Annotated in this window: 50 protein-coding genes and 1 pseudogene (2 of these 51 cut by a window edge); 1 reads left to right on the forward strand and 50 read right to left on the reverse strand. The window is 49.8% G+C overall.

Features of this window, described 5'->3' with window-relative positions:
• Positions 1-4,180: the 5' portion of an alpha-amylase family glycosyl hydrolase gene (locus tag F560_RS0108530; protein ID WP_156828932.1), read on the reverse strand. 2,612 nt of this gene lie to the left of the window's left edge; the window shows 4,180 of its 6,792 coding nt (coding positions 1-4,180); the start codon lies at positions 4,178-4,180; its stop codon lies beyond the left edge, outside the window.
• Positions 4,181-4,932: 752 nt separating this feature from the next.
• Here F560_RS0108530 and F560_RS0108535 point away from each other — a divergent pair.
• On the forward strand, positions 4,933-6,093 hold the full coding sequence (locus F560_RS0108535) for a glycosyltransferase (protein ID WP_019005304.1): 1,161 nt from the start codon (positions 4,933-4,935) through the stop codon (positions 6,091-6,093).
• A gap of 65 nt (positions 6,094-6,158) precedes the next feature.
• Here F560_RS0108535 and prfB read toward each other — a convergent pair.
• The 49 genes and pseudogenes from prfB to F560_RS0108790 form a co-directional block, all read right to left on the reverse strand.
• Positions 6,159-7,278 (reverse strand): peptide chain release factor 2 gene (prfB, locus tag F560_RS0108540; RefSeq protein ID WP_156828933.1). Its coding sequence is split into 2 segments (ribosomal slippage): positions 6,159-7,199 and positions 7,201-7,278, totalling 1,119 coding nucleotides; the frame shifts between segments, so codons are not numbered across the junction.
• A gap of 18 nt (positions 7,279-7,296) precedes the next feature.
• Positions 7,297-9,816 (reverse strand): preprotein translocase subunit SecA, encoded by a 2,520-nt coding sequence (secA, locus tag F560_RS0108545; protein ID WP_019005306.1) that lies wholly within the window; start codon positions 9,814-9,816, stop codon positions 7,297-7,299.
• 210 nt (positions 9,817-10,026) lie between these two features.
• Positions 10,027-10,587: a ribosome hibernation-promoting factor, HPF/YfiA family gene (gene hpf, locus F560_RS0108550; RefSeq protein ID WP_019005307.1), complete on the reverse strand. Its 561-nt coding sequence runs from the start codon at positions 10,585-10,587 to the stop codon at positions 10,027-10,029.
• A gap of 267 nt (positions 10,588-10,854) precedes the next feature.
• A complete protein-coding gene (locus F560_RS0108560; RefSeq protein WP_019005309.1) occupies positions 10,855-11,052 on the reverse strand; it encodes a cold shock domain-containing protein in 198 nt (65 codons plus the stop codon).
• 109 nt (positions 11,053-11,161) lie between these two features.
• A complete protein-coding gene (locus F560_RS0108565) occupies positions 11,162-11,863 on the reverse strand; it encodes an acylneuraminate cytidylyltransferase family protein (RefSeq protein ID WP_026298175.1) in 702 nt (233 codons plus the stop codon).
• Entirely contained in the window at positions 11,860-12,909 is a 1,050-nt protein-coding gene (locus tag F560_RS0108570) for a nucleotidyltransferase family protein (RefSeq protein WP_019005311.1), read from the reverse strand. The genes F560_RS0108565 and F560_RS0108570 overlap by 4 nt, the downstream gene beginning before the upstream one ends.
• On the reverse strand, positions 12,906-13,547 hold the full coding sequence (locus tag F560_RS0108575; protein ID WP_026298176.1) for an acetyltransferase: 642 nt from the start codon (positions 13,545-13,547) through the stop codon (positions 12,906-12,908). The genes F560_RS0108570 and F560_RS0108575 overlap by 4 nt, the downstream gene beginning before the upstream one ends.
• Before the next feature lie 16 nt (positions 13,548-13,563).
• Entirely contained in the window at positions 13,564-14,643 is a 1,080-nt protein-coding gene (neuB, locus tag F560_RS0108580; RefSeq protein WP_019005313.1) for an N-acetylneuraminate synthase, read from the reverse strand.
• Positions 14,640-15,827 (reverse strand): UDP-N-acetylglucosamine 2-epimerase, encoded by a 1,188-nt coding sequence (neuC, locus tag F560_RS0108585; RefSeq protein ID WP_033395937.1) that lies wholly within the window; start codon positions 15,825-15,827, stop codon positions 14,640-14,642. The genes neuB and neuC overlap by 4 nt, the downstream gene beginning before the upstream one ends.
• Entirely contained in the window at positions 15,824-17,014 is a 1,191-nt protein-coding gene (locus tag F560_RS0108590; RefSeq protein ID WP_019005315.1) for a LegC family aminotransferase, read from the reverse strand. The genes neuC and F560_RS0108590 overlap by 4 nt, the downstream gene beginning before the upstream one ends.
• Positions 17,015-17,043: 29 nt before the next feature.
• Positions 17,044-18,051, reverse strand: coding sequence for an NAD-dependent 4,6-dehydratase LegB (locus F560_RS0108595; RefSeq protein WP_019005316.1), 1,008 nt, complete (start codon positions 18,049-18,051; stop codon positions 17,044-17,046).
• A complete protein-coding gene (locus tag F560_RS0108600; protein WP_083932048.1) occupies positions 18,044-19,948 on the reverse strand; it encodes a motility associated factor glycosyltransferase family protein in 1,905 nt (634 codons plus the stop codon). Before F560_RS0108600 ends, F560_RS0108595 begins: the two co-directional genes overlap by 8 nt.
• A complete protein-coding gene (locus tag F560_RS0108610; protein ID WP_019005319.1) occupies positions 19,945-20,544 on the reverse strand; it encodes a DUF8042 domain-containing protein in 600 nt (199 codons plus the stop codon). Before F560_RS0108610 ends, F560_RS0108600 begins: the two co-directional genes overlap by 4 nt.
• 124 nt (positions 20,545-20,668) lie before the next feature.
• Entirely contained in the window at positions 20,669-21,499 is an 831-nt protein-coding gene (locus F560_RS0108615) for a flagellin N-terminal helical domain-containing protein (RefSeq protein WP_019005320.1), read from the reverse strand.
• Between the two features lie 102 nt (positions 21,500-21,601).
• Positions 21,602-22,012, reverse strand: a complete 411-nt coding sequence (locus tag F560_RS0108620) for a hypothetical protein (RefSeq protein ID WP_019005321.1) — start codon at positions 22,010-22,012, stop codon at positions 21,602-21,604.
• On the reverse strand, positions 22,005-22,394 hold the full coding sequence (fliS, locus tag F560_RS0108625) for a flagellar export chaperone FliS (RefSeq protein WP_019005322.1): 390 nt from the start codon (positions 22,392-22,394) through the stop codon (positions 22,005-22,007). The genes F560_RS0108620 and fliS overlap by 8 nt, the downstream gene beginning before the upstream one ends.
• 30 nt (positions 22,395-22,424) lie before the next feature.
• Entirely contained in the window at positions 22,425-23,900 is a 1,476-nt protein-coding gene (gene fliD, locus F560_RS0108630; RefSeq protein WP_019005323.1) for a flagellar filament capping protein FliD, read from the reverse strand.
• Between the two features lie 33 nt (positions 23,901-23,933).
• Complete coding sequence (locus tag F560_RS0108635; protein WP_019005324.1) at positions 23,934-24,329, reverse strand: flagellar protein FlaG; 396 nt, start codon at positions 24,327-24,329, stop codon at positions 23,934-23,936.
• A gap of 11 nt (positions 24,330-24,340) precedes the next feature.
• Positions 24,341-24,589 (reverse strand): carbon storage regulator CsrA, encoded by a 249-nt coding sequence (gene csrA, locus F560_RS0108640; protein WP_019005325.1) that lies wholly within the window; start codon positions 24,587-24,589, stop codon positions 24,341-24,343.
• The gene (gene fliW, locus F560_RS0108645) at positions 24,576-25,040 is read right to left on the reverse strand and encodes a flagellar assembly protein FliW (RefSeq protein ID WP_245554829.1); all 465 of its coding nucleotides are present in this window, start codon (positions 25,038-25,040) and stop codon (positions 24,576-24,578) included. The genes csrA and fliW overlap by 14 nt, the downstream gene beginning before the upstream one ends.
• Positions 25,041-25,064: 24 nt before the next feature.
• Positions 25,065-25,535: a DUF6470 family protein gene (locus F560_RS0108650; RefSeq protein ID WP_019005327.1), complete on the reverse strand. Its 471-nt coding sequence runs from the start codon at positions 25,533-25,535 to the stop codon at positions 25,065-25,067.
• Between the two features lie 29 nt (positions 25,536-25,564).
• Positions 25,565-26,455, reverse strand: a complete 891-nt coding sequence (gene flgL, locus F560_RS0108655) for a flagellar hook-associated protein FlgL (protein ID WP_019005328.1) — start codon at positions 26,453-26,455, stop codon at positions 25,565-25,567.
• Between the two features lie 12 nt (positions 26,456-26,467).
• A complete protein-coding gene (gene flgK, locus F560_RS0108660) occupies positions 26,468-28,048 on the reverse strand; it encodes a flagellar hook-associated protein FlgK (RefSeq protein ID WP_019005329.1) in 1,581 nt (526 codons plus the stop codon).
• 73 nt (positions 28,049-28,121) lie between these two features.
• Positions 28,122-28,619, reverse strand: coding sequence for a flagellar protein FlgN (locus tag F560_RS22835; protein ID WP_169449894.1), 498 nt, complete (start codon positions 28,617-28,619; stop codon positions 28,122-28,124).
• Between the two features lie 13 nt (positions 28,620-28,632).
• Positions 28,633-28,914, reverse strand: coding sequence for a flagellar biosynthesis anti-sigma factor FlgM (gene flgM, locus F560_RS0108670; protein ID WP_019005331.1), 282 nt, complete (start codon positions 28,912-28,914; stop codon positions 28,633-28,635).
• Between the two features lie 123 nt (positions 28,915-29,037).
• Complete coding sequence (locus F560_RS0108675) at positions 29,038-29,451, reverse strand: TIGR03826 family flagellar region protein (RefSeq protein WP_019005332.1); 414 nt, start codon at positions 29,449-29,451, stop codon at positions 29,038-29,040.
• 96 nt (positions 29,452-29,547) lie between these two features.
• Positions 29,548-30,312 carry a ComFC family protein gene (locus F560_RS22840; RefSeq protein WP_019005333.1) on the reverse strand — a complete coding sequence of 255 codons (765 nt, stop codon included), beginning with the start codon at positions 30,310-30,312 and terminating at the stop codon, positions 29,548-29,550.
• Entirely contained in the window at positions 30,309-32,576 is a 2,268-nt protein-coding gene (locus F560_RS26220) for a helicase-related protein (RefSeq protein WP_019005334.1), read from the reverse strand. The genes F560_RS22840 and F560_RS26220 overlap by 4 nt, the downstream gene beginning before the upstream one ends.
• Before the next feature lie 292 nt (positions 32,577-32,868).
• Positions 32,869-33,303: a hypothetical protein gene (locus F560_RS24540; protein ID WP_019005335.1), complete on the reverse strand. Its 435-nt coding sequence runs from the start codon at positions 33,301-33,303 to the stop codon at positions 32,869-32,871.
• Positions 33,304-33,604: 301 nt separating this feature from the next.
• On the reverse strand, positions 33,605-34,327 hold the full coding sequence (locus F560_RS0108700) for a response regulator transcription factor (RefSeq protein ID WP_019005337.1): 723 nt from the start codon (positions 34,325-34,327) through the stop codon (positions 33,605-33,607).
• A complete protein-coding gene (locus F560_RS0108705) occupies positions 34,317-35,495 on the reverse strand; it encodes a sensor histidine kinase (protein WP_019005338.1) in 1,179 nt (392 codons plus the stop codon). The genes F560_RS0108700 and F560_RS0108705 overlap by 11 nt, the downstream gene beginning before the upstream one ends.
• A gap of 158 nt (positions 35,496-35,653) precedes the next feature.
• Positions 35,654-38,344, reverse strand: coding sequence for a stalk domain-containing protein (locus F560_RS0108710; protein ID WP_019005339.1), 2,691 nt, complete (start codon positions 38,342-38,344; stop codon positions 35,654-35,656).
• Between the two features lie 220 nt (positions 38,345-38,564).
• Positions 38,565-39,926 carry a sugar phosphate nucleotidyltransferase gene (locus F560_RS0108715; protein WP_020621276.1) on the reverse strand — a complete coding sequence of 454 codons (1,362 nt, stop codon included), beginning with the start codon at positions 39,924-39,926 and terminating at the stop codon, positions 38,565-38,567.
• 164 nt (positions 39,927-40,090) lie between these two features.
• Positions 40,091-41,068, reverse strand: a complete 978-nt coding sequence (locus F560_RS24545) for a copper amine oxidase N-terminal domain-containing protein (protein ID WP_019005341.1) — start codon at positions 41,066-41,068, stop codon at positions 40,091-40,093.
• Positions 41,069-41,090: 22 nt separating this feature from the next.
• Positions 41,091-41,813, reverse strand: a complete 723-nt coding sequence (locus F560_RS25535) for a hypothetical protein (RefSeq protein WP_156828934.1) — start codon at positions 41,811-41,813, stop codon at positions 41,091-41,093.
• A 211-nt stretch (positions 41,814-42,024) separates the two neighbouring features.
• Positions 42,025-42,458, reverse strand: a pseudogene (locus tag F560_RS26225) (GDP-mannose 4,6-dehydratase); the annotation flags it as partial.
• 145 nt (positions 42,459-42,603) lie between these two features.
• Positions 42,604-43,629, reverse strand: coding sequence for a GDP-mannose 4,6-dehydratase (locus F560_RS0108735; protein WP_026298178.1), 1,026 nt, complete (start codon positions 43,627-43,629; stop codon positions 42,604-42,606).
• Positions 43,610-44,980, reverse strand: coding sequence for a UDP-glucose dehydrogenase family protein (locus F560_RS0108740; protein ID WP_019005346.1), 1,371 nt, complete (start codon positions 44,978-44,980; stop codon positions 43,610-43,612). The genes F560_RS0108735 and F560_RS0108740 overlap by 20 nt, the downstream gene beginning before the upstream one ends.
• A 354-nt stretch (positions 44,981-45,334) precedes the next feature.
• Complete coding sequence (wzx, locus tag F560_RS25540) at positions 45,335-46,717, reverse strand: O-unit flippase-like protein (protein WP_156828935.1); 1,383 nt, start codon at positions 46,715-46,717, stop codon at positions 45,335-45,337.
• The gene (locus F560_RS0108745; RefSeq protein ID WP_019005347.1) at positions 46,698-47,765 is read right to left on the reverse strand and encodes a glycosyltransferase family protein; all 1,068 of its coding nucleotides are present in this window, start codon (positions 47,763-47,765) and stop codon (positions 46,698-46,700) included. The genes wzx and F560_RS0108745 overlap by 20 nt, the downstream gene beginning before the upstream one ends.
• A gap of 20 nt (positions 47,766-47,785) precedes the next feature.
• Positions 47,786-49,288: a hypothetical protein gene (locus tag F560_RS0108750; protein WP_019005348.1), complete on the reverse strand. Its 1,503-nt coding sequence runs from the start codon at positions 49,286-49,288 to the stop codon at positions 47,786-47,788.
• Between the two features lie 35 nt (positions 49,289-49,323).
• A complete protein-coding gene (locus F560_RS0108755; protein WP_019005349.1) occupies positions 49,324-50,505 on the reverse strand; it encodes a glycosyltransferase family protein in 1,182 nt (393 codons plus the stop codon).
• Between the two features lie 194 nt (positions 50,506-50,699).
• On the reverse strand, positions 50,700-51,803 hold the full coding sequence (locus tag F560_RS0108760; protein ID WP_026298179.1) for a glycosyltransferase family 4 protein: 1,104 nt from the start codon (positions 51,801-51,803) through the stop codon (positions 50,700-50,702).
• Complete coding sequence (locus F560_RS0108765; RefSeq protein WP_019005351.1) at positions 51,778-52,704, reverse strand: NAD-dependent epimerase/dehydratase family protein; 927 nt, start codon at positions 52,702-52,704, stop codon at positions 51,778-51,780. Before F560_RS0108765 ends, F560_RS0108760 begins: the two co-directional genes overlap by 26 nt.
• On the reverse strand, positions 52,682-53,299 hold the full coding sequence (locus tag F560_RS0108770; RefSeq protein ID WP_019005352.1) for a sugar transferase: 618 nt from the start codon (positions 53,297-53,299) through the stop codon (positions 52,682-52,684). Before F560_RS0108770 ends, F560_RS0108765 begins: the two co-directional genes overlap by 23 nt.
• 30 nt (positions 53,300-53,329) lie before the next feature.
• Positions 53,330-55,150, reverse strand: coding sequence for a polysaccharide biosynthesis protein (locus tag F560_RS0108775; RefSeq protein ID WP_019005353.1), 1,821 nt, complete (start codon positions 55,148-55,150; stop codon positions 53,330-53,332).
• A gap of 22 nt (positions 55,151-55,172) precedes the next feature.
• Complete coding sequence (locus F560_RS0108780; protein ID WP_026298180.1) at positions 55,173-55,865, reverse strand: CpsD/CapB family tyrosine-protein kinase; 693 nt, start codon at positions 55,863-55,865, stop codon at positions 55,173-55,175.
• Positions 55,846-56,616, reverse strand: coding sequence for a YveK family protein (locus tag F560_RS0108785; RefSeq protein WP_019005355.1), 771 nt, complete (start codon positions 56,614-56,616; stop codon positions 55,846-55,848). Before F560_RS0108785 ends, F560_RS0108780 begins: the two co-directional genes overlap by 20 nt.
• A 151-nt stretch (positions 56,617-56,767) precedes the next feature.
• Positions 56,768-57,671: the 3' portion of an S-layer homology domain-containing protein gene (locus F560_RS0108790; protein ID WP_019005356.1), read on the reverse strand. It continues 1,265 nt past the right edge of the window; 904 of the gene's 2,169 nt are visible here — the last part of the coding sequence; the start codon falls outside the window, past its right edge; it ends in the stop codon at positions 56,768-56,770.

Here is a 57,671-nt window from a genome sequence, read left to right on the forward strand (position 1 = left end):
GCGAAGGGTCGTCCGTCAAGCCCGCAACCGTGACCGCCACGCCGATGTCGGCCGAGTTGCCGACGCCGATCGTCATGTTTTCCGCCTGGGTCGGGTTCCCGACGGCCGTTACCGGAAAAGCGGGGATCGCCGCGACCATCTCCTGCAGCGGGCTTTCGCCGGCCCCGTCCGCCGTCGTACGGACCGCCGTTACCCCATAATAATACTTCACGCCGTTGGTGACCGAAGTATCCGTGAACTGCGTTTCCGCAACCGTTCCGAGCAGCGTCGCTTCGCCGCCCTCCACCAGCGACCGGTAAACGCGGTACGCCTGTGCATCCGCCACCCCGTTCCAGCTAAGCGCCACGCTGCCGTTTCCGGCTTGCGCCTTCAAGCCGTCCGGCGAATCGACCGAAATCAGCGCGCCGTCGGACAGCATCATGAGTCCGGTCAGCGCCGGGACGGACAGGGCAATGCGGCCGTTCTCGACGGTGCCGGAAATGCCGCTGCCAAGCTGGTCGCTCAGCTTCGTCCCGTCCGGCAAAAATCCGGCCACATCCGCCGTCATCTCGGCCGTCTCGCCGCCGCTGTTGATGACGACAAGCGCGCCTTTCGCCGCATTTTTCCGGGCGTAAGCGATCGTGTCTCCCTGCGCGTAGACGAGCTTGAGCTCCCCGGTCGCGAAGACGTCGTTTGCGGCCCGCGTGGCTGCGGCCTTTTTGTACGTCTCATACAATTCCGCATAACGTCCGGCCGCCTTGTAGGAGCCGCCGGAGCTTTCGATCCGCTCCCACGGGAACGTCCTGCGCGAATCCGGGTCCTTCGTGCCGGTTACGCCGACTTCGTCGCCGTAATAAATCGTCGGGGCGCCCGGATAACCCATTTGGAATATCGCGATTAGCGCCTGCTGCTTCAACGCCTTGTCGCTCGCTTCCGGCGCGATCTTCAGTTTCTCTTCTTCCCACGACGGATAATCCAGCTTCGTCAGCGAGCGAACGGTATCGTGGGAATCGACGAGGTTCAGCATGACCTTCCACGCTTCCTCCGGATAATCCTCGCGGATCCGTTCGAGGGCTTCGTGGAACGCCTGCGCGTTGTTCCCGCCCTTGCCGCCGCCGATGATGAAGTTTTGCACGGCTTCGCGGAACCGGTAGTTCATGACCGAGTCAAACTGGTCCCCGAGCAAATAATGCGTTGCCACGCCCCACTCTTCGCCGAGAATGACCGGATCGTCGATCGGCTTGCCGTTTGCGTCCGTTCGTCCCGCCGCGGATTTGACCGCCTCGCGGAATTTCCGCCATGTGCCTGCCGACACGTCCGGCGCCACGTCGAGACGCCAGCCGCTCGAGCCCATCCACAGCCATCGCTGCGACGCCGTGTTTTGCATCGCTGCGGACGCTTCGGCCTCCGATTTGCCGCGCAGATCGTACCCGATAACATGATTGCGGTAGTCGATATTGTTCCATTCGTGAACGCCTTCGAGCGCGTCTTTATCGCCCGGCTGCGGTTCCTTGGCGTCCATGGCGGGCAGCGAGTCGAATCCCCACCAGGCGTCGTAGCTGTAACGGGTATTGTCCGCCATATTTTCGCCGATCGTAAACCACGTGGTGAAGCCGAAATCGTCCGGATATTGGTAATGCCGCCCGGTTGCCGGATTGATTTGGCTCGTGTACGAAGCGATGACGCGCTGCTCGGCCTCCTCGCGGGTCATGCCCGGATGTTCGGCCTTCGTCTTCCACACCTTCGACCAATACTCGTAGGCGCCGATTTCCGGATATTTCTCGTAACGGTCGAAATAAATGGAGTCGTCCCCGACATGGTTGAACACGCCGTCGTTGATGATCCGAATCCCGGCCTCGGCTGCCGCCTTGGCGAATTTCCGGTACACTTCGTCCGACTTTTTCCGGGTCTCCTCGTAATTCAATCCGGAAGACGGGTCGCCGGGCGTGTTGTATACCGGTTCGCCGAACATCGGATCGAGATGCTTGTAGTCGGTCGCATCGTATTTATGGTTGGAAGCCGCCCAGGCGACGGGATTGAGGTAAATCGCCGTGACGCCAAGCTGCTTCAGATAGTCGAGCTTCTGCTCGATGCCCTGAATGTCCCCGCCGTAAAACTCGTTCGTCCAGATGCCGTCCGATTTGGCGTCCGGATAATAAGGCTTGTTTTCCGGCTTGGTGCGGTCCGGGTTCTCCGGCGGGTCGTTCCAATCGCCCCATACCTGCGAAGGAGCCGGATCGTTCGCTACGCCCCCGTCGAAATATTGCAGCTCCTGTTTGCCGATGCGCCCGGATTGTTCCCCGGTCTCGCTGCGAACGCCCCGGTATCCGTCGGCCAGCTTCGCGCGGTTGTTGTCCGGATTGCCGTCAAAGAAGCGGTCGGGAAAAATCTGATACACGACGGCCGTTTTCATCCAATCCGGCGTTTTGTAGTCCGCCGCGTACACCGTCAGGTTAAACGGAACCGCGCCGTCCGCCACCGCCTCGCCCGAGCCGCCGCTGAGACTGTCGTCGCCGTATTCGACCTTCGCCGCCCCGTCGATCAGCACGAATTTATAACCCCAGATGCCAATGCCGGCAAAAACGCTTTTCGGAATGACCGCTTCGTAATAATCGCGATCCCCGACCGTCGTCGTTTTACGCATCACATAGTTGGTCGCCGCGCCATGGGCGTCGGTCAGCTCCACCCGGGCCATCTGCACGTCGTCGCGTTTGACGGCGATGCGCAGCGTCAAGTCCTGCTCGCCTTGCTTGATGGCGCCGAACGGCTTTTTGAACGTTGCCTGCCGGCTGTCGAACGCAATCGCGCCCGCATCGATTTTGCCGTCATACTTGCCGTCTCCGACCGCGTAATCGACCGTGAGTTTCCTCTCAGCCGCCGAATTGTCGAAGGAAAAGGTCACATCCGCGGCGTCCGGGAGTCTGAACGCGGCGTTGGCGTTTCCGTTTCCGAAGTTGTTGCCGTCCGCCCAATCCGCGCCCAGCACGACCTTCGCCTCGTACGAGCCTGCCGGAAGCGAGCGCTGAAGCTTATACACGGTATTGTTGAAGTTATAATCGACAAAAAACTGCTTGGCCTCTCCCGGCGACCATTCGGGCTCGCCGAACAGCGGCTGCAACGAACCGACCAGACGCGGCCACTTATCCGCGGACAAAATCGGGTTGTACGTCCGGATACCGCTCGCGGTCGATCCCTCCGGCAGCGGCGATATTCTGGCTTCTTGCGTGTCCCCGTTTACATAAAAATTCACCTTGGCGGCCTGGCTGAGCGTCAGCTTCAAATTTTCCCCGTCTCCCGGAATGCCGAACGCGTAGCTGCCGTTCTTGGTCAGCTTGAATTCGTAGCTGCCCGCGTCCAGCACGGCGGAAAAGGCATAAAACTCGCCGGCCAAATGCTTCATCCGAGTCGCCGTCCCGTCCGGAACCCAGTTGCCGGATTCGCCAAGCGCTTGCTGAAAGCTGCCGGCAATGACCCATTTGGCCCCGCCCCCGGGCTGCTCCTCGAAAACGTCCGGCGTCAAGCCTTGATCCGCTTCGCCCACCGTTATTTTGTTGTTGCCGTTCGAAGCCAATTGGCCGTTGGTAGGATCGTTAAAATAATACTCCTGCACGGAAGCGTCCGGATACGCTACGCGGACGACGTATTTGTATTCGTACGTTCCGTCCGGCAGCGCGCCCGTCGCATACCGGAACGCGCCGTCCGTCGGCACCATCTCCCGCTTCGGATTCCAGCCGGGCTCGAAGCTGCCGGCCACGAGCACCTTAAAGGGAAGCAGCAGCGTCCCCAGCGCGTCCGCCCGTGCGGTCAGATTGTTTCCATCCATCCAATTCCCGCCGACGAGCAGCTTATATTCGTATTCGAAGCCTGCCGTCAAACCGTCAATTCGGACAAACGCTTCATTGGAATCGCTTACATAAACGCTCTGATGAACGCTCGCTCCGCCCCATTCGTTAAACGTTCCGTTCGCGGTCACGTTCAACCGATCAAGCGGCAAAGCAAAAGTCACGCTGCGATCCGCATTTACCTGCGTAACCGCGCTCCCGGCGGCTTCGGCATCCAAGGCGGCATCTTCCGCCTCGGCATAAGCCGCCCCCGCACCGGCGGTTGTCCACAACTGAATAACCAGCGCCAAACTGAGCAGAACGCTCCACATTTGCCGACTCCGCCATCCGGACCTCTCGTTTCCCCGTCCTGATTTCATACCCGTCCTCCCTCGTTTTGATGATGTTGCCGCATACGAACACCCGGTTGAGCAAACGTTTGCACAAGCAGACGAAAAATCCGTGAAATAAAGCGCTTACTTCACTTCTCATCCTATCATCCATTTTCCTTTGATGTCAATGGATTCCATTGTCCTCTTTTGTATCCACCTTCATTTTTTTATTTGTACTGCGCTTTTATGGTGGAATGGCAAATACTGAATTGCCGACATTTAAGCAAACGGTTGCGCATTCACGGCCCGATTCGGAATGGTTTCGCGTGAATCCATCGAATTGCAAGATCAAAAGACGGCGCTTCAAAAGGACGATCGGAAGCCAAAAGATAGATGTGAACGTTGTGGACAGTCCTGTGAATGAATTGTTGACAAACCGATTGGCAGTCAATATCCCCTGTGAATACTGTGGGTATTGGGGATAAATCTAACCATTTTGATTTCGGTAAACTGAATTGCGTGAAAAATCAGAGCGATTGCTCACAATTTTCGCTGTTTTTTTGTGGACAATGTGGATGTTGTGGATGAACGCCTGAGCGTCCCAAATGGAGCTGAGGATTCTTCTGTGGATATTGTGGAGAAATGTGGGTAAATATGCGGAGTCCTTGAAAATGCTTGACTTTCTCGAAATATGGCTGATTTGTTTCGGTTACAGCTCTGTACCAATATGTTACACTAAGAATATGACAAGCTTGTATTCAGCTTGAATAGCCATGGTACGCTAATAAAGGGAGACAAAAATGGATAAAAGAAGGGTTCTGCTATTTAAAGGGCAAAGTCAATACGATGTTCTTCGCTTTTTTACCGACGAATTGAATTCCGCGTTTCAAAAGTTAGGATTACCTACCGTAGTGATCGATCTACTTTCCCCGAATTTTAATCAACAGCTGTTATCTGTTCTGCAAGAAGGGAACTTACTTTTCGCTCTAGGGTTTAATGCTGTCGGTCAAGAACTGCAAGTAGAGGGGAAACCGCTATATGACCTGATGAAGGTACCCTATGTCGCGTTTTACGTCGACCATCCGGTGTATCAAATCCCTCGAATTCAGTATTCCATGAGATATAAGATATCTTCATTTGTTGATAAAGGACATTTGGATTTTGTCAAAAAATACATATCTCCTAAATTGTTTACCGTCTTCATCCCTCATGGCGGGTCAGTCGCAGCAACGGACAAAAACTCGATTTTACCGTTGAGCAAACGCACGGTGCCTTTATTTTTTGCGGGATCGTATCGAGATCCCGATGAGTATCTCCAATCGTTGAATATTTCCGAGGATATTGCCCTATTTATTCGATCCATTGCGGAAATCATGCTTGCCAACGAAAAATGCAATATTCAAACCGCATTGGAATTATATTGCAACACAATTGGAGTTGAACTGACAACTGATTATTTCCCATTAATACAAGTAGCGGATTATTATTTTCGTTTAGTTAAACGAAAACTAATAATCCTTTCACTGGAAGAGGTCGGGCTTATCGTGTGCGGAAACGGTTGGGAACAACTAAAAAGTAGAAAAACCAAGCTACAGATCATGCCTCCCAAATCCTATTCCGATATTTTGCACATCATGGGCAATACCAAACTCTTTTTGTCCATTGTTCCCACTTTTACAAAAGGTTCTCACGAGCGTGTATTTTCAACGATGTTATCCGGGGCGGTTAGCTTGGCGGACAAGAGCGAATACATGGAGCAGACCTTTATAAGCGGTACCCACTATTTAGGATATGACTCGTCTGTTGCGCTTCCGGACTTGGTTGCTAAAACACTGGAGCAAGATGCGTATCTCGAAAAAATAGCAATGGCCGGCCAAACACTAGCAGAGACTCAACACCGCTGGGAAAATCGGGCTGTTGATATTCTTAAAGCCGTTAATCAGTTTTTGCAGCAAATATAATTATGCAAGTCGGTTAAACGGAAAGCTTCCGCCGCTTAGCGGCGGAAGCTTTCTATTTGCACCCTTTATTCCACAGGCTTTTGAATCTGGCTGCGCAGGTAGCCATCGATGAAGGCGTCGATCTCGCCGTCCATGACAGCCTGGACGTTCCCGGTCTCGACATTGGTGCGATGGTCCTTGACCATGCTGTACGGGTGAAAAACGTAAGAGCGAATTTGGCTGCCCCAGGCGATATCCATCTGCTCGCCGCGAATGGCGGCCAGCTCCTTCTGCTGCTCCTGAATCTTCATCTCGTACAGCTTCGACTGGAGCATCTTCATGGCGCGGTCGCGGTTCTGAATTTGCGAGCGCTCCGTCTGGCAAGCGACGACGATGCCGGTCGGAATATGCGTAATCCGGACGGCGGACTCCGTCTTGTTGATGTGCTGTCCACCCGCGCCGCTGGAACGGTAGGTGTCGACCTTCAGATCCTCCGGGCGGATTTCAACCTCGAGATCGTCCGGAATTTCCGGCACGACGTCGCAGGAGACAAACGAAGTGTGCCGCCGGCCCGAAGCGTCGAACGGGGAAATGCGGACGAGGCGATGGACGCCCTTTTCCGCTTTCAAGTACCCATAGGCATTATGGCCGCGGACCATGATCGTGACGCTTTTAATCCCCGCTTCGTCGCCCGGCAGATAGTCGAGCACCTCGACCTTGAAGCCGCGCTTCTCCGCCCAGCGCGTATACATGCGGTACAGCATCTGCGCCCAATCCTGCGACTCGGTGCCGCCGGCGCCGGGGTGCAGTTCCAGAATGGCGTTCGCCTTGTCGTACGGTTGGTTCAGCAGCAGCTGAAGCTCGAAGGAGTCGACTTTGGACACGAGCTGTTTTACGCTGGCGGTGAATTCCGCCTCCATCGCCTCGTCGGACTCCTCCTCCAGGATCTCCAGCATCGCTTCAAGGTCCTCCTGCTCGGACGTAAGCGCCTGGAACTGCTCCACTACGCTTTTGACGGCGTTCAATTCGCCGATGATCTTCTGCGCCTTCTCATTGTCGTCCCAGAAATCGGGAGCCGACATCTTCTCTTCGTAGTTCGCGATGATTTCCAGCTTCAGATCTAAGTCAAAGAGACCCCCTGAGCGTTTGGAGTCGCTTCGCGGCTTCGCGAAGATCTTGCTTAACGGATGCGTCGATCGTAGACATGTTGAATCACCTCAGAAGTTATTCTATTCGCCCGTGGCACATTTTGTATTTCTTCCCGCTTCCGCACGGGCACGGATCGTTGCGTCCGACCCGTTCCGCGGCGCTCTTGACCTTCGGGCGCTTCGGAGCCTGCTCGGCTTTGGTGTCGACCGCCTGTCCTTCGGCGACGGCCTCGCGCTTCACGTTGTTTTCGACGGTCGCTTTCATGATATACAGCGCGACTTCTTCCTCGATCCGCTCGATCATGGCCAGGAACATGTTGTGGCCTTCGAATTGATACTCACGCAGCGGATCGTTGCCGCCGTACGCGCGAAGATGGATACCCTGACGCAGTTGATCCATCGCGTCGATATGGTCCATCCACTTGCTGTCGACGGCGCGCAGGACGACGACCTTTTCGAATTCGCGCATCGTCTCGGGGCCGATCTGCTCCTCGCGCTCGTCGTAGAGCTTTTCGATTTTCTCCATCAGGATTTCGACCATCTCGTCCTTTTCCTTGCCCCACAGATCGTCCTTGTTCAGGCGGTCTTCCGGCAGAAGCGTCTTATGGACATAGGATACGAGACCGTCGAAATCCCAGTCTTCGGGAACCGCGTCGTCGGGACAATGATTCTCGACCGCGCGCTCCACGACCGACTTGATCATGCCGGTCACGATGTCGCGGATATTGTCGGAGAACAGAATCTGCCTGCGATCGCCGTAAATTTTCTCGCGCTGCAGGTTGATCACGTCGTCGTACTGCAGGACGATGCGGCGGGCATCGAAGTTGCTGCCCTCAACCCGCTTCTGGGCGGATTCGATGGCGCGGGTGATCAGCTTGCTTTCGATCGGGGAATCCTCGTCGAAGCCGAGCCGCTCCATCATGCCCATGATGTTGTCGGCGCCGAAACGGCGCATGAGTTCGTCCTCCATGGACAGGTAGAACTGGGACGAACCGGGGTCCCCCTGACGCCCCGCCCGGCCGCGCAGCTGGTTGTCGATCCGCCGGCTCTCATGCCGCTCGGTGCCGATGATGTGCAGTCCGCCGAGCTCCGCCACGCCTTCGCCGAGCAGGATGTCCGTACCGCGGCCCGCCATGTTGGTGGCGATCGTCACGGCTCCGCGCTGTCCGGCTTGCGCGATAATGGCCGCTTCCTCGGCATGGTATTTGGCGTTCAGCACCTGGTGCTTGATGCCCTTCTTCTTGAGCATTTCCGAGATGCGCTCGGAATTTTCGATCGAGACGGTGCCGACGAGCACGGGCTGTCCCGTCTCATGACGCCTTACGATCTCGTCGACGACAGCGCGGAATTTGCCGTTCTCCGACTTGTAGACGACGTCCGGCAAGTCGTTGCGGATCATCGGGCGGTTCGTCGGGATTTGCACGACTTCCAGGTTGTAAATCCGCTTGAACTCTTCCTCCTCCGTCTTCGCCGTACCGGTCATCCCGGCAAGCTTGCGGTACATCCGGAAGTAGTTCTGGAACGTAATCGTCGCGAGCGTCATGCTCTCGTTCTGGACCTGCAGGCCTTCCTTCGCTTCGATCGCCTGATGCAGCCCGTCGCTGTAGCGGCGTCCCGCCATCAGACGCCCGGTGAATTCGTCGACGATAATCACTTCGCCGTCCTGCACGACATAGTCGACGTCCCGCTTCATGATGTAGCGCGCGCGCAGCGCCTGGCTGATATGATGGTTCAGCAGCACGTGCTCGTGCGAGAACAGGTTGTCGATGCCGAACGCCTCTTCGGCTTTCGTAACGCCGGCATCGGTGAGCGCGATGCTGCGCATTTTCAGGTCGATCGTATAGTCTTCGTTCTCTTTCAGCCGGCTTGCGAAACGGTCCGCGGCATAATACAATTGCGTCGACTTCTGCGCCTGGCCGGAAATGATCAGCGGTGTGCGCGCCTCGTCAATGAGGATGGAGTCCACTTCGTCGATGATGGCGAAATGAAGCGGACGCTGCACCATCTGCTCTTTGTAGAGGACCATGTTGTCGCGCAAATAGTCGAAGCCGAATTCATTGTTCGTCCCGTAGGTAATGTCGCAGGCGTAAGCCCGCTGCTTCTCCTCGTGCGACAGGCCGTGCAGATTGCAGCCGACCGTCAGGCCGAGGAACTCGTAGATTTGCCCCATCGTCTGGCTATCGCGCTGGGCGAGATAATCGTTGACGGTAACGACGTGCACGCCTTTGCCGAGCAGCGCGTTCAAATACACCGGCAGCGTGGCGACGAGCGTTTTCCCTTCGCCGGTCTTCATCTCCGCAATCTTGCCGGCGTGCAGCACCATCCCCCCGATCAACTGGACGTCGAAATGCCGCATGCCCAGCACGCGCTTGGACGCTTCGCGGACGACCGCGAAAGCCTCGGGCAGCAGATCGTCGAGATCTTCTTCCTCCGTGGCCAGACGGTTGCGGAACTCCTGCGTCTTGGCGCGGAGCTGCTCGTCCGACAAAGCCGAAATGGTCGGCTCGAGGGCGTTGATTTGGTCAACGGTTTTGGACAACCGTTTGATTTCTCTTTCGTTGGCGTCTCCGAAAATCTTTTTTACCAATCCGAGCATAATAAACCCCTTCCCATTTTAGGGTATGGCGTATCTTATAATTTTAGCAGTTCCAAAGAAATGGGGCAAGAAAGGAAGTAAGGCAGTTGCTGGTTAAACCGCAGGCGGTTGGCAGCCCGGGGGCGGCAGACGAACGCTTGCGTGCAAGACCGAAAACAGGGCAATCAAAAAGAGCCCCCCGGCCATCCGGGGGACCCGCATCCTATATGGTCAGGCTTCGGCTTGAATCAATCCGTACTTGCCGTCATTGCGCCGGTAGACGACGTTTACTTCCTTGGTATCGACATTGGAGAATACATAAAAGTTGTGACCGATCATATTCATCTGGAGAATGGCTTCCTCCACGTCCATCGGCTTAAAGGTAAAGGCCTTCGTGCGAACGAGCTCGTATTCTTCCTCGTCGTCGGGCGCCATCGTGGAAACGCCGCCGTTGATATCCTCTTCCCGGAACATCGCACGAGCCGAGCCGGACTGGCGCAGCTTGCGGTTCACCTTGGTCTTATGCTTGCGGATCTGGCGTTCGAGTTTGTCCACGACCATGTCGATCGAAGCGTACATGTCGTCGCTTCTCTCTTCCGCCCGAAGCAGCACATTGGCGAGCGGAATGGTGACCTCGATGACATGGCGGCCTTTCGTGACGCTCAACGTAACGTTGACAGCGGTTTGGGGAGGCGTTTCAAAATACCGTTCAAGGCGACTCAGCTTCTTCTCGACGTAATCCTTGAGAGCTTCGGTGACTTCCATGCGCTGACCGCGAATGTTGTATTTCATTCGGCACCCCTCCTTTGGATGCCTATATCATACCATATGATGGAGTCCCATTTCAAAGAATAACCGCTTACATTTTTGAATTTTTTGAAAACTTGGCTCATAATCTTCACAATTGATATAACGATAGAACCCTCTTCATCCATTAACTGGAATATATTGTTCATCTGCGCACAAAACCCCGGATTTCTCCAGGGTTTCGGGTGGCCGGCAAATCGTTAAAAGTCAGCCGACAATACTATTGTTAGCGGCGCTTAAAACGCCCCATGATTACAGTTTAACGACGTTTGCTGCTTGCGGGCCTCTGGCGCCTTGCACAATGTCAAATTCGACGGATTGGCCTTCTTCAAGGGACTTGTATCCGTCCATTTGGATAGCGGAGAAATGAACGAATACGTCGCCGCCTTGTTCCGTTTCGATAAAACCGTAACCTTTTTCCGCGTTAAACCATTTTACTTTACCTTGCATTCGCATAACATTCCCTTCATATTCATTTGACAATGGCGATTTGGCCTAGCCCACACCCCGAATATACAACAGGAAAAGTATGGTGTCAATGGATTTGTTGAAAGCGGTGTCAGCTTGTCTGCTGTTTCATCTGACGGCTCAAAAATTCAGCCCACATGAAGTCCAGCGGAGTGTCGATATCGAGCGAACGATCCTTGGGCATAACGTAACCGTGCGTATCGGTATGGAAAAAGGACCTGGTTTCCATGACCGTTGCGCATGAGGATACATAAACCGCGCCGTTTAATACAAATACTTTGGAAGCCTCTTGTCTGCTCAGCGCGATTTCCGTTTCCGCAAGGACGGATTGAATGGCCCCCCTCTCCCCGAGCGTAAACATCCAGGACAATGGTTTATCCGCTTCCACCAAGGAAACCACGCTCGTTGCACCGGAAGACACATAGGCTTCAAGACAACGGTCGATATCCTCCGCCGAACGAAAAGGAGAGGTCGGCTGCAGCAGTACGACCAGGTCGTATTCGCCCATTTCTTGGATGGCATGAATAACGGGCTCAATGCCCGGCGTATCGTCCTTGGCCAGCTCCGAAGGGCGCATAAACGGAACGTTCCCGCCCCATTGCCGGGCGACCTCCGCGATTCTGGGGCTATCCGTCGATACGACGCAGGCGTCGATGTAGCGAGACTGGCCGGCGGCTTCGAGCGTCCATGCCAGCAGCGGCTTCCCTCCCAGCATTCGGATATTTTTGTCCGGAACCCCTTTGGAACCACCTCTTGCCGGTACTACCGCCAGCACTGTACGTCCATCGATCACAGCTTGGCCTCCTCATAATCGTTGACCGCCCGCTCGTAGTCATCCATTCGGCCGATATCCATCCAATATTCCCGAATCGGATATGCCGTTGTCGGCTCTTGGCGGTTAATTAACGTTTCAAATAACGAAGGCATATCATAATAAGAGGCTTTAGGGATCAAATCCAGCACTTCCGGGTTGAGAATATAGATTCCCCCGCTTATAAAAAACCGTTGGACAGGCTTCTCCTCAATCGCACAGAGACGGTTCTGGTTTACTTTTACAACCCCATACGGAATCTGGTACTCGTACTCCCTTACGCACATTGTGGCCTTGGCGTTATTCTCATGATGAAACTGAAGCGCCTGGACAAAGTTGATCTTGGTCATTAAATCGCCGTTCATCACGATAAACGGATCGCTCGGCTTCTCGGGCAGCAAGCTTAGCGCCCCTGCGGTTCCCAACCGCATATTTTCATGCAAGTAACGGATTTCGACTCCCCACCGGCTCCCATTGCCAAAATGTTCGATGATCATTTCCGCTTTATAATTGACGGAAATATAAAAACGGTAAAAGCCTTGAGCGATAAAGTTCTCGAGAATAAGTTCCAGAATCGGTTTGGAGCCGACTTTGAGCAGCGGTTTCGGGCAATTGTGGGTTAACGGAGCCAGCCTTGTTCCAAGTCCGCCGGCCATCAAGACGACCCAGTTGTCGTTTTTCTTTACTTGCAGATAATCATCCAGAAAAACAACATCCACCACAACGCCGTTTTCATCAACGATCGGAAGCTGGTGCAATTTTCGAGCTTTCATGAGCGCGATTAATGTATCGCGGCTTTCTCCGATGGTGGCCACAACCGGATTTCGATTCATGATCAACGAAACCGGGACATCGAGCTTTTCCCCTCTCAGAATTCCTCTGCGAATATCGCCGTCCGTAATCGTCCCGATCAAGACCCGGTTTGAATCGACCACCAGCACAATCTGCTTGGCGCCCTTGTCCATAACCTCCATCGTCTTTAAAATGGTGGTTTCGGCTGTAACCAGCAGCGATTCCCAATTTTTCACGACTGTCCCCCCTTTGCTGGAACGCCAACGACCGTCATTCGGTCCATAACGTCGCTTATGACGACAGCGCCCGCGCCGACCGTAACGTCTTCGCCGATGTTGACCCCCTGAATAACCGTTGACCTTGCGCCGATAAATGCGTTTTTCCCGATCCGGGCCCCTCCGCAAATGACGGCTCCGGGAGCAATATGGGCACCGCCGGCGATTTCCGCATGGTGTTCAATAATAGCCCCCGTATTAATCAACACATTGGGACCAATCGAGGCGCCCGTCTGAATAATCGATCCTGCCATTATCTGCACGCCGCTGTCGGGGCTGATCCGAACATTTCCGGCAATAATGGCGCTTGGATGAATCAAATTGATAAAGCGGTAACCCAAGTCCCGATAGTTTTGAAACAGGGAGCTTCTGCGGCGATCCGATCTGGTCATGCCGAGGCCATTCACCAGCCGAACCTCATCCGGCTTGTAGGTTTGACAAAAGACGTCATCATTTCCCAGCCATCGCAAATTTTCCACAAGGCTTTGCGATTCACAGGAAACGTAGCCTTCGATGTTGTAATGGAGCAGCCTCAAGCAATCTGCAACGACGGAGGCGTGGCCTCCGCCTCCCAAAATGACAACCGATCGATTCTTCACCGTAACGACCGCTCCCTTAAGGCTCAATTTTCTCGTATTGCCGATACGGGCGATTTGCCGGTTTGCCAATCAGTTCCCAATATCGCATGGCGGATAAACCGTCGCCGGGCCGCATAACCGCCAGATTGTCTTCGGAATAAAGCTCTCCTTGCCGAATAGGGGTCTTGGCCACGATGCTTTTGCGAGCCGGAAGCCGGTTGCGAATTTCGGAAGGAGTCGGCAGTTTCACCGGCATTCCCAATGCGGTCTCGACTTCACGGATCCCTTTGACCATGGCCGCAAGTTCATGCGGCTCCAGCGAACTGGTATGATCCGGTCCGGGCAGTCGCCGATCCAGCGTAAAGTGCTTCTCGATGACGACAGCTCCGCGCGCAACCGCCGCTAACGGGACAGCGATTCCTTCGGTATGATCCGAATAACCGACAGGCAACCCGAACGCAGCCGCCATCGAGTCCATGCTGCGCAGGTGAACCTCTTCTAAAGGGGCAGGATATTCGGAAGTGCAGTGCAGCAACGTTACCCGATCCCGCAGAACGGCTTGTCCAGCCGGAGAAACAAAGGCGTTTAACAGCGACTCCCGATTGGGATAACCGTCAGCATGCAGATACCCGTAAGCAAGAATCATCAACGCTTCTTCAATCTCGCTCAATGTCGCCATCCCGGTAGATAGAAGAATAGGCAGCCCTGTTCGTGCCGATGCCAAAAGAAGCGGACCGTTCGTAATCTCGCCTGACGGCAGCTTCAAACGCCGAACGCCGCAGCGTTCGGCAAGAAACGATAGACTGTCCGTGTCGAACGGAGTCGACAAAAATTCAATTCCATATTTCCGGCAGTGCCGCAACAAAGCGAAATGAGCTTCTTCGTCCAGCTCCAACCGTTTCAACATGTCAAACTGGCTTTCAGCCGACGAGGTCGTCAGCTTTTGATAGTCCGCTTTGCCGGCCTCAGGGGTTACCAGCCGTTCGGCTTTGAACGTTTGAAATTTCACCGCATTCGCGCCTGCTTCGGCCGCCTTTTCGACGAGTTGCAACGCCAGGTCCAGCGAGCCGTTATGGTTGACTCCCGCTTCGGCAATGATGTAGACGGAGGAAGTCATTGTTCCGCCTCCTTCGAATACGTACACATGTCTGTCTCGTAAAAGGATTTGATCAATATCCCATCCAGGCGCGCCGTTTTTAAAATACGCTTAATCGCAGGCGCGGTATTTCCTTGTCCGTATAACGATTCGCAATTCGCAAGAACGTCTTGAAAAGCGGGAGACAGCCCCTTTTTTATCGCGTTTACGATTTCTTCGCTGGATTCTCCGCAGTCAATAATAGAAGGCCCTTTAACCCTTCCCTGCTGGCGCGACCCGATATTTACAGTCGGCTTTTTGAACATTGGCGCTTCGATAATGCCGCTTGATGAATTGCCCACGACCACGTCGACATGTTGGAGGGCGCTTAAATATCTGACCTGTCCCAATGAAACAAAAGCAACAGCCCGTTCCCGGTTTGCTGCCACATACTCGTCAATCATGCGAGCCATATTGCGGCCATCCGGATCGGAATTCGGTTTGGTGAAAATAAGGTGCGCATCCGGAAATTGATCAAGAGCATCCAGAAGCTGCTGCATATATTCAACGGATGAAACGCTTGACAGCGTTAGCGGATGATACGTAACGAGAAAGCAGCGCTCTCCCAATTCAAAGGAAATCGATTTCTCGAATTGTTCTCTATTCAGTAACGGTAATTTGCGGATATGATCAAGCCCGATAGCGCCGACATGAAATACGCGGTCGGGATGCTCGCCCAATTGAATCACTCTCTGGCGATAGGTTTCCGTTGCCGTAAAATGCAAATGCGACATTTTGGTTATAGAATGCCGAATCGCCTCATCGATGGCTCCTTCCGTGCTTTCTCCTCCATGCAGATGAGCGATGGGAATACGCGCAACCATTGCCGCTTGAGCCGCTACCATAATCTCATAACGATCGCCAAGCACAACCACAATATCCGGGCGTAGGCGTTCGAATACATCCGCAAAGCCGATCAGGCCAACCCCCATCGATTTGGTGATGCCGGCCGGCGTATCGCTGGAAAGCAGCATCTCTACTTTCGCATCGATAGGGAACCCGTCTTTTTCGATTTGCTGATAGGTAAGACCGAATTCCGGCGACAGGTGCATGCCGGTGACCACAAGCTGCAGAACCAAATCGGCGTCCTCTTGTATCTCTTTCAGAAGCCAATACAACAGACCGTATTCAGCTCGTGAACCGGTCACGACACATATTTTCCTCATAGCTCCTCCCGAATGATCGAAGGTCCGCTCGGCAAGTTGATCACTTTTCCTTCAAGCTCCATCGTCACGGTCAACTCCATTCGAGGGCAATCGGCGTACATGGGAAGAAGATGAAGCGGAGTCCAAATCGGCCTTGTCAAAAAACCATGTTTATTGGTCTCTTGCAAAATCTCATCCCGCAACTGCATATCAGGCTCATTCAGGATAATCGCATTCAGCCAGTAGTTGCTCTCCGCATGTTCAGGCTCGCTAAAGAAGGAAATGCCGCTCACGGCTTTAAATCCTTCCCTGTATTTCTCTGCAAGCTTGCGCTTGCGAGCCAGAAACTCGGGAAGCTTCTCCAATTGCGCACAACCTAATGCCGCATTGATATTCGGCATCCGGTAGTTATACCCGATCCGATCATGCTTGTACACCCATGGGTGCGGGAGCTTCGCCGTGGTCGTCAGATGCTTAGCCATTTCGGCCAGCTTCTTGTCCTGAGTCAGAATGGCTCCGCCGCCTCCGGTCGTCACCACCTTGTTGCCGTTAAAGCTTAACGCGCCAAACCGGCCGAAGGTGCCCGTATGTCTGCCTTTATACTTGGAGCCCAGAGATTCGGCCGCATCCTCGACGACCTCCAGGCCATATTGCTGACACACATCCAGCAGCGCATCCATATCGACGGGATGGCCAAAAGTGTGCATCGGCACAACGGCCCGGATGCGTCGGCCCGTTTTCCGATTATAGAGCCCCTTGTCTCCTCTGCGCTCTCCGATTTCTTGCAAATAATCATGAAGACGTATAGGATCCAGCCCTAACGTTAAGCGATCCACATCCACAAAGTGAGGGACGGCTTGGCAGTAAGACACCGCGTTGGCGGTTGCCACAAACGTCAGGGAAGGGATCAGCACTTCTTCTCCCGGTTCAACGCCTGAAAGCAACAAAGAAATATGCAGCGCGGCAGTTCCGTTCACGACCGCTACCGCATAACCGGAGCCTGTGTAAGCAGCCAGATCGTTTTCCAAACGCTCGACAAAACGTCCTACGGATGAAACCCATCCCGTATCCAGGCATTCTTTAACATAAGCCCATTCGTTCCCTGAAAACTCAGGTTCGTGCAACGGCAACGTGTGTCCGCTATTTCCCGTCACTTGTTTGACAATCTCGGCAATTTCCGCTCCCAATGAGCGTTTTTCCGTCTTCATAAGGCTTGGCTCCTCTGAAGCATTCATCATTAAATGTTGTACCGATCCGATTTATATCCGGCCAGATTGGCCGGATTCGTGAACCATTCGATCGTCTTGGCCAATCCTGCCTCGAATCCTTTTTCCCCGCCATATGCCGGCTGCCAGTTCAATAATTCACGGGCTTTACGGTTGTCCGCCCACAGGCGCTCGACTTCGCTTTTCTCGGGACGCAGCCGGACTTCATCCGTTTCAATCTCCAGTTCCGCATTCATCAATCTGGCAATCAAGCGCGCGGTATCGCCGATCGAGATTTCAAAATTGCTTCCTATATTAATCTCTTCGCCGATGGAGCGGCTCGACTCCAGGAAAGAAATGAAGCCTTGAACCGTATCCTCGACATAATTGAAATCCCGCGTTGGATGAATGGCGCCTAATTTAATCTTCCGATTTCCCTGCGCCAATTGCGTAATAATGGTCGGAATGACCGCCCGCGCCGACTGACGCGGACCGTAAGTGTTAAAAGGACGAATAATGCCGACAGGCAGGCCGAATGAACGATAAAAGGCCAGCGCCATTTGGTCGGCGCCAATCTTGGACGCGGAATAAGGGGACTGCCCTTGCAGCGGATGCCGTTCATCGATCGGCACATATTGAGCCGTCCCGTATACCTCGCTTGTGGAAGTATGAACGATCTTGGCTACGCCCAATTCCTTGGCCGCTTGCAAGACATTTAAAGTTCCCTTTATATTCGTGTCCACATATGTATCGGGAGAATGATAGGAATAAGGTATCGCGATAAGCGAAGCGAGATGCAGCACCGCATCGCACCCCTGCATGGCACTGCGCACGCCATGCGGATCGCGAACGTCGCCCGCAAACACCTCGAAATGACCGCGCACATCCTCCGCGCAACGATCCAACCAGCCCCATGAATTAAAGGAATTATACAGTACGAAGGCGCGCACATCGTAGCCGCGGCGCACAAGCGCCTCCGTCAGATGAGAGCCAATAAAGCCGTCGGCTCCCGTTAATAAAACCTTGCGAAATTTAGCCATTGCTCAAACTCCCAATTTGGTTATCTTGAAGACGTTTCTCACGAAATATTGGGTCCTCCATTAATTCTTGGAATCTTGTTATAAGTAACGAGGTTACTTCCTCCCATGAGCGCATCAAAGGCTCGAAAAGTTCCAATAGCTTTGACACCTTGGATGGCAAATGAATATCCTCCTTCATTTGATACCAATGTCTTTCCATGTAGTTCAATTCACGCTGCAAAAAGAATCCATGAACGTATTTAAACGACTCATCATCAATGATTGTTTTCCATATATCCTCAAAATTGATGAGCCATTGGCGAAGTTCCTCATCGTTATAGTTATCCAATTTTCCTCTAACGGCGTTTACATGTTTCTCTAATTGCTCAAATTGCTCATCAAACCTTGGCAATTCTTCATAAAACTTAACTACTCGATTTATTATACGGCTACGGCGTTCTTCCGGATAAGGCTTAAGAAGCCGATTGATCTTTTGGATAAACCAGCCATCACCTAAGTCTACCTCCTTCCGTTCTTCAAGCAATTGCTCCAAGGTTTTTAGCTTGGTTCCTTTAATCGCAGCCCCGACGCGCGAAGCATTATAGAAAGCGTAATCGGAATATTCATCAATCAACCGCTCAATTCCCTCTCTGAGGACGTTCATCGATTGATTTGTCCGATTTTGCGAACCTGAAACATTGTCAACCCATTCTGTGAATTGCTGCATTTCCAAAGCAAGTGCCTCTGGGTCACGATGAACGACCCCGTCTGCATAGTATTGATCACCCGGAAATGAAAAGTCTTGCCCAATCAGCACTAATTCTCTGCATCCCAAATAGATGGCCGCTTGAATAGCCGTACCGCTAACCGTTCCTGTAGATTGAAAGACAGGATCGATTTCAGTCAATTGCATAAAATATGCAGTCGGCGTATCCGTATTAAAAAACGCATGCATTAAATAATTATATTTTTTACGCAGAATGGATGAATGAACATCTGGAATATACAGTAAAGGAACGTTTTCCAAATCCAGTGGTTCAAATGCTTTGAAGTTATTTTCCGATGGGTCCATCACCACTACTATATCCGGTTCGATCTTATATTTTAACAACGCTTGCACGCTTGTTCCCGCAGCGATAATCAGCGCACGATTTTTCAAGCGCCTCAACGTTTCCGCTTCCATGCCAAGCGAAGGTCCCGATCCAACAATGATCGCAGGCATTTCACTGCAGCAGTCCCGTAATTCCTTTATTGAAGGCGTCTCAATATTAACCGGTAAATTTAAAATTTTGTTTCTTGCCCAGTCATGCCGAAAATGGGTTAATGTCCTCAAAGAGCTAGCAAAAGATTTCGTCACTTCTTTAAGCACTTGACGGTAATTCAGAATCGTATCCGGAAATAGATTCCGGTATGCAGGCATTTCCAACACAGCGACCTGCTCATCGGATTGGGCAAAAAACTGAGCTAAAGATTCATATTGTACGATAGATTCTTCGCCAATGCCAAAAATTGCAATACGTTTATTTCCAAGAATATCTCTTAAGTCACGATACTCCAATGCACAAAGAAACATATCGATATGGGGCTCATGCACAAAGACTCGTTTATCAGGATAGGCTTTTAAGAATGCTTCAAGATGATAACCGAAACCAAATCCATATAATATGACATCTTGCATTTCATTCACTTGCTTAGATATAGAAAGGGCCCAACGTTCGGCCTCCAGCTTTGGATCATATCGGCTATATACAGAGCGAAGCTTTCCATCTTCTGCACGTATTGAAACAATTGCATCTCCATGTTTGGATGACTCCGTTACATAACGTTCCCGATTATAAGAACGATTAAGTACTAGTTTGTAGATTTCGGGATATTGTTCTCGCAAAAACAACAGATTATCGGCGGCGAATTTTCTCATATGTTCACCTTTGACTGAATAGATCGTTCGAATTGCTGGAATAGCTCGCCGATCTCATACTTAATCAGGTCTCCGGCTGCTACGTGTTCTTCCTCCGCTAAAACCTGTTCCAACTCGGATAAAAGGTTGGGCAGATGCTCAACAAATAAGGAAATATCATGAAAAAGAGGGTTGATTTCTTGCGCTCTTCGTAACTGCAACAATATAATATTCGCTGCTTGGTTAACCCATCCAATGCCTTCAAGCAATTGTGAAAACAAATTCCAATCTTGCTTCTCCATATCTCCGTAAAACAAATCGGATATCGATTCAATGGCCCGATTGACGCGCGGCAAATACTTATATAACTCCTGAATCATATCCTTCACAAAAACGTCTCCGTTAATAGTTTCGATTCTGACCTCCCGAATCTCGGCAAGGTTTTGCTTAAGTACCGTCTCGTAATGATCTCGATATGAATTTCCATCGATAATCACTTCTTGAACAATTTCATTTTCCGCATACAAGGAAGAAAAAATTTGATTTATCTTCTGCTCGCGGTCATGAACGTCCAATGCGCTAAAATCGGAAACATTGCCTAAATAGGTAACAATCATGAAATCAGCACCTGTCCTCTAATTTACACTTCTATAGCTTAAATATCGGCAAAATTCGATAATAATTGAATAGAAAAACTCCTCATCCAACCGGATGAGGAGTAGGAATTATATCCTGTTATTCTTAGCCCAGCAGTTTGAGTACGTTTTGCGGCAAAGAGTTTGCTTGCGCCAGCATTGCCGTACCCGCCTGAACCAGAATTTGTTGTTTCGTGAAGTTCGTCATTTCTTTTGCCATATCAGCATCACGAATGCGGGATTCGGAAGCGGACAGGTTTTCAACGTTTACGCCAACATTGTTGATCGTGTGTTCCAGACGATTTTGTACAGCACCCAACTTAGCACGGCGAGAGGAGACTGTGGAAATCGCAGACTGCAGGATAGACAATGCAGATGCCGCACTTCCGCGCGTACCTACACCAACCTTATCAAGAGCGAGGTTGGCAAGGCTCAGGGCGCTACCCAAATCCGCAGTAATCGTAGTGCCTTTCTCCCACCCAACTTGGAAAGTCAAAGATTTACTACCGGTGCCACTTCCGTTCAACACTGCAATTCCATTAAACTTCGTCGTTTTAGTAATGTTGCTAATTTCCGCCTTAAGTTGATCCACTTCAAGCTGGATTTGAGAACGGTCTGCATCCTGCAGCGTGTCGTTCGCCGCTTGCGTAGCAAGCGTGTTCAGACGTTGCAGCATCGAGTGAACTTCCGTCAGTGCGCCTTCAGCCGTTTGGATCAGCGAGATGCCGTCTTGTGCGTTAGCCAACGCTTGGTTGTAGCCGTTGATTTGGTAGCGCAGCTTCTCGGAAATCGCAAGTCCTGCGGCGTCGTCAGCCGCACGATTGATGCGGAGACCGGAAGACAGCTTCTCAGCCGTTTTGGCCAGTTGCGTGTTGTTGTAGCTCAGGTTGCGGTTCGTGTTGATCGCACTGACGTTCGTGTTAATGAACATTCCCATACTGTTCATCCTCCATGATCGTATTGAGTACCGCTTCCTTGCGGTCTATTCCATATATCGGCAGACGCTACGACAAATTAAATACTTTCGGAAAAATTTTTTCTATTTTTTTTCGTCGAAATAGTACGAAATCCCCGGGTCCTTTCCCATATGATAATAAGACTGCATGATCTTGATCTGATCCCGGGTTTGGCGAAGCTCCGTCCCCACGGACGAGTACTGCTGCCGAATGATTTCCGTGCTCATTCGATTCGCTTCGAGGGCCTGTTCTGCCAAAGATTGAATATGCTCGCGGCATATTTCCTGAAATCGCTCGACTCCGACGAGCGATTTCAAACGTTCTCCATCCTCCGTCGCGAGGCGTTGCCGCTGATCCCATTGACTGGCGAGCTCCGCAAAGTCGTCCCAGTCCACATCCGTCTGCTGCAGCAGACGATGCTGATCGCGGGCGATTTGAAGAAGCTTCGCATAATGCTCTTCCCACTCCCGGATCAATGATTGCAGCTCAGCCATGTCCGACCGAAACCTCCCGGCCGATCTGATCCCAGGCGGACTTGATCTCTCTCAGCAGATCCGCCACTTCGGCGAGAGGCTCTTTTTGTTTTTTCACATTTGCCTGCACCAGACGATTCAGCATATACAAATAGAGGCTTTTCAGGTTAGACGCAATGGCCCCGCCTTGTTCCTCGTTCAAGCAGGCCAACAGCTCGGAGACAATATCCTGAGCCCGCACAATCCGTTGATGCGCTTGGCCTAAGTCGCCGTTGTCCAACGACGTTATGGCTCCGGTCAGATTTTGAATGGCGCCTTCATAAAGCATTTGGATCAGCCGGTGAGGCGAGGCCGTTTCATATTTGTTTCTGCGATAAGTTTGATACCCCGTCTGATTGATCAAAGTTTTCGCTCCTTACCCTAAAATAAATGACTACGAATTTTTCGAGTACATTGCGGAAACGACGCCATTCATCCAGCTTTGCTGGCTTTGAAGCGTTGAAAGGGCCGTTTCCATTTGGGCAAACTTTTGTTTCAGCGCAGCTTCCTTGACGTCCAGACGAATTTGCATTTGTTCCATTTGATCGGTTATAAACGAAATTTCGGAATCATAGCCTTCGATTTTCGTTTTTAGAATGCCGTTTGAAGCACTGGACCAATTAAACAAGTTGTCGCTAAAAACGCGCGCGATCCCTTTCGATGTATCGGCTTCGTCATTGGCCAACAGCTTGTAAACGGCATCCGGGTCTTTTTTTAGAGCTTCGATGAACTTGTTTTTATCAAAAGACATCTTGCCCGTCATTTCGCTGGCCGACGTAGCCCCTTTATCGACTTCCAGACCGATTTGGAATAAGTACTTCAGACTAAGATCGGATTTCCCGTCGGCTTTCGTACCCGCCTGAAGATTGACCCAGTTCCCCAGACTGGACAGAAGACTATTTAATGTGGAATCGGCCGAAAGCGGGGTCCGATAATTGGAATCCGTAAACGACTTGGCCGAATTCACTGCATCAATAACGGCATTATAGGCATCGACAAAGGCGGATATCAAGCCTGCGACAGCTTCCGTATCGGTATCGACGGACACGGTTGTGGTGCCCGGCGCAACCAAAGAAAAGGAGACGTTCTCAATGACGCCTGCGACCGTATTGCTGCTGGAAGTGACAGTGACGCCGTTCACCGTAAAGTTTGCATCCGCCGCCTCTTGAACAACATTCTTTAGATTATTGCCAGCATCCACTAATCCCAGCTTCTGCAAAGCAATGGAATCTCCGGTTATGCCATATGCCCCGGATCCTACTTTAATCGAATTTCCCGCGCCCGTATTTTTAGATGACAAAACGAGACTGACTTCAGTATCGCTTGTCTGCAAAAGGGATGCTGTCAAGTTGGCGCTGCCGGCATTAATCGCATTTTTAAGACTCGTCAAAAAGTCCTTATCCGTGGCAGCGTCCGCAGCAAGTTGGCCCACATTAATCGTAACGTCATCGATCGTAATCGTCGCATCCGAGGCGATTCCGGCTTTCACGCTCGTACCGCTGCTGTTGACCGAATCCGTCCGAATAATGTGGTTTTGCGCAATATTGTTCACGACCACTTGATACGTTCCCTTAGCTGCGCCGGCTGAGCTAGAGACGTTCAGCACCTTCGTATCCGAACTGGTCGCCGCCGTCTTGGTCAGGTTGGACATGTACAGCAAATCGCTCGCCGCCGTACGCAGCGCGCTTACTTTCGTGTTCAAGGTGCGGAACAGCGACTGGATTTTGCCGTAATCGTTCTTGCGATTTTCCAAGGTGGTATAATTGGTTTTGTCGGAAGCCATTAAAGCCGAAATCAACGTGTCCGTATCCAATTTGGAGAACAAGCCCGTCAAAGAAACCGAACTGGTGTTGACGCTGCTGACTGCCATCTAGATTACCTCCTCTTTTGACCCTGACGGATCTTACAATTTCTTATCCATGAACAAGCCGATCATGTCCCGCATCTTAATGGACAAATCGATCAGGAATTCCGGCGGCATGCTCGCCACCACCTCTTGCGATTCTAAGTCGATCACTTCGACATAGGTTTGTTTGGCTTCTTCGTTATACCGGAAGCGGATTTGCTTCTCATAGGGTACCAGCGATTCGTTTACCTTTTTGAGTTCTTTTTCCAAACGTTCCTTGTCTTCATCCGAAAGGCTTTTGAAATCGAACTTGTTTTCCTTTTTGTTGTCGACAGTCCAATCTTCGCCCTGTTTTTTGGCGCTTTCGATCGATTTGAACGTTTCCTGGGATGCGGATCTGGCTGTATGCAGTTCGAAAGCGGAAATTCCATCTGCCGGTTGAACCCCGCTCATGTAGATCCCACCTAATCCTTTTTATTGAATTTGTCGAACTTTTCCAAAAAGTGAATCAGTTGCTGGCCTTGTACGGCCGGTTGCCCCGCGAGCATATTTTCCTGACGGATGCTTTCGTACAATTCCTTGCGCAAAATCTGAACGTTGGCAGGAGCCGTGAATCCAAGCTTGACCGTCTCGCCTTCGACGGCCAAAACCTGCACCTCGATCTGATCCCCCAGCTTCACGATCTCTCCCACTTTTCGTTTAAGAACCAGCATCCGCCGCCCCCTCCTTACTGGCGCGAATAAGAGGATGCCGGATAGGCAGCTCCTGATCGTGAATGATAAATTGAACGCCCGACCGATGCGCCGGGGACAGCAAAACCGGGGCCTTCAAATTGACATAAACCTGGTCCTCGATCACATTGACAATCAGCCAAGTCTCGACTTCCTCGGGGCGCTCCACCCCCAACAGTTCGGCCGTTTCGTCGTCAATGTGAAAGCCGTAATTGTCCACAACTTGCGCCGCAGGAATGACGATGAAGCTGATCTGGGCATCGAGAGCATGTAAAATCGAAAAAGGGAAATTGTCAAGCTGGATGAGCGCATAGCGCCGGATCTCCTGAAGACCGATAATCCCTTTTTCAAACCTGTAAATCTGCTCCTCGCTTATTTCCAGCGTTCCGTATCTTTCGCTATGAAAAGTCAAGGATTGTCGGCCTTGTGTCACGCTTTCCGCTTCCTCCCGTAAAACTCATTTTCCTTGCGGAACGCCAATTACGATCGTTCTCATGTTAAAGTCGATTTCCGGCGGATGTACGCGAATGTCGATTTTCGCCGGCTGCCGCGGCAAAGCCGCAAGAACGACTTCCCGGTTCGAGTTGCGCATGTAGGTCTCAAAAGCGATTCGGCCGTAGACATTGCCCGGCTCCTTGTGAATGTCCCGAATGCGCCGGCCGTTATGGACCTTGTCGCTGATTCCCTGGGCATAAGTCTTTTCCGCTCTGTCCTTGATTTCCCGAAGGAAGGTGGAAGGACGCAGCACTCCCAGGTCCTCCCACACCCGCGTCATATCGATATCCATTTCGGCCGTATGAAACCGGATTTTCAAATCGGGAGGGGTATACCGAACGTTGGACTCCGACGGTCTGGATACCTGCCGCACGCGGGCTTGGACACGACTTACAAATTCGTCGCTCACCCGGATTCCCGCAATTTTATCCATCGCCTCGTCTCCCCCCTTCTTCTGCGGAATTATTTGATATAGTCAACCAGCGACACTCTCATAATTTGCGCGCCGGTCGCCAGCGCCGCCTGGAAGACGTTCTGCTTCAACTGCAGTTGCGTAATGGCGTCCGCATAGTCGACGTCGGCCACATTGGACCGAAGCGTTTGCAAGTTCACGATGTTCGACTCGATGCGGCTCTCCATTAAGGTAAAACGGTTGGCCCTGGCGCCGATTTCGGCGCGCTGTACGGAGAAGCGGTCGGATGCGGCCAGAATTTTGTCGACATCGTCGTCCAGAGCGCTCGTGTTGTTGGTTTCCAAATGATCGATCAGATTGTCGAAGATTTTGAAGACATTGTCGTCGCTTCCGGCCTCGCCGAAAATTTTCTCTCCGGTAATGCTGACCGGCACTTGGACCAGGGGGCTGACGTTTAACTGGAACACACCGGGATCCGTCGACTCGTTCGCCGCGTTAGCCGAAGTATAGGGAGGCTGATCGGTTTTTTGCCCGTTAAACAGGTATCGTCCATTATACGTGCTGTTGCCGATCAAAACCATCTGTTCCCGTAGCTGCCTGATTTCCGCCGCGATCGTCTTCCGTTCCTCGGGAGTTATCGTGTCGTTGCGCGCCTGCAGCGTCAGCGTATGCGCCCGCTTCAGCAGATCGTCCGCCTGTTGCATAAGCGAATCCATCGTATTCAGAATGCCGCTGCCGGTTTGTGCATTGGTTAAATACTGGTCGCTGCGGTTAAGTTCCGTATCGTACCGCATGACATAAGCGATTCCGACGGGATCGTCGCTCGGTTTGCTGATCCGCTGGCCGGTCGCCAGCTTGTTTTGCCAATCGTAGATTCCCGTCTGGGTATTGCGCAAATTCGTCAGCAGCTGCGTGTACTGCATCGTACCCGTAATACGCATTTATCCACCCTCCTACAAACCGACGCGGCCCGTTTGGTTAATGATCCGGTCGAGCATTTCGTCGATGGTCGTCATCGCCCGGGCAGCCGCGTTGTATGCGTGCTGAAACTTGATGACATCGGTCATTTCCTCGTCCAGCGAAACTCCGCTCACTTCCTGCCTGCGGGTATCCGCCGCGTCCACCAGTTCCTGCTGGTTATTCATGTTTCGAAGCGCATTATCCGCGGTCGATCCCAATTGGCTGGTTACGGCGCGGAAGTAGTCGTCGATCGTCCCCGAGGTCAGATTCGTAATGCTGGCGGAGTAGGCGAACGACTTGTCCCGCAAAGTCGTAATCGCGTAGGCGATATCCCCGTTGCCCTTGATCGTCCTTTTCGTTCCGTCGGCCAAGGTCTCGTATCTGCCGGAAGCGGCGATTTTGCTTGTGTCGTCGGCAATGACGGGATTCAGCCGGATGTTGCTCATATTGAAATCGGTGCTGCCGTCCGAAGTCGTGAAGAAGTCGATGCCTGCGGGCGTCGGATCGGAGGTTCCATAACCGAGTCTATGAAGGCCATTAATGCCGTTTACGGTCAGCTCGACGGAGGAGACGATTTTGGAACCGGCGGGAATGATCGTTCCGGCGGGAATGACCGTTCCGTCGTCCAGCGTTACGTCGTTATTCGCCGTCAACGGTTGGGAGGTCGTATAGCCGTTGGCCAGCGTTACCGTGACGGCTCCGCCAACCAGGGTCTTGACCAGCGCGTTCAGCTCGTCACGGATTTGCGCGATATCCGCCTTCGCCTGCACGTATCCGGCCAGCTCTCCGGAAGTCGCGTTCGCCGCGATGTCCGCCGTTACCGTGGCGGCCTGGTCGTTGGCCACGACCTGCGTCCCGGCGATGCTCAACGTAAAGTCGCCCGCCGGCGTTTCGGCATATTCGATGTTTACGATCGAAGACAATTGATCCAGCAGCACGTCGCGTTGGTCGCGATAGTCGTTCGCGTTGGCGCCGAGCGACTCGGCTCTGCGGATGTAGTCGTTCAACTGCGCGATATTGGCCAGCATCGTATTGACCGCGGATACCTTGGTGGCGATGCTGCTGTCGATGTCCCGTTCCAGGGCGGTAAGCGACTCGTCGACTTGCTTGAACGTATCGACCATGTTGGTCGCTTTGGCGATGACGTCGACCCTGGCGCTGAGCAGCGTCGGGTCCCGGTTCAGCACTTCCCAGGAGTTCCAGAAATCATCTATAACGCCGCGAATCCCGTCGTCCGACGGCTCGTTCAAAATCGCCTGAATGGAGTCCAGGTTGGCGTTGCGGATCTTCCAGTAGCCCAGTCCCTGGTTTTCGCGCCGATACTGCGTGTCCAAATAATTTTCGCGGATGCGGGTAATGCTGTCCGCCTGCACGCCGGTGCCGATTTGCCCGACCGTCGTGCTGCGCTGCATGCCGACCGCTTCCTGAGGACGGGTAGCCGACAGGTTCACGCGCTGTCTCGTATAGCCGACCGTACTGGCGTTGGCGATGTTGTGCCCTGCGGTCTGCATTGCCAACGTTTGCGTCAGCAGAGCGCGCTTGGTCGTCTCAAGACCCAGAAATGAAGATGGCATTGGGCAACGTCCTTTCCCCGAATAGGATGGTTAGCATTCGATGATCAAGTTTTGTTATGCCTTTCGTTATGCGTCATGCCTTGAAGTCGTACAGCCCGTTCCGGCTCGTCGGCGCGGGCGTCTGGGAGGGGGCCTGGTAGACGGCCTGTTCCGGAACGCCCGTCAGCAAGTCCAGCGACAGTTCAACGAAGTCGAGCGCTTGCCTCGTCAACGCCTGGTTCAGATCGTTGAGCTCCCTCAGCTTTGCGGCCTGCTCCAGCAATCGGTCGATCCAACCTTCAATGGCGGTTTTGTCTTCCGGACTGGTGACCATCCTTGCCACCTCGGTCAGCGTAAGAGGCTCTCCGCGGCTGATGCCTAAAGCGCGCTGAAACGCGAGAATCGCCTGCGTCCGGGCGTGCTCCGCTTCGGACATTTTTTTGAGCAGCCTTGACTCCTTCGCCATTACCAAGGTCAGCTCGTTCAATTGATTCTGAACGATGCAGTCTTTCTTTTGCTTGGCCAAGTCGATCAACGCTTCATACAGCTCGTGCGTCAGTTGAAGAGATTCCTGAAGCTCCCGTAGGCTCACGCGCATCCCCCTGTCATTGTCCCCTCAGAAACGGAAGCAGCTTCTCGGCGATTTTGCCTGCGTCCAAATAGTACGTTCCGGAGGAAACCTCCTTCTTCAGCATCTCGATCCGCTTGGCGCGGTCGATCTCTTTCAGGTTCCCTTGCGCTCCCAACAATTCTTTCGCTTCTTCGGAGATCTGCACCTCGTCCTTGCGGCTTCCTCCCGAAGCGCTGCGGGTACGGGCGTCGTAGGTCGTATGATAATGGTTGAACAACGCAATGCGCTGCGATTCGTTGACTTTCAAATCGATCACCTCAAGTGCGGATCCGAAAAATAAAAAAACCGATAATCTTATAGAAGTATTATCGGTTGGGCATTCTTAAATTTTAATAGATGCATGAAAAGCCTTGCAAATCTCGTACGGCAGGACGAACGGTCAGCGGTCTTTGGGCCAGTTGTTGATCTGGTAGGCGCTCTCGGATCGTGCATGATCGCTCTGGCGGTCCGACGATTTCCCCTCGCTGGCCAGGCGAACCTGTTTGCTCAGTCGGGTCCGGCAGTTATCACACATATTCCCTTCCCGAATCAGCACGCCGCATACTTCACACGGATAGGACATGTTCGGAGCGTTGTAAAGCGATATGCGCCCTTCCTTGATGAACTTGGTAATCTGCCTGATCGTGACTCCCGTCGCATCGGACAATTCCGTGATCGTGGCGCCTCTATGTTTGCGCAGATATTCTGCGCAAGCCTCGTATTCTTTCTCAATGACCTTTACGCAGCTGGGACATATATCTCGAAAATGGCGGGCAAACAATTTTCCGCAGCGGGGGCAATTCGCCAGTTCCATTTCAATGACCCCTCCAGTCTCGGCGACAGCGACGCGATCGCATAGGCCACCTCTCGACAATGCTTATACTAATATTTACAAGAAAATGCCATGATGTCAAGAACGGGCCCACAACAATCCGTAAATTTTACAGGAAGGGTAGGCTTTTCGTATGACGTACGCGCATTCGTTTATCGTGCTTCCGGTCGTATAAATATCGTCGACTAATATAATATTCCGTTCCTTGCCGTCGTCCAGCAAAGCGACCGGACCGGCTGCGGCAAAGCTGCCTCTCATGTTTTCAAGCCGGTCGCCCCGGCCTTTAAAGCTTTGCTTGTCCGTATGGCGGACGCGCCGGAGGAGCGGCAAATAGGGGATTCGGTACCACCGGGCGATCCGCAAAGCCATGCGTTCCGCCTGGTTGAATCCCCGTTCCCGAAGGCGCTCGTCGGCAAGCGGAACGGCGGCCACCGCGAAGGCCGTTACCCGGCTCAACAGCCGTTCCGCCGGCAGCGCCAGCATCGCCGCCAGGACAGGCTCCAGCCGTTCAAGGCCCCGATATTTGTACAGCGCCAGCCAGTCCCGCATGACCGCGTCGTAACGAACAGCGGCACGGCAGCATTGAAAATGCCGGACGGAGCGGCGCAGACAATCGCCGCAGCGGTCGGGACGGCCGCAAATGGAGCAGGCCGCAATGTCGATCCAGGGGATGGCGCGCATGCAGTCGCCGCATAAGGACGATAAGGCTTGCCGTGCGGCGGCATGCCGAATGGGAACGGGCAGCGGAGGCGCCCCGTCGCGGCGGTCCCGCCCGCAGACCGGGCAGCTGCCGTTGTGCGGGCTAAACCAGCGGTACATGCGTTCAAGCCATTCCCCTTTCATCCCGGCGTCTCCTCCAAAAACCCAAGTTTGCGGGCCAAACGGTTCATCGAACGGATCTGCATTTTCGCGCGCTTTTGAGAGCGGGTGACATATGCGGAGCAGAAAAAGACGCGCCCCTTCGGGTCCTCCGCCGACCGGCCGGCCCGCCCCGCCATCTGAACGAGCGCCGCATCGTCGAACATCGCATGGTGCGCATCGAGAATGCAAACGTCGCTGCGCGGTATCGTCACGCCTCTTTCCAGAATCGTCGTTGTGACGAGAACCCGCAGCCTGCGATTGCGGAAATCCGTCACCTTATTCCCCCGATCCGGGTCCTTGGACGACGTGCCGCCGATCGCCTCCCGGGAAAGTCCCCAATCGCCCGCGTGCCGCCTGAGCAAAGCGACGATCGGTTCGACGTGCCGTATGTACGGGACAAAAATGAACAACTGCGCGCCCCGGCGCACCGACTCGTGCGCCAGCTTGCGGAGCGCCGCCGGAACGCGGCCCCGGTTCACCCATTTGGCAATGGGCGGAACCGTCAAACGGGCCGGCACCGGAAGAGGGCGGCGATGGAAGCGGACCGGCACCCGCGCGCACGGCAGGCGCCCGCTTCTGGCTTCCCGCTGCATCGCATGCGGAGGGGTAGCGCTTAGAAAAACGGTCGCCCCCATCCGCCGCTGCGCCTTCATCGCGGCATAATGCAGCATCGGATCGTTATGGTACGGAAACGCATCCAGCTCGTCGATGAGCACCAGATCGAACGCTTCCTGGAAACGGAGCAACTGGTGCGTGGTCGCCAGCGTCAACGGCGCGTTCGACCAGCGATCTTCGCTGCCGCCGTACAGAACGGCCAGCTTCGTGCCGGGAAAAGCCTTGGCAAGCCGGGGCGCCAGCTCCAGCACGACATCCCGCCGGGGCGTCGCGACCAGCGCCCTTCCTCCCCGGCTCAGCACTTCCTCCAGCAGCGGGAAAATCATCTCGGTTTTGCCGGCGCCCGTCACCGCCCAGAGGAGAAATCTCCGCGAAGGCGGCTTGCCAAGCTCCCGGTTCGCATGCGGCACCAGGCGAAGCAAGCAAGCCGGCAGCCGCCGGCGAATGCGATCCGGCAGCCGTCGCCCCCACGCGCGCGACAATCGGCCCGACAAGCCGTGCTGCTCGCCGGCAGAAGCGCGTTTGGCTTGCCTGCGCTCGTCGCGCCCCCGCCCGCCGCGATCGCCGACTTCGCGAAGGAATCGTACGGCGGCTTCGGAAGCGCGCAGCTGCGGCTGACTGAGTCCCCAGCGGTCCACAAACAGCGGGGACCCGGAATCGCCGGCGTCATGGGGCGGATGACCCAAAGACGCCATCTGTGCCGGGCCTGCGACAAGCAAGCCGCACGCCCGGCTGCGCCCCATCGTGATGCACGCCTCGCAGACGGCGCACGAATCGCTGCCGCACGAAGCGCACGCCGAGCGGCGCATGCGGTTCTCGCCGCTCCCGCAGCGGCGGCAGCGAAGCCCTCGCCGCCCGCGGGGCGGCTCGATTGCAGCGGCAAGCCTTGCCTCGCCCAACAAGGCGGCGAGCTGCAGATGGCGCAGCGCGTCGCCGCTATCCGCCTGGGACAGCAGGCCGAGCGCTTCGTCCAGCAGCAGCGAACGTCCTTCAAGCTGCCTTCCCGCCTGCCTTGCGGCCCGTAGCAGCTTAGCCGCTTCGTCCCGATGCCAATCCGCCCCGGCCCCGACACCTCCGTTGCCGCATCCGGGTGCATATCCGCCGCTGAACCCGCTTTCGCCTCCATCCCCGCCTGCTTTCGCGTTTCCGCCTCCGCATCCATTTCCGTCGGCGTCCCCGTTCCCGCCGCCGCATCCACCGCCGTTCAAGCGTCTCCAATCCGCAACCCTCAGCGCGTCGACCGCAACAGAATGGGTGCGGTGGCCGGCATTCGCGCGCGTTCGGAAACCCCAGAGAGCCAACCGCCCCCTCTTTTTCCGCAAAGAATCGTTTCCCTGTCCCGGTCCCGCCGCTTCCTGCAGAAGCCGGCTCGCTTCTTCCGGGCTCACCCGCTGCGCGCCCATCCGCTCCATCCGCTCCTTCAAGCGCTCGTACACCGCTTCCGCCGCCCCCAGCGGCAGCATCGGGCGCAGACGGCACAGCCATTGCGCTCCCGCATGCGGAATGGGCGCCCTTTCCGCCAACCGGAACCACTCGTGCATCCAGAACATCAGATCCGTCTCCCAAGAAACCGTCCAGAACGGATAGGCGCGCCCTTCATCCGTTATCGCGACATAAACGACCGCTTTCACCGCCCAGTCCCCCTCGTTTTTCGAAATAACCGGATCACCGGCGCCCGGACCATCGACAAAAAAAGCACACCCGCGCGCGGCCAACCTGGCCCGCAAGGTGTGCTTCACCCGAACTGATGCAATTGTTAAAAACAGTATACTCCCATTTGCGCCAAAACACAATCCGGCCTGCCCTCACGCCCTGGCCCCGTACCAACCTACGTGCCAACCTGCGTGCCAACCTGCGTGCCAACCGACGCGCCTCCCAACGCGCAAATCCACGCGCCTGCCTTGCGCACCCCAAAAGCCAAGTTCAGCGCGGAAGCAGCCGCAGGTGCTCTTCGTTCGACAGGTTCACCCACACCAGCCGGCGCTGCGGCGGAATTCCAAGCGGCAGGCGCTCCATAGCCGCCCCCCCTGCCTGACCGCCCTTTTCGACGGAGGAGGACCATCCGCGAACAACGCCGACCCCGCCGTCCGTGCGCGAGGCCAGAAGCGAAGCGATTTTGCCCGTGTCGTCAACCGAAGACGGCTCCAGCACGATCGTAATCCCGACCTCGCGGCCGGTTCTCCACGCAAAATGCCGCAACGCCCTCACATATCCCTCTATCTGCATCTGATGATTGCCGGCAACGAGTACAAAATGGCTTTCCTTCTCCCCGGCCCCGCCCTTGCGGGCGCTCCACCAACGGACGCAGCAGGCCGCTGCCGCATAGGCGGCGACAATCCATATCAGATCGACCATCATCACGCTCGCCTCCCCGCAGAATAACGGCTCATGTCCGAAGCCTGATCATTCTTTGTGATACAGCATATGCTGTCGGGAAAAGTCAGGTTCCGTTCGCCGCCGGAAGGCGAAGCAATGCCGCAATGGCGGAGAACCTCAGAAAGCGTTTGCAAATCTGCCGACCCGAATCCGCGGCTTTCACAACCAAAAATAAACCGCCCGAAGGCGGCCTGTTTCGTCGCTAACCGGTTAACCGGCGCCTTTCGAACGGATCTTCGAACGCTATCGCATACGGCGGGCATCCCAACCAGATTATGTAAACTTACAGCGTTACCCAACCGTATTTGATCGAATTGATGACCGCCTGCGTGCGATCGTCGACTTCCATTTTCTGCAAAATGCTGCTGACGTGATTTTTGACCGTCTTTTCGCTGATGAACAGGTTTTCCCCGATGGACTTGTTGCTCTTGCCTTCTGCCATCAGCTTCAGCACTTCCGTTTCACGCCGCGTCAGCGGATTGTTGCCGTTCATCGCGAACTTCGTCACCGTCTCCCGGCTTGCCGCAGCGCCCGATGCCGCTCCGATCTCGTCGAGGTACGTCATTCGGCGCAGTTGGTTGATCAGCTTGCCCGTCACCTTCGGATGGATGTAGGCATGCCCCTCCGCCACGGTGCGAATGGCATTGACGAGCGCTTCGGCCTCCATGTCCTTGAGCAGATAGCCCGAAGCTCCCTTGCGCAGCGTCTCGAACACGTAGCTTTCGTCGTCGTGAATGGACAGAATGATGACCTTGATATCGGGGAAAATGTCCCGCAGCCGTTCCGTCGCCACTACGCCGTTTTCGACCGGCATGTTGATGTCGAGCAGCACCACATCCGGCTTCGTCCGGTTGCAGAACTCCAACACCTGAATGCCGTCGCTGCACTCGCCGATTACCTCCAGGTCGGATTCCATATTCAGAATTCGTTTCAAGCCTTCCCGAAACAACTGGTGGTCATCGGCAAGCAACACTTTGATTTTGCGGTTTTGCGTTTTATTTTCCATCATAGCCCAACTCCTTTCGCAGCTCTGCTTGAATCGGAACTTCAATCGTAATCGTGGTACCTTGTCCGACGCCGGATTCGAAAGAAATCTTCCCCTGAAGCAGGTCGACTCGCTCCTTCATTCCGATCAGACCGAACTTGGAATGGGTTCGCGCCCTCGACTCTGCAACGTCGACATGGAAACCGACGCCGTTGTCTCGAATGGTAAGCCGAATCATCTCCTCCGAAAACACAATTTCGAGCGTCACAAGAGACGCCTCCGCATGCTTGTATGCGTTATTGAACGCCTCCTGAACCAGGCGGAACATCGCCGCCTCGAACGCGGATGGCATGCGTTTCTCTCTGCCGATTACGTCGAACTTCGTCCGAATGGACGTCCGTTCCTCGTAATCCTGGACGAACTTGCGCAGCGTAGGAATCAGACCGAGATCGTCCAGCGTCATGGGGCGTAGGTTAAAAATGATTTTGCGAATCTCGCCGAGATCGTTGCGGAGCTGATGCTTCAGGTCGATTAACTCGCCGCGCACGACTTCCATATCCTGCATCCCGAGCATGCGTTCCGCGATTTCGGTGCGCAGGACGAGATTGGCGAGCGACTGGGCGGGTCCGTCGTGGATTTCCCTCGCGATCCTCTTGCGTTCTTCCTCCTGGGCCAAAATGATCTTGAGTCCGATCAGCTGACGGTTTTTGCTCGATTCCAAAATGCGCGTCACCTGCGACAGATCCCCCGACAGATAGTCCAGAACCACGTTCATCTGCGAGCCGATCGCCTCGGCCCGCTCGATGGAACGCTCGACTTTGCGGACGCGGCTCTGCAGCTCGCCGCGCCGCTTCTTCAGGTAGTTCTCTTTCTCCCGGTAAACCATTAGATCCAGCAGCAGGTTGGTCGCCTTTTCGTATGCGGATTTGATGTCCTTCTCGGTGTAGCGCACAAAGTCGCGGCTTACTTCCGCAAGCCGAACCCGGGCCAGCCGGTAATCCCGTTCCAGCCGGTCGACCGTATCGATGACCCGGGTCGTCTCCTCCAGCACCTGTTCGAGCTCCCGCTCCAGCGATTCCAGCTCCATCCTGGCCGATTCGCCTATTTCAAACACTTGCATTTTGCTGTCTTCCATTACCTTGACGGCATTCTGGATGACACGGTCAATCTGGTCCACAGTATCTTCCACGAATCCATTTCCCCCTGCGCCATCCCTGGCAACTGCCCGCGCGCCAACTTATGCCCGCGCAGCGACCGCCCGCTCCCTGACTTGGAAAAGGGGCTCGCTTCCATCATATCATATTTTATGGGGTTAGAAAGCCGGATATGGGACTTTGGACCGAAAGATTAACGAATTGTAATGCTTTTGTCCGCCGCGTTCCAGTCGACTTTCTGGCCCAGTTGCTCCGAAACGACCCGGATCGGAACGAGCACGCGTCCGTTGCGGATGATCGGGGACGTCTTGGTCGCGATGCGGACGCCGTTTGCGATCAAGTCGGGTTTTCCGGGCCACAATTCGAGCATCCGGTCGCCGCGCAGCACCGTCACCCGCTTGAGCGTAGCCTCCCAGTCGGCGCTGCCGCCAAGCGATTCGGAGACAAAGCGAAGCGGCAAATACGTCGCTCCGTCAATCGCGATCGGGGCGGTGTCCAGCGTAACGGCCTTGCCGTTAACGGTCGCCTGCTTGCTGTTCAGCGTCAGCTTGATGCTTGCCGCGCTGCCGAAGGACGTTCCGGCCGCCGTCTGCAGCTTCAGATCGTCGAACGCGACCTCGCCCTGCAGAGCCCGTTCGTCCTGGTCTTTGGCCAGGTTGACGACGTACAGTTTCGTCAGCTTCGCCGGATACGTCAGTCCCGCCGACGCCAAATCGACCTTCAACGTTTTCCAGCCCGTCCAGTCGATCTTCGAAGCGAGCGTGACATAGACCTGCTTGCCGCTTGCGTTCAGGAATTCGGCCCGTAGCCAGTTGTAGCTGTTATCGCCCAGCACGTCCAGCGATAACGTACTCGGATTGCCGTCGACGGTAATGCCCGCGCCGCCGTTCAGCACCGCGTAGGCGAAGCGGTCGCCCGTTCCGTTTGTAAAATCGTATTTCAGATCGAGCACCTGCGAGGACTCGCGGCCCGCCATTCCGGTCACAAGCGAAGCCGTTCCCTGCGTCTCGGCCGGCAGCCCGCTGAAGCCGATGTTGTACGCGACGTTCTCGAAGTTCTCCAGTGTCTTCTCCGCCCCCACGGCAAGCGGCACGACCGTCGAGAACCCGTCGTACCGGGCGATCGCATAGCCGATCTTCGTATCCTTGCCGACGCTCTGCACCGTAATGTTGCCGCCTGCCGCATTCGCCGCAAAGCCGCGGAACTCCCACTTCAGCGAAGACGCCGGCACCGTCACCTCGCTGCCGTCCGCAAGCTGCGCCTTTACCGGCACCGAAATCGTCACGCCGTTTGCAAGCACCGTCGTGCTCGGCGATGCGGTCAGCCGGTTGATCTCGCCGCCTCCGACGACGTGAATCCCGATCGAGTTGCTGGCGCTGCCCGCCTTCACCGTAATCGTGCCGTCGCCGGGCTTGGACGCCGTGAACACCCCGCCCTTGAACGTGCCGACGCCGCCGCTCGCCGACCAGACCGGCGTCAGCCCGCCGGGGTCGATCGGGTTGTAATACGTATCGTAGGCCTTGAGCGCGTATGTCGCCTGCTGGCCGATGAACAGCGTCTTGGCCCCGCTAGCCACGATCCCCTTGACGGAGCCCTGCGGAGCCAGCGTGAAGACGCCGATGCCGTTAGCCACAAGCCGCTGCGTCGTCCCGTACGACGTCGGATGCGTCAGCTTCACGTCGAATTCCCCGAGAGGCCGCGACACCATCGTCGTCGAGCCGCCCCCGTCCAGGTTGACCGCCTTGTAGGCGCCGAGCTGAATGAGAATTTGCTGCAGTTCGCTCAGCGTCACGCCCTTGCGGCTTCCGTTCTCCTCCACCGTGACCAGGTAAACGGTCTTGCCGTCCGCCGAATAGCCGACGGCCGTGCGGGCGCGGTCGGCGTTGCCGCTCAGGCCGCTGATGTCGCGCGAGAACGGAGCCGCCTTGCCGCCATCGACCAAAATCGTGTGCCCGCTCACCATCATCTGGAACGTCGTCGGATCGTAGCTTTTCCCGTTGGTCAGCGAGGTAAGAGAGGAGGTCACCGTCACCTTCTGCCCTACGGTCAGGCTCTTCTTGATGAATTCCGCCGCGTCCTTATGCCCGCGCAATATGTAACCGTTCGCCGGAATCGGCGTTGCGATCGCCCGATCGACGGCGACCTCCTGAACGACGCCGTCGACAACGAGCGCTTCGGTCGGCGTCGTCCCGCTGTTCTTCGGACGCTCTTCCCCGGTCCAGGCGCTCGTATACATGTATAGCGCGTTGACATGGCTGTAGCCGTTGTCCGGCTCCGTTCTGTAGGCGCTTTTGTTGATGCCGGTCAGAGGAAAAGAACTTCCGTCCCCGGCGTAGACCGTTCCGCTGAACGCGAACTGGTCGATGATCGGCTTCTTGTCCTTGGTCACGCCGAAAGCATACATGCCGATCAGCTTGGACGTGCTCGTCACCAGCTGACCGCTTGTAATCTGCGCGCCCAGAGGCGCGCCTTCGCTGCCGGAGGACGTGTTGAAGACGTCGCCGTTGATGCCGGCTACCGCTCCCGTCTCTTTGGCCATGGCGCCTACGGACTGCCGGGCCGTGACGCTGCCGTTCTTGCCGCCGAGCGCATTCAACTGGACATACGGATTGGTGAGGTCGATGGCGAGGACGTGAACAAGCTCCGTGCTTTTGGTGGAATCGGAGGGAACCCATCGGTAATCGATTTGGCGCGCTCCGGAGGTTACGATCGTCTCCGACTGCTTGACCAGCTTGTACGTCACCGTCGCGGCCGCTGCGAGCGGCGGTTTGGCAAACGGCCAGGCCGTACCGACCGGTCCGACCACTGCGGACAGCGCGATAGCCCCGGACAAAACCGGAATCCAAATCTTGCGATACAGGTTGGAATTCGATTGAAAAGCCATTTCTTTCTCCCATATTGTAAAATTTACTCGAAAGACCCTGGACTTAACGCCCATTTCTCTCTATTAATGTAGACTCTATTGAAGGCGAAAAGTTACATTCGATTAAAAGATTTATAGCAAAAATATTTTACCGCCCAAAAGAAAAAAGCCGTCCAAAACCGGGAAAACGCGCCGGCCAGGATCAGCTCCGATACGGCTTCGAAATGAATCCGCCTTCTTTTTATTCTATAAGCTTGCACACTTCGTTCCAATCGGTATGCAGCCGGACGATATCCTCGTCGAGAATTTCGCTGCCGTTCTGCACTTCGATAAATTCCAGCTCGGTGACCGCCTGAATGCCGTGCTTTGCGCCGGCCGGAATATGCAGCACGTCGCCCGATTTCACCCGGCTCAGGCTGCCGTTCAGCACGAAATCGCCCTCGCCTTTGATAATCGTCCAAACCTCGTTGCGCTTGTTGTGGTAGTGGTAGCTTAGATTTTTGCCGGCCGCGATTCCGACCCGCTTCGTCAATACTTCATACTTCTCTTCCGTTACGGCGTAGTCCAGAATCTTGTACCAGCCCCAGCGCCGCTCCTCGTACATCGGCCTTTGGTCGAAATCGATGCTGTCTTTGATCCTCGGGCTCGCCTCTTTGTCCGCTACGAGAATGCCGTCGGGACTGGCCGCCACCACGGCGTTGCTTAAGCCGAGCACGACAATCGGGATGTCCAGTTCGTTGACGATATGCGTGTTGCGGCTATGCTCATCGATCTTGCCTTTGCCGATCAGGTTGTCGGACAGCTCTTCCGTGAGCGTATTCCACGTGCCGAGATCCTTCCACTGACCCTCGTACGGAACGACGACAATCCGCTCGCTCTTCTCCACGACTTCGTAGTCGAAGCTGATTTTCGGAAGACGTTTGTATTCCCGGGCCAGTTCGTCGTAATCCAGCGGCAGCCCTTTGCCGCGAAGGATCGAGACGAGCCTGCCCAGCCTGAACGCAAAAACGCCGCAGTTCCAGAGAGCGCCTTGTTCGATCAGATCAGCCGCTTTGGCCTGGCTCGGCTTCTCCTGAAACCGGACGACATCGGCGTACAGCCCATCCGGACCCGTGCTCCCGGGAACGATGTAGCCGTATTTCTCCGAGGGAAACGTCGGTCTGACCCCCATCAGCGCAATGTCCGCATCGGAGCGGTTCAACGCTTCGTCCAGCAGCTTCAACCGCTCAAAATAGGCTTCCTCCACGTAAGGATCAACCGGCAGCACGATGACCGTCTCGTCCAGTCCGGCCTTTTGCTCGGAATAAAGATACGCCGCGGCCAGCGCGATAGCCGGGAACGTATCCCTTCGCTCCGGCTCGACAATCAGCGGCACTTCGGCATGAAGCTGGTTATGGATCATCTCCACCTGCGACTTGCTCGTGGCGATGTGCGTCACGTCCGAGAGACCCACGCTTTTCAGCTGCGCCCATACCCGTTGAATCATCGATTTCTTCGGTTCATTCGCCCCGCCCAACACCTTAAGAAACTGCTTGGACCGGGAATCGCTGGACAAAGGCCAGAGCCTCTTGCCGGAACCGCCCGACAGCAGTACGATTTTCATATCCATAACCACACCTTTTTAGTTATGTCCTATATATATTTGAATGTCGTTCCGGCGAATATCAGAACCATTGTAACGAAACATTTGTTTTTGTTCAAAAGAAAAAGCTGCCCGCAGCAGAGAAACATAGCCGCCTGGCAGCTTATCACGTCTCACCGGTAGGGTCACGTCAGGGATTCCGCCATTTCCCTATACCGTTTCAATTCAGCTTCGAATTCATCCCGATACGTTTGAATCACATCGGTACTGTAGCCGTTCGCCTTGAGCTTCGCCTCGGTGTTGCTGATGATCGACTCGAATTGGGCCGTGCAGGAGGCGAGCGCCGCTTGCCCTTGGGCGATAAGCGCCGCTTTCTTGTCCGGATCGGACTCGCTCAAATATTGCAAGCCGAGATTCATCGCCGTCGCTTGGCACGATGCCTTCAGTTTGCTCAAGCTGGCATAAGCTTGGGCCTCGATCTCCTCCTGCGTCTGCTTTCCCGTATTGCCTCCGGATGCGCCGCCTCCCGTCGAACCGGTGCCCGAGCCGGCGTTGCCGCCATTGCTGCCGGAACCGCTGCCGCCGCTCGATCCCTGCTGCGCTTCGCGGTACGCTTTGGACTCCCCGCTAACGGTCTTCGTCTTGGCATCCCAGTTGATGGCCGTGCCGACCGACTCCGACATAAAGCGAACCGGCACATAAATCGTTCCGTCCTTCGCGAAAACCTTCTGGCCGGCCGGTAGCTGCTTCTCCTTTCCGTCAAAAACAAACTTGGCGTTCGTGAACGTCACTTTGACGGTCGCGGCAGAAGCTGTAGACGAGCTTCCGCTTTTCGCCGCGGCTGCCGCATTCATCAAATACTCCTTCAGCACCACCGCCTCGGATGACGTCGGCTCCGACACCCTTACCGTGCTCGTTTTTGCATCCCACACCACACTCTTCTGCAGCGCATACGACACAAAACGAATCGGTATGTATACGCGCTGCTCATACGTAAACGCCGTCTGCCCAGCAGGCAGAGCAAGTTCCTGTCCGTCGAACTTCATCTTCACCTGCAGCGTACTGACCGTCGTTGTGGAAGCCGCTGCGAAGGCGGAGAACGGCAAGGCCACCGCCATCAGCGCGACCATGGCCATCGTCAGCATGATCTTAAGTCTTTTCATTATTTGCACCTACTTTTTCGGGTTAGTTGCTTAAATCTTCCTTAAGAGACTCCTCATAGCTCTTGCCTTGGCTTAACCCATACTTCTTGGCAATGGCGATAAGCTCGTTATACTCGTCTTCCGTCAGCTTCTGGAGAATGAGCTCTTTGGCCTCTTTCTTTTTCTCCACCGTCAGCCCGCCAGTCGCAAGCTGCTGAAGCGTCTTAATGTCGCTTGGGCTCAACCTTTTCAGCATAACGGCCATAGCCTTTGTTTTCTCGGAAAACGAGATGCTTTCTTTTACCTCTTCGGCCTTTTCTACGGATATTTCCGGATTGTAAGTAGAAGAAGGCGAAGGCGTTAGTGACTGGGATGGCGATTCTCCGGAACCAGATTTCGCAGCGGTCTTCGAAGACTGCGAAGCTTGTCCTGCATCTTTCGCTCCTGCCCCTGACGAATTACCAGACGGCTTCGCTTCTTCCGTTGTCGAAGACGGCGACGCGGATGCTTCGATCGAAGGATTCGGCGTCAAAGGAACCCCGCTTGACGGAGTTGCACTTGCACCGCTTTCAAGGCTTGCCGTACCCGATGGCGAAGGCGAAGCGGAAGCAGATTCCGCCGGTTCCAAGTCTATCGAATCAGCTAGCGAATCCAACACTTTATCGGCTGCATAGTTGATCGCGAAGTATCCCCCGACGCAGACAATGATTGCAAGAGCTCCTACGATGGAACCTATCCATATAAGTAGTTTCTTTTTCCTTTTCATATTTTCACCCTTTCACAGGAAACTTCCTTTATTATCCTTTAAACGCTTTTCATTCAACGTTTGTTGCGATATAACTACATTTTCGCTTCACTCGTATTCAGTCACCCGTATCATTCTTTGTTCCTACAAGCGTATGAGCATCGACTTCACGGATTTAAGTGCAGTGGTGATTATGGCCTTTTAATTTATCATTTTATTACACATTTATCCTTTATTCTTTGTAATTCTTCTCAAACCGCCAAGCATCCCGGCACATGCGATAATATCTCGTTTTGCGATCCAGCCAAGCTCCTTCTTTGCCTTTGAAACATCAGCAGTAGCAATGAAGCAATATCTCCTGGTCTGCGTTCTACGATCTCATATGGCACTATAATGCCATGCGCTTTTTCAAAAGCCTTTACCAACTCGAGTACACTAGTACCTCTACCAGCCCCCAAATTCTAGATATGTATTCCTTCTGCGAGACGATCCAATTCTGCAACATGCCCCTCTGCAAGATCCATCACATGGATATAATCGCGAACACCTTGCCGCCCACTGTTAGGTAGTTATTTCTGAATATTCATATTCTTAATCTTCCAATTTCCCCTTAGTCACCTGAGTTATATACGACATGAGATTATTGGGAATTCCGTTCGGCACTTCACAAGATGATCTCCAATTCTACTTCATAAGTTGCATTGATAATATAGAATAAATTGATCATCTGTTTTATTTTTTTCAAAGGTCTTCACCTTACTGTTGCAAAATTATCAGCCGTAATCACAGTATGCACGGGTAATTAACATCATTACTTCACTTTATAAAACTCCACATACCAATTCGCAAACTTTTGTAATCCTTCTTCGATCGAAGTCTCCGGCTTAAATCCCACTGCTTTTTGTAATAGTTCAGTAGATGCATAAGTAGCTGGCACATCCCCAGGCTTGATCGGTTCAAAAATTTTTTCGAATTGTACTTTTCTGCCTAAGGCTTTGCTTAACGCGTTCTCTAGTGTTTTGATAAATACCATAAGTTTTACAGGACTGCTGTTTCCAATATTAAAAATTTTATGATGAACATCGCCCACAGGTGGATTGCCTAAAAGACGTTCGACTCCCTCAATGATGTCGTCAATATAAGTAAAATCACGATATTGATCGTTATCCAAATCGCCATTGTTAAATATCTTAATCGGCTCACCAGCAAAATACTTATCAACAAATCCAAAATAGGCCATATCAGGTCTTCCCATTGGCCCATAAACTGTAAAGAACCGAAGCCCTGTTGCTGGAATCTTATATAAATGGCTATAAGTATAAGCCATTAATTCATTTGATTTTTTGGTAGAAGCATAAAGCGATACTGGATTGTCCACAAAATCCGTTTCCTCAAATGGAACCTTTTTGTTCGCTCCATAAACAGAACTTGATGATGCATATACAAGATGATCAACCGGATAATTTCTACAAGCTTCGAGAATGTTATAGAAGCCAATGATATTACTCTGAATATATACATCAGGATTCTCTATTGAATATCTTACCCCGGCTTGTGCAGCAAGATTTACTACTACATTGGGCTTATATTCTTTAAAGACGTTCATAAGCATTTCCTTATCGGAAATATCACCTTTAATAAAAGAAAACTTCTCATAGGGTTCCAGTTGTTCCAAACGAGCATATTTAAGGTTTATATCATAGTAGTTATTGAGATTATCAACACCAATTACCCGACAGCCCTGTTCTAGTAATCTTCTAGATAAGAAATATCCGATGAATCCTGCTGCACCAGTGACAAGATATGTTGTACTGGAATCAAGAGTTTTGTAGTTCAAGATTTCTCGACTCCTTTACAGATTCTCTAGTCGAAGGTTTTCGTCCAATCGAGTGATACTCCACTCCTGCTTCTTGCATTTCTTGAACGCTATATATGTTCCTGCCGTCATACACTAATGGAGTTCTCATTAACCTTTTATAAGTTTCAGGCGTTACTGCTTTTATTTCTCCCCATTCAGTAAAAATAAAGCAGACATTTGCCCCTTCCAAAGCTTGTTCTATATTCGAAACATAGGTGATGCTGCCTTTGCCATTTTTACCTTCTGGGTATACTCTAGCGAAGTTATTCACTCCAACAGGATCGTATGCATATATATCTGCACCTTGTTCCAATAATAATGGCACATTATCAAGAGATGGTGCTTCTCTTAAGTCATCTGTTCCGGGCTTAAAGGTTAGTCCCAACACTGCGACCTTAAGCCCGTTAAAAGTTATCAACCTTTTGCTAGCCTTTTTATACAACATTGTCTTTTGTTCTTTATTTACATCAATAGCAGCTTTAACCGTTTTAAGCTCATAACCGTTCTGTCTAGCTATGTACTCCAGCGCCTTGGTATCTTTAGGAAAGCACGAACCTCCAAAGCCAATTCCTGCATTCAAAAACTTACTTCCGATCCTCTCATCGTACCCCATTCCTCTTGCAACGTCTTGAATATCTGCCCCAACTAATTCGCAAAGATTGGCAATGTCATTCATATAGGAAATTTTAAGAGCGAGGAAGTTATTAGATGCATATTTGATCATCTCTGCTGATCTTCTATTTACAGAAACAATAGGCAGATGAAATGGCTCATAAATCCTCATAAGCGTCTCTTCTGCCCACTTACTTTCAGTACCAATTATAATTCTTTCCGCTTGCAGAGTATCACGAACGGCTGATCCTTGCGCCAGGAACTCCGGGTTTGAAGCTACTTCAACCTTTACATCGTTCACTAAAAAGTCTTTAATAAACTGTTCTACTTTATCATTTGTTCCAACCGGAACTGTTGATTTTACTACCACGAGGCAGTCTTTTTCAACGGATTCGGCAATTTGCCGAGCAACTGTTGCTATAAACGAAAGGTTAGCCGAACCATCCGGTTGTTCAGGGGTACCTACACCTATAAAGATGGCGTCAGCATCCTTGTATGCTGTTCTGTAATCTGTTGTATAATCAATTCTTCCAGCAGCATAATTCTTCTGCATCAACTCTTCCAAATCAGCTTCATAGATTGGGGAGATACCTGATTTCATTAAATCAACTTTCTTTTTGTCTATATCGACACAGATAACTTGATGGCCAACTTCGGCAAAGCACACACCTGCAACCAAACCAACATAACCAGTTCCTGCAACTGCTATTTTGAACATAGAAATGCCTCCAATCAAAATAATAAAGATAAAAAGAGTTCTTTATGCTAAGTAATTTACCACCCTCAATCGGAAAACAACCTTAAGCAGGATTTATTTTAATTTTAGACACATCCGTTATCGCAACTATAACAGCATTTTCTAAACTTCCTTTATCTTTCTGTCAATACTCATGTAGTCTTAGATTTTCATTCCACCCCCGTACAGAACCGTGCTATTTATGTAATTTGATTTAAGTCAATATTTTTAACTACGTCTTTTATTACTTGAGTTCATAAATCAAATAATGTTGGATGCCTCTACTTTTGTCTAATGTAGTAGATAACATTAGGTTTAGCCAAGATTTTGCTATCTTTATAATAACTTCTTTATACCTATTCTAAACATTTCTATAGGATTTGTATTTAATAATTTCATCACTTTGTATGGCCATATCCAGTTATTATAAGCAATTTGAGCGATAAATTGCCCTACAATCAATCCCCAGATACCTATAGTAGTTGTTTTAATAAGTAGGATTGAAAAAATAATGCCTACAAAACTGGAAATTAAAAAAGGTTTCATATACGGCACTCGATTTGTATTAGATATAAACGATGCATAAAAGGAATGATGTTTGAGCAAAAAATCATATACTGCAATACCAAGTAATATTGGTATACTAAATAACATATTAGGATTTAACAACTTAAGTATAGGAATACCAATTACTAAAAGGACAATTATGCAAACCCAAAATAAGACACAATACACAGTCATGGCGATTGACATTAATTTTTTTAGATCATCTTTTCGATTATTAATGTATGCAGCTTGAAGAGAAGGTTGATATGTGGTATATAATGCACCAGATATAGTTGATATAGCTGTAATAAGCTGAACTGATATTGAATATATTCCTGTTGTTGTTAAACTAAAGTATATGGAAGAAATAATAACAGAAGCCTGACTTGTAAGATATCTAGAAATAGAAACTACTCCATCTCTCCACGCGTTATGCCATACTATATTAAAAGTTTCTTTAATATCTGATGCCTTAACAATTGTAGGATCATTTTTAATACGCGAACCGATATTTTCAAACTCATAAAACGCCTTTTTTGACAAGAAACGGTAAATTAAACCATATCCCAAATATGCTAAGGAAACAGCACTCAAATGGAACTCTAAAAATAACAGTATAATAGAAATAATAATTTGAAATATTCTTGAGATTATTGTTGCTTTGTTACTCTGTGCAATAGCACCAACCCCTCGTAAAAAAACAGTATAATAACCATAATAAAGATTAAGAAAAACTGCTAAAATATAAATACCCCATGCGACAATATAATTGTATCCACTCATATTACTAGATACTTTGAGTATATAGATAGTTCCTATTGTTATAAGTACAAATACCGCTAATACAGAGATAATTAGATAAATTTTTTTACAGGTAAAAATCAATTTCTTTAATAACCCTATGTTGGGTTCATGATTATTAACAATAGAAACATCTATTTTATTCAATTTAATGGCACCACTCCAGCAGTAAGTCACATTTCTTGCGAGAGTAGGATTAAAACCAAAATCAAATAAAGTGACTATCGCTCCAATACTTAAAAACACGTACCATAACCCTAATTCTTCTCCATCAAGAAAGTAAATCATAAACGGTAACAAAAAAAAATTTGCCCCTAGTGATATAAGCGTCCCAATATAATTCCATATAATATCACTTTTTCTTGCTTTCATTAATTTTTACACCCTCAAATGTATCAATAAATTTTTTTATTATTGTATTCTTTTCATGACATTTCTTAAAATTGTAGAAATCATCTTCAACCTCTTCGTTATATTTTAGTTCCAGCACTTTTTCGAAAAATTCATTTACATTATTAATTCCAATGCATATATTCGGGTATTTTTTTTCATATTGATTCACAATAGGGACTTTATTTGCTATAACAATCTTGTGATTTGAAAGTGCATCATACATAACGCCGCTAACCCGATAAATAAAATTATCAGGTAATGGGATAAAAACCACTTTGCACTTTTTAAAATAACTATCGTACTCTTCTTTTGGTAAAAAACCATTTATTACTTTCAAATTTCCATTATCAAATTGGTACTTCTTAGAACGTAAAACAACTTGCAGATTAGCATTTTTTAAATAACCATTTTTTCTTTCTTCATCAATTATTTTTTTTATAAAACTCTCATCATTACTATTACTCAATCCGATACAATCATATATTATTTCATTTCCATTTGAAGTTTCGGAATCAAAAACCGGATGCGGGATAACATGAACAAGTTTCTCGTTAACTCCTATTTCTTTTATTAAATATTCTTTAAAATAATCCTCAAAAACTATATGATTTACCTTGTTCATATAGGTTTTAAAAATTATTTTTTTTATTTTGTTATTTAACTCATCAATATTTTTATGATGTAGAATAAAAAAACTATTCGATCCTGTTAATAACCGTCCAAAGGCAAAACTTACTGTATCAAAAGTCAAAACAAATTTTAGACTATCCTTGCTATTAGAAACTATTTTTCTAGTTTTCAGCATAGAATTAAAAGATTGAAATTTTCTACTCAACATATTCTTTCCATCATTTCTTGCAACGATCTCTTCAATCTCAACACATGCCAAGTTATTTTCATACCCTGAATAATAATCTTTTTTAGTTATCACTTTTGTTTGACCTACGCTTGATAAGCACTCGATAATTTTACAATATAAACTAACATGATTCTGAGGGAATAAATAATCTAATATTAAAATCTTCATTAAAACTACCTCGTAAACGTTCAATTTTTTTGAAGTATACTTTGATTATTTGTTTTCTGGAAAACATTTCTCTCTATATCTAAATCCATCAAACCAATAATCAATGAGGTTATCCCAATAATTGAAATCGTTATCGAATATGCATAAAAAAAGACAAACCAAATGCCACCAATCATTAACCAGGGTGATTTATGTATTTTAGTGGCGATAATCTTAAACATCCAAAAAAAGAATATAAGCCCAATTAGACCATTTGTTAGGTACAAGGTGTTTAATGTTTCATGTAAAACATAATATAGTCCATTTTCAATTTGCCATTTAGAGTATGTGAATTCATCTACATCTGTAAATAAAGATAAATGATCTTTTATAGTTCCTAGATAACCTTTCCCCTCCAGAAAAAACCAAGGCTTTTTAAAATATTCAATAGTTATATTTAAAAATTGTGAAATTCTAATTTTAGGGGAACTCGGCATATTTTCTAACCAACCATTACCAAATAAAAACATAGAAGTAGCCTGATCTAATTTTGTAGATAATAAAAAATTATTGCTTGATAAGCTTGGAATAATGATATTCACTGTGAAATAGACAATAAATAAAATCCCCATAAATGTGAACCATGAAATCATATACATTTTTTTTCTAAGTTGGATAGTTAAAATCAAAATCGGTATTATCATTGCAACAATCAGCATTTTCCCGTTTGTGTTATAAGTTATTCCCAGTAGAAAAATCGTTCCAGTAATTATCGCTAAAATAATTTTTTCATGTTTTTTATAGTCAGAATAGAAAGGGAGCAGAATCGTACAGAATAACAACATAATAATGTTGCTTACTTGTAAAGAATCCAACCCACCACGGTTCCCATAATTCTGAAATAATAGTGATGTTACAAGGTTAATTGAAAGACTAATAACAATTGCCAATAGACATTGCTTGATTTCATCAATTCGGTTTATATTTAGTTTAATTATAGTGTAAATAACAATTGCTTCAGCAGCAACAAAAAGAAATATATAACTAGCGTCTACAAACATTCCAATGTTTGTAATACTTTCTTGAATATTATTATCGTTAATAAGTAAGTTGAATAATCCCATAATAAATGCAATAGGAGTAATTATATATACACCTTTAATAAACTTACCAATAAATCCTTTTGATCTGAAAGGATGCTGAAGCTTTCCTGTTAAAACCAATTTTATCAAAGGCAACAAAATAAAAATAGCACCCAGATTCACGCCTGCTATTCTAAATGCCTTAAAGCCATAAAATACATCTGTACCTACGAATGTAGCTGACTCCAAACTCGTACTTAGAAAAATAATATAATAGCATAGGTACTTAACATCTTGTCCTAGCATCAAACACTTAATTAAGACTAACGATTGTATAACAGTTAAAAATAACATGATAGCAAAATTATTATAATAAAAACTATTTAACAAACTAACTACAATTGCTATGATTATATATTTTACATTAAATATGTTTCCATTATGTTTTTCTGATATGTTCATTTAAATTTACTTCTTCCTTTTCTAAAATAACTTAACTAAAGAAGTTTATTATCATATACAAATTTTTGTAATGTTTCACTATAATTCAATCTATTTAGAAGGTTCTCTCTTTTATCATCAATTTCTTTTTTACCTCTACTTATATAATCAAGTATTTTTTCTTTATAATTATTAAAATCAATAATTATCCCTAGACCGAATTCCTCTACTTGTTTGGCTACATCAAATACATATGGCGTAGTGATTATCATCATTCCACTTTGTACATATTCTAAAAATTTATTTGGGTATGCAACATTATTCGTCACAAAATTTTCGCGAATTAAGAAGGCGAAATCACCAGCACACAATATGTGATTTACTTCATTTGCATTAACACTATCTGTAAGAATATCAGAGCAATTATTAATCATAGGTTTTATTTCTTCTATATTATGGGATAGTATCAACATTTTAGACTTTTCTGGAATATCCGATTTTATACTCAAAAAAATTTTAATTGATTCATTAATACATTGCCAAGGAGAAGTACCACCAGAATAAATGAACAATAATTCGTCTGGTTCTATATTATATTTCGTTCTATATTTTTCCCGATTGAACAACCTTTTCTCTAAGCTATAATTATTTTCTATATAGCAGGGAACAACATAATGTTTAAAGTTATTTAAATGATACTCTTTATTAAGATATTCTGCTAATGCATTAGAAACAACTAAGGCACCGTCCAATTGGTTTAAATATTTTGATTCACTGTACTTAATATAGCTATACATCAATGTCCTATATATTTTCTTTATTAAATTTCCTTTATTGAACTCTAATAACTCTTCTTTTGCACTGTGAATATCTGCTACTATAGGGATATCGTTATTTATTTCTTTTATGAATGGAGCAAGTGAAAATGTTCCAATTCCTGAAAGAATAACGCATTTGTAATGATTATTTATAAATAATCTGGAAAGTAGTTTTTTACTTTTATTAAAGGCATTATAAATACTTACAACATTATAATTATTACATGGAATAACTGTTATAGTGCTACCACTCCCTATTTCTTCATTTTTTGAGTTAATCTTTTTTCTATTGTTAATTGCTATAAAGTCGGTTACAACATTCCAATTTTCATATAATGCTTTTGTACGATTTTTTATTAACCGCAATTCACCACAGGTGTTAAATATATTTCTCGTGGTAATAAAAAGAATTCTATTCATAACTAATCTCCTGAAATAAGTTATTTAATGCTACAAGGCACATAAATTTCCTCTAAAAAAGATTTAATTACTATGCGTCTATGCGTCTAAATTCCCGTTCTACTTTTTGTGTGGATCAAAATCTGAAAGAATTGCTCCATGCACCAACCCTACATGTCTTATCCCTTATCACCGTAAATTTGGTCATGAACAATTCAACAACATATTTGTTTAATTTTTTTCAAATAAGCATCAACAACTATATTTCTATCAAATTCTCTCTCGACTTTTGATCTTGAATTTTTTCCCATTCGTCTTTTCTCTTCGTATGGTAATTCCAAAAATTTTTCTATTTTCAAAATTAAGCTGCTGGTGTTTTGGGGTTCAAATAAAAAACCATTCTCGTCCTCGTTGATTGTTTCTCTACAGCCAGGTATATCAGAAGCGATAAGAACTCTTCCCATTGCTGCAGACTCAAGCAAAACATTTGACATTCCTTCTCCACCATGCGATGGCTGAATAACACATTGTGTCTCCTCAATAAAAGGTTTCACATTACTTTGATACCCATAATACGAGATGAAACCTTCGTCTTCATATCTTTTAATTATTTCACTATAATGAGATTGTGTTTTCTCCACATAACCAATAATGTTAAATCGTGCCTCAGGATATTTGGTTTTAATTATTTTAGCAGCTTCTAGGTATTCATCTATCCCCTTATCCTTCATTATTCTCCCAATATATAAAAAAGTAGGCGTTCTATCTGATGGAAATGGTTTATAGGCAAATTCGCTTAGATTTACCCCTGAACCCGGAAGAAGCTCGTAATTATTTTTAATTATTTTTTTTTCTAACAGAGCATTCAAATCAGACTTATTTTGAAAAAATATACAAAATGATCGCTTTAGACTTACTTTATATAGAAAGGTAAGCAGATTCCTAAATAAAACACTTTTTTTAAGAAATCCACTTCCTAAACCTGTAATATTATTGATATAGGGAATTCTAAGTAATCGGCAGGCTATTCCGCCATATAAATTGGGTTTTATCGTATACGCAAGAACAACATCTGGTTTAATCTTATTTAATAAACGAATATAATGCAGGAGTAATTTTAAATCTTTGACAGGATTAGTGCCTCTACGATCAACCTGAGTTTCTGTAACCCTACACCCCCATTTTATCAACTCATTAATTCTATTACCTATGGGAGTTGAAATATGAATTTCGTGTCCTTCCTCTAATAATCTCAAAATGATCTCTTTACGAAAGTTATATATATATGTGCTATCATTTCCCAATAGCAGTATCTTCATTTTTGTGGCTCCACCTTGACTCTAGATTCATATTTCTGAGTTCAGAATTAATAATGGATTCTTTGAATTCTGTAATGCAATAATTAAAATTCTGATGTGATGATAGTTCCTGATTATAAGTTAAATTACCGAAAACTTTATTGAAAATTTCAATTCTATTTTTAAAAAGATTCATTATCTTGGAAAGTAAAGTCGAAAAATAAATTCTTTTAGAATTCACTTTAGCTATCAAATCTATCAAATCTTTAATGTTTACATATTCTTTATTTTGAGGGAAAAATAAACCTTGCGCCTGTGTATCAATTATGAGCCTGATAAACTCCGTTAAATTGTCAATATAAATCATGCTGCGTTTATTTTCATATTCGGGAAAAACTAATGATCTTTTCACCAATTTGCTCAGTCTCGCATAATTCCCTGGACAATCTGGACCATAAACCATTGGAGGTCTTACTATTGCAACTTTAAAATCTCGCTCATCCATAATTTTTTTTAGTTCAAACTCTGCAGCAAGCTTGCTTTTGCCGTAAAGTGTGTTAGGATTACATGGTGTGTTTTTATCGATAATAACTTCTGCTCCTATTTTGCCATCAAGTCCATATACAGACATACTACTTAGAAAAACAAAATGTTTTACGCCCGAACTTTTCGCTTTTAATGCAAGTGCTTTCGTTAAATCTCTGTTGACCAAATAAAAAGTATTCCTTGAGTTTGAATTCTCCTTTTGATGTACAATGGCAGCAACATGAATAATAGAATCGTATATCGAAAGATCTTTTTGCTTCCAAACATCATTCTTTAAACTAATATTGTCAACTTCATATCTATCTGGCCATTGATTTAACCATTGTTTTAACTTTAACCCAATATAGCTTTTCTCACCAGTTATGAGTATTCTCATAAATCTTGTCTGCCCCTTCTTTTATTCCCTCACTTTTCGCAACAGCTAATACGGTTTTCAGGAGTATTTTCAAGTCAAATTTTAAGCTTAAATTATTATAATACTCACTATCATATTGAACCTTTAAATCGATAGAAATCTCATCTCTGCCATTTATCTGTGCCCATCCTGTAAGCCCCGGGTTAATACTATTGACATTGTACTGATCTCTTTTATTTATTAAGTCGAATTGATTCCATAATGCAGGTCGTGGACCTACAAAACTCATTTCACCTCTTAATATGTTTACTAACTGGGGAAGTTCATCTAAGCTTGTCTTTCTTAAGAAGCGACCTACTCGAGTAATATATAATTCTGGATTAACTAACATATCTGTTGGAGTATCTTTCGGAGCATCAATGTACATTGTTCTAAATTTAAGGATATTAAATTCTTTCTTTTCTTTCCCCACTCTTTTTTGCTTAAATAAAACGGGTCCATTTGAATCAACTTTAATGAGTAGTGCTAAAATAAGTAATAAAGGAGAGGTAAGTATCAGTAGAAACAAGGAGAGAACAAAGTCAAGAACACGTTTTACCTTAATATATGAAATCATCACAAAGCATCCCCAATTACTATCATGGTCTTACGAAACATACTCCAAAATCGGCACCAAGTTCTCGATCGCATCCTTGACCGCTTTCGGTTCTTCGCCAAGTACCCTTTCCAGCCGGGCGAACTCCAGGTCCAGTTCCTTCTGGCTGATGATGCTTGGCTTGCCGATGTAAATTCGTTCGTGCTGGGTCTTGGTTGCACCTTCTTCGGCCGTGAGCAGCTCTTCGTACAGCTTTTCTCCTTCGCGTATGCCCGTGAATTGGATATCGATATCCACATAAGGCTCGTAGCCGGAGAGACGGATCAAGTCCTCGGCCAGCTTGAGGATACGGACAGGCTCACCCATGTCGAGGATGAAGATTTCTCCGCCCTTCGACAAGGCGCCTGCCTGGATAACAAGCTGAACGGCCTCCGGGATGGTCATGAAATAGCGGACCATGTCCGGATGGGTGACGGTTACGGGGCCGCCGCTGGCAATTTGCTTCTTGAAGAGCGGAATGACGCTTCCGCGGCTGCCTAATACATTGCCGAAACGGACGGATGCGAATTTGGTTTTGCTTTGGGCGTTTAAGCTTTGCACATACATTTCCGCAATACGCTTGGTAGCCCCCATAATGCTGGTCGGATTGACGGCTTTATCGGAAGAGATGAGGACGAAACGTTCCGTGCCGTATTTGTCCGCGCAATCGGCGACGTTCTGCGTGCCGAACACGTTGTTCTTGACGGCCTCGGACGGATTCTTCTCCATCAGCGGAACGTGCTTATGCGCAGCCGCATGGAACACGACATGCGGTCTATGCTGCGCAAATACGTTATCCATTCTCTTCCGGTCTTGTATGTCGGCTATAATCGGTTCTATATGTAAATGCGGATGAGCACGCCTTAATTCCATTTCTATATTGTAAATGCTGTTCTCCCCATGACCGAGGAGAAGAAGCTTGGAAGGGCGGAACGGCGCAATTTGCCGGCACAGCTCAGATCCGATCGAACCGCCAGCTCCCGTAACCAGAACGACTTTGTTCTGGACATACTCGGCGATCCCCACCAGATCGGTCTTGATCGGGTCGCGCCCAAGCAGATCCTCCACATCCACGTCGCGCATGGTGCTGAAGGAGATTTTGCCACTGATCATGTCATGAATGCCGGGGATGATTTTTACTTTTGCGCCTGTTGAAATACAAATGTTAATAATTTCGGAAACAACCGCCTTTGGGGCGGAAGGAATGGCGATAATGATTTCTTTGATCCGATGCTCGACGACGACAGATTCGATTGAATAGCGATCACCTAACACCGGCAGATGAAAAGCGGTAAGAAAATGCTTTTGAGGATCGTCATCGATAAATCCGACAAGCTTCCGATCGCTCATGGTCGAACTCATCAACTCTCTGGCAACCAACATACCGCAATCGCCGGCTCCAAAAATGAGTGTCGGAATCTTGTTATCTCGGTCCGCCTTTTTCTTTCTGCCCAAGATACGCCAGAATACACGCACGCCGCCCATTAAGAGCAGTTCCGTTTCCAACGTACGGATCGCAACGCTAAGCGGAACTCGATTGTCCATGTATAAAAGAGTGATCAGATAGGAGACGCCCCAACTGATCACAATCGCTTTACACATGGAGAGCAGGTCTCCTATACTCGCATACTGCCACATGCTGCGGTACATCCCCAGGTACAGCATGACAAGCAAACAAAGAACGGAGGATATCAGGCTGTATTCAAAAAATTGGCGAAGGTAGTTGCCGGGAACATAACCATCGAATCTGAAGAGGTACGCCGTAAAGCTGCTAAACCAAACAATTAGCAGATCGACAACGAACAATACGACCAATTTTTTCTTGACAGCCATTTTGACATGCCTCCGAAATGCGTTATGAATTGGTATTGCCGTAATAATAATAATAATAACCTTCGCTTTTTTTGCGTTTTACATTGTTCAGGACTACACCCAACAACTTGGCACCCACTTTAACAAGCCCTTCTTTGGCTTTTAAAGCAATTTCACGTTTCACCTTGCCCTGATCCAAAACCAAAACAACCCCGTCGCATCGCGTCGACAACAACTGGGCATCGGTTACGGCCAAGGTAGGAGGAGAGTCGATCAGAATGACATCAAATCGTCTGCGCAGCTCGTCGATCAAGTTCGACATTCTTTGGGAAGCCACCATCTCTGCGGGATTAGGCGGAATCGGGCCGGATGTGATCACGGACAGCCCGGGAATTTTGGTAGGCTGAATCGCTTCATCCACCGTGCACTGCTGCGATAGAATAGACGACAACCCTCGCCTGTTGGAAACCTCGAATGTGTGATGCTCTATTGGCTTTCGCATATCGGCGTCGATTAACAGCACTTTACGTTCCGCTTGGGCGTAGGCGACGGCCAAATTGCCGATTGTCGTCGATTTTCCTTCGCCGGGGCCAGCCGATGTCACCATGATGACTTGCATTTTTTGATCGACGGAAGAAAAATCCACATTGGTACGCAGTGAGCGGTAAGCTTCCGAAATCGGCGAACGGGGATTCGTGTGGGTAATGAGGTTACGTTTATTTGCCGGTCGTGACACGGGAAAGCTCACCTGCCTGTTTTAAAGATACGGATTTGCTCGGTTGGGCCTCAACCTCGTTCGGGTCCATCCTAGCAATCATCGCCAGCGTCGGGAGACCGAGGACTTGCTCAACGTCAGCTTCCGTCTTGATCGTGTCATCCAGATATTCCAACAGGAACACAACCCCTACGGCAAGCATAAACGAAACGATAAACGCAATGACGATATTAAGCATCACATTTGGCGACACAGGACTTGGAGGCTGAGCCGGCTCGAGCTTGGCTTCGTTCAGAATCGAAACGTTCTGCACGCTGAACAAACTCGGAATCTCCTGTTTGAACACTTCCGAAACAGCGTTGGCGATTTGAGCCGCCTTCCGGTAAGAAGGATCGCTTACGATAACGGTCATGACCTGTGTGTTATTGACTGAACTGACCTTGATTTTTTTCATCAATTGCTCGGAAGTCAGCCCGAATTCCGGATAATTCGCTACGACCTTATCCAGAATAGCAGGTGTCTTGATAATCTCTTTGTAAGTGTCGATCATCTTGATATAAGTGTTCACTTCATTCAATTCCAATTGCTGCGTAATCGAGCTGTCCGATGATCGATTGACAATGATCTTGGTAGAGGCTTCGTAAATCGGCACCATAACAAATTTGCTGTATACTCCTGCCGTAATCGTCACGATCAAAACAAAACTGACGATCCACCAGATCCTTTTCCGGATGATTCGGAAGTAATCGCGGAGATCCAATTCATTAGACACGTCATGCTCCCCCCATGCTGTTTGCTCTTCTTAGGTTTCTTCAGCTAGTACGCTAGATCATGATCGCCCCCTTCCAAACGATGAACATCCTCCCCCCACCGAGATGAGAGGAGGATGTTATACTGTGTGGAATAGGATTAGGGATTATGTCTTACGCCTTAGCATTGAGGGCGCGATAGACGATAACGGCTGCTTCCGCACGGCTTGCATTGTCGTTCGGGTTGAATTTGCCGTTCGTGCCGATCACGATGTTTTTGCTCGCCGCAAACGCTACGCCCGCTTTGAGGGACGAAGGAATCTTGCTTGCATCCGAGAAGTTGGCCAGCGCTGCATCGACATCCTTCACTTCGGAGAAGCCTTTCGTCACTTGCAAAGCGCGAGCGATCAACGTTGCAATCTCGGCGCGGGAGATCGGCGCATTCGGATCGAACTTCGTCGCGGAGCGGCCGTTGATAATGCCTTTTTCAGCCGCTACGGCAACGTACGGCGCATACCAAGCATTCGGGTTTACATCCGTAAACTTGGTCGAAGTTACATTCGGATTGTCAAGATCCAGTGCGCTCACGAGAATCTTCGCGAATTCGGCGCGGGTTACGTTCGCTCTCGGATCGAACCTGCCGTCGCCGCGGCCTTCGATGGCGCCTTTGGCCGCTACGACCTTGATTTGACGGCCGGCCCAAGCTTGAACGGACGCCACGTCTCTGAACGTTACGTCATTCTCAACCCCGACGTAAGAGGAGAACGTGTAGCGTTGTTCGGTCAGGACGCCATCGCCGTAAACGCCGCCTTCGATCGACAGGGAGCCGTTATCGAGCTTGGCAACGGACAGAAGCTCCGTGTCCACTCCGGAGGTATTCGTGACCGGAAGTTGAATTTCAACCGGCTCGTTGAACTTGTCGTATACCGTGCCGTTTACGGACAGGCTGTAGTTGAACACGTCCGTAACCGCCGGACGTCCGCCGGTTTGGGAAGCGGAAGCTGCCGTTCTGTCGATCGTGTAAATGACGTCACCACCCAACGTGCTGAGCGGGAACTTCGTCGTTGCACCGCTTACC

This window comes from Cohnella laeviribosi DSM 21336 (genome assembly GCF_000378425.1).
GTDB lineage: Bacteria > Bacillota > Bacilli > Paenibacillales > Paenibacillaceae > Cohnella > Cohnella laeviribosi.

What these genes read in the sequence shown, in the direction of transcription:
- F560_RS0108750 (WP_019005348.1), bottom strand. Translation starts at nt 49,288, where the DNA reads ATGAACATATCAGAAAAACATAATGGAAACATATTTAATGTAAAATAT.
- hpf (WP_019005307.1), bottom strand. Translation starts at nt 10,587, where the DNA reads ATGAAATACAACATTCGCGGTCAGCGCATGGAAGTCACCGAAGCTCTC.
- F560_RS0108770 (WP_019005352.1), bottom strand. Translation starts at nt 53,299, where the DNA reads ATGATTTCATATATTAAGGTAAAACGTGTTCTTGACTTTGTTCTCTCC.
- F560_RS0108595 (WP_019005316.1), bottom strand. Translation starts at nt 18,051, where the DNA reads ATGGCTAAATTTCGCAAGGTTTTATTAACGGGAGCCGACGGCTTTATT.
- F560_RS0108650 (WP_019005327.1), bottom strand. Translation starts at nt 25,535, where the DNA reads ATGGATAAAATTGCGGGAATCCGGGTGAGCGACGAATTTGTAAGTCGT.
- F560_RS24545 (WP_019005341.1), bottom strand. Translation starts at nt 41,068, where the DNA reads ATGAAAAGACTTAAGATCATGCTGACGATGGCCATGGTCGCGCTGATG.
- neuB (WP_019005313.1), bottom strand. Translation starts at nt 14,643, where the DNA reads ATGACTTCCTCCGTCTACATCATTGCCGAAGCGGGAGTCAACCATAAC.
- F560_RS0108635 (WP_019005324.1), bottom strand. Translation starts at nt 24,329, where the DNA reads ATGAGCGGGGTTCAACCGGCAGATGGAATTTCCGCTTTCGAACTGCAT.
- F560_RS0108765 (WP_019005351.1), bottom strand. Translation starts at nt 52,704, where the DNA reads ATGAGAATACTCATAACTGGTGAGAAAAGCTATATTGGGTTAAAGTTA.
- F560_RS25535 (WP_156828934.1), bottom strand. Translation starts at nt 41,813, where the DNA reads ATGAAAAGGAAAAAGAAACTACTTATATGGATAGGTTCCATCGTAGGA.
- fliD (WP_019005323.1), bottom strand. Translation starts at nt 23,900, where the DNA reads ATGGCAGTCAGCAGCGTCAACACCAGTTCGGTTTCTTTGACGGGCTTG.
- F560_RS0108560 (WP_019005309.1), bottom strand. Translation starts at nt 11,052, where the DNA reads ATGCAAGGTAAAGTAAAATGGTTTAACGCGGAAAAAGGTTACGGTTTT.
- F560_RS0108675 (WP_019005332.1), bottom strand. Translation starts at nt 29,451, where the DNA reads ATGGAACTGGCGAATTGCCCCCGCTGCGGAAAATTGTTTGCCCGCCAT.
- F560_RS0108745 (WP_019005347.1), bottom strand. Translation starts at nt 47,765, where the DNA reads ATGAAGATTTTAATATTAGATTATTTATTCCCTCAGAATCATGTTAGT.
- F560_RS0108615 (WP_019005320.1), bottom strand. Translation starts at nt 21,499, where the DNA reads ATGGGAATGTTCATTAACACGAACGTCAGTGCGATCAACACGAACCGC.
- F560_RS22840 (WP_019005333.1), bottom strand. Translation starts at nt 30,312, where the DNA reads ATGAAAGGGGAATGGCTTGAACGCATGTACCGCTGGTTTAGCCCGCAC.
- F560_RS0108710 (WP_019005339.1), bottom strand. Translation starts at nt 38,344, where the DNA reads ATGGCTTTTCAATCGAATTCCAACCTGTATCGCAAGATTTGGATTCCG.
- F560_RS0108700 (WP_019005337.1), bottom strand. Translation starts at nt 34,327, where the DNA reads ATGGAAAATAAAACGCAAAACCGCAAAATCAAAGTGTTGCTTGCCGAT.
- wzx (WP_156828935.1), bottom strand. Translation starts at nt 46,717, where the DNA reads ATGAAAGCAAGAAAAAGTGATATTATATGGAATTATATTGGGACGCTT.
- F560_RS0108535 (WP_019005304.1), top strand. Translation starts at nt 4,933, where the DNA reads ATGGATAAAAGAAGGGTTCTGCTATTTAAAGGGCAAAGTCAATACGAT.
- flgK (WP_019005329.1), bottom strand. Translation starts at nt 28,048, where the DNA reads ATGCCATCTTCATTTCTGGGTCTTGAGACGACCAAGCGCGCTCTGCTG.
- F560_RS0108600 (WP_083932048.1), bottom strand. Translation starts at nt 19,948, where the DNA reads ATGAGAAAATTCGCCGCCGATAATCTGTTGTTTTTGCGAGAACAATAT.
- flgL (WP_019005328.1), bottom strand. Translation starts at nt 26,455, where the DNA reads ATGCGTATTACGGGTACGATGCAGTACACGCAGCTGCTGACGAATTTG.
- F560_RS0108740 (WP_019005346.1), bottom strand. Translation starts at nt 44,980, where the DNA reads ATGTTCAAAATAGCAGTTGCAGGAACTGGTTATGTTGGTTTGGTTGCA.
- F560_RS0108620 (WP_019005321.1), bottom strand. Translation starts at nt 22,012, where the DNA reads ATGGCTGAGCTGCAATCATTGATCCGGGAGTGGGAAGAGCATTATGCG.
- F560_RS0108755 (WP_019005349.1), bottom strand. Translation starts at nt 50,505, where the DNA reads ATGAATAGAATTCTTTTTATTACCACGAGAAATATATTTAACACCTGT.
- neuC (WP_033395937.1), bottom strand. Translation starts at nt 15,827, where the DNA reads ATGAGGAAAATATGTGTCGTGACCGGTTCACGAGCTGAATACGGTCTG.
- F560_RS0108610 (WP_019005319.1), bottom strand. Translation starts at nt 20,544, where the DNA reads ATGATTGTTACCTATTTAGGCAATGTTTCCGATTTTAGCGCATTGGAC.
- F560_RS0108775 (WP_019005353.1), bottom strand. Translation starts at nt 55,150, where the DNA reads ATGGCTGTCAAGAAAAAATTGGTCGTATTGTTCGTTGTCGATCTGCTA.
- secA (WP_019005306.1), bottom strand. Translation starts at nt 9,816, where the DNA reads ATGCTCGGATTGGTAAAAAAGATTTTCGGAGACGCCAACGAAAGAGAA.
- csrA (WP_019005325.1), bottom strand. Translation starts at nt 24,589, where the DNA reads ATGCTGGTTCTTAAACGAAAAGTGGGAGAGATCGTGAAGCTGGGGGAT.
- F560_RS0108590 (WP_019005315.1), bottom strand. Translation starts at nt 17,014, where the DNA reads ATGAAGACGGAAAAACGCTCATTGGGAGCGGAAATTGCCGAGATTGTC.
- F560_RS0108760 (WP_026298179.1), bottom strand. Translation starts at nt 51,803, where the DNA reads ATGAAGATACTGCTATTGGGAAATGATAGCACATATATATATAACTTT.
- F560_RS0108715 (WP_020621276.1), bottom strand. Translation starts at nt 39,926, where the DNA reads ATGAAAATCGTACTGCTGTCGGGCGGTTCCGGCAAGAGGCTCTGGCCT.
- F560_RS24540 (WP_019005335.1), bottom strand. Translation starts at nt 33,303, where the DNA reads ATGATGGTCGATCTGATATGGATTGTCGCCGCCTATGCGGCAGCGGCC.